The sequence below is a fragment of the Phaeobacter sp. 11ANDIMAR09 genome (genome assembly GCF_001294455.1).
Lineage (GTDB): Bacteria > Pseudomonadota > Alphaproteobacteria > Rhodobacterales > Rhodobacteraceae > Pseudophaeobacter.
Genome location: NZ_LIKT01000005.1, coordinates 166713 through 224383, shown reverse-complemented (window position 1 = coordinate 224383; position 57671 = coordinate 166713). Strand labels below are relative to the sequence as shown.

The 57671-nt window shown below is 60.3% G+C and carries 46 protein-coding genes (2 of these 46 cut by a window edge); 22 read left to right on the top strand and 24 right to left on the bottom strand.

Going from position 1 to position 57671, the window contains the following annotated elements; all coding sequences use genetic code 11:
* Positions 1-336: the final stretch of a GntR family transcriptional regulator gene (locus AN476_RS06530; RefSeq protein WP_054460171.1), read on the top strand. The gene continues 366 nt to the left of window position 1, outside the view; the window shows 336 of its 702 coding nt (coding positions 367-702); the start codon falls outside the window, past its left edge; it ends in the stop codon at positions 334-336.
* A gap of 4 nt (positions 337-340) precedes the next feature.
* Positions 341-628, top strand: coding sequence for a DUF1330 domain-containing protein (locus AN476_RS06525; RefSeq protein ID WP_054460170.1), 288 nt, complete (start codon positions 341-343; stop codon positions 626-628).
* Positions 629-650: 22 nt separating this feature from the next.
* Here AN476_RS06525 and AN476_RS06520 read toward each other — a convergent pair whose 3' ends face one another.
* Positions 651-1265, bottom strand: coding sequence for a helix-turn-helix domain-containing protein (locus tag AN476_RS06520; protein ID WP_054460206.1), 615 nt, complete (start codon positions 1263-1265; stop codon positions 651-653).
* Between the two features lie 175 nt (positions 1266-1440).
* On the opposite strand from AN476_RS06520, the gene lpdA reads away from it, so the two are divergent.
* The 9 genes from lpdA (at position 1441) to AN476_RS06475 (ending at position 13798) form a co-directional block, all read left to right on the top strand.
* Positions 1441-2823 (top strand): dihydrolipoyl dehydrogenase, encoded by a 1383-nt coding sequence (lpdA, locus tag AN476_RS06515; RefSeq protein ID WP_054460205.1) that lies wholly within the window; start codon positions 1441-1443, stop codon positions 2821-2823.
* Between the two features lie 26 nt (positions 2824-2849).
* Positions 2850-3797, top strand: coding sequence for a lipoyl synthase (lipA, locus tag AN476_RS06510; protein ID WP_054460169.1), 948 nt, complete (start codon positions 2850-2852; stop codon positions 3795-3797).
* Positions 3798-3822: 25 nt separating this feature from the next.
* The gene (locus AN476_RS06505) at positions 3823-5241 is read left to right on the top strand and encodes a sodium:alanine symporter family protein (protein ID WP_054460168.1); all 1419 of its coding nucleotides are present in this window, start codon (positions 3823-3825) and stop codon (positions 5239-5241) included.
* Positions 5242-5309: 68 nt separating this feature from the next.
* Positions 5310-6407, top strand: a complete 1098-nt coding sequence (gene gcvT / locus AN476_RS06500; RefSeq protein ID WP_054460167.1) for a glycine cleavage system aminomethyltransferase GcvT — start codon at positions 5310-5312, stop codon at positions 6405-6407.
* 31 nt (positions 6408-6438) lie between these two features.
* Positions 6439-6804 (top strand): glycine cleavage system protein GcvH, encoded by a 366-nt coding sequence (gcvH, locus tag AN476_RS06495; protein WP_054460166.1) that lies wholly within the window; start codon positions 6439-6441, stop codon positions 6802-6804.
* A 111-nt stretch (positions 6805-6915) separates the two neighbouring features.
* On the top strand, positions 6916-9774 hold the full coding sequence (gcvP, locus tag AN476_RS06490) for an aminomethyl-transferring glycine dehydrogenase (RefSeq protein ID WP_054460165.1): 2859 nt from the start codon (positions 6916-6918) through the stop codon (positions 9772-9774).
* Positions 9775-9894: 120 nt separating this feature from the next.
* On the top strand, positions 9895-10917 hold the full coding sequence (locus tag AN476_RS06485) for a helix-turn-helix domain-containing protein (protein WP_054460164.1): 1023 nt from the start codon (positions 9895-9897) through the stop codon (positions 10915-10917).
* Positions 10918-11250: 333 nt separating this feature from the next.
* Positions 11251-13368, top strand: a complete 2118-nt coding sequence (locus AN476_RS06480; RefSeq protein ID WP_083464259.1) for a cation-translocating P-type ATPase — start codon at positions 11251-11253, stop codon at positions 13366-13368.
* A 1-nt stretch (position 13369) separates the two neighbouring features.
* Entirely contained in the window at positions 13370-13798 is a 429-nt protein-coding gene (locus AN476_RS06475) for a helix-turn-helix domain-containing protein (RefSeq protein WP_054460163.1), read from the top strand.
* A gap of 13 nt (positions 13799-13811) precedes the next feature.
* Here AN476_RS06475 and AN476_RS06470 read toward each other — a convergent pair whose 3' ends face one another.
* Positions 13812-14756 (bottom strand): PAS domain S-box protein, encoded by a 945-nt coding sequence (locus tag AN476_RS06470; RefSeq protein WP_083464255.1) that lies wholly within the window; start codon positions 14754-14756, stop codon positions 13812-13814.
* A 278-nt stretch (positions 14757-15034) separates the two neighbouring features.
* The gene (locus AN476_RS06465) at positions 15035-15946 is read right to left on the bottom strand and encodes a rhodanese-related sulfurtransferase (RefSeq protein ID WP_054460162.1); all 912 of its coding nucleotides are present in this window, start codon (positions 15944-15946) and stop codon (positions 15035-15037) included.
* Between the two features lie 163 nt (positions 15947-16109).
* Here AN476_RS06465 and pncA point away from each other — a divergent pair, with 163 nt between their 5' ends.
* The 3 genes from pncA (at position 16110) to pncB (ending at position 20497) form a co-directional block, all read left to right on the top strand.
* Positions 16110-16709 (top strand): bifunctional nicotinamidase/pyrazinamidase, encoded by a 600-nt coding sequence (gene pncA, locus AN476_RS06460; RefSeq protein ID WP_054460161.1) that lies wholly within the window; start codon positions 16110-16112, stop codon positions 16707-16709.
* A 320-nt stretch (positions 16710-17029) separates the two neighbouring features.
* Positions 17030-19111, top strand: coding sequence for an ATP-binding protein (locus AN476_RS06455; RefSeq protein WP_253279840.1), 2082 nt, complete (start codon positions 17030-17032; stop codon positions 19109-19111).
* 96 nt (positions 19112-19207) lie between these two features.
* The gene (gene pncB / locus AN476_RS06450) at positions 19208-20497 is read left to right on the top strand and encodes a nicotinate phosphoribosyltransferase (RefSeq protein WP_054460159.1); all 1290 of its coding nucleotides are present in this window, start codon (positions 19208-19210) and stop codon (positions 20495-20497) included.
* Positions 20498-20710: 213 nt separating this feature from the next.
* On the opposite strand, the gene AN476_RS06445 is transcribed toward pncB, so the two are convergent.
* The 7 genes from AN476_RS06445 to AN476_RS06415 form a co-directional block, all read right to left on the bottom strand.
* Positions 20711-22183 carry an aldehyde dehydrogenase family protein gene (locus AN476_RS06445; protein ID WP_054460158.1) on the bottom strand — a complete coding sequence of 491 codons (1473 nt, stop codon included), beginning with the start codon at positions 22181-22183 and terminating at the stop codon, positions 20711-20713.
* Complete coding sequence (locus tag AN476_RS06440) at positions 22176-22646, bottom strand: GNAT family N-acetyltransferase (protein WP_371257309.1); 471 nt, start codon at positions 22644-22646, stop codon at positions 22176-22178. Before AN476_RS06440 ends, AN476_RS06445 begins: the two co-directional genes overlap by 8 nt.
* On the bottom strand, positions 22646-24238 hold the full coding sequence (locus AN476_RS06435) for an ABC transporter ATP-binding protein (protein ID WP_054460156.1): 1593 nt from the start codon (positions 24236-24238) through the stop codon (positions 22646-22648). Before AN476_RS06435 ends, AN476_RS06440 begins: the two co-directional genes overlap by 1 nt.
* Positions 24238-25050: an ABC transporter permease gene (locus tag AN476_RS06430; protein ID WP_054460155.1), complete on the bottom strand. Its 813-nt coding sequence runs from the start codon at positions 25048-25050 to the stop codon at positions 24238-24240. The genes AN476_RS06435 and AN476_RS06430 overlap by 1 nt, the downstream gene beginning before the upstream one ends.
* A gap of 127 nt (positions 25051-25177) precedes the next feature.
* A complete protein-coding gene (locus AN476_RS06425; RefSeq protein ID WP_054460154.1) occupies positions 25178-26125 on the bottom strand; it encodes an ABC transporter permease in 948 nt (315 codons plus the stop codon).
* Positions 26126-26130: 5 nt separating this feature from the next.
* Positions 26131-26547, bottom strand: coding sequence for a cupin domain-containing protein (locus tag AN476_RS06420; RefSeq protein ID WP_216598373.1), 417 nt, complete (start codon positions 26545-26547; stop codon positions 26131-26133).
* A 71-nt stretch (positions 26548-26618) separates the two neighbouring features.
* Positions 26619-28097 (bottom strand): ABC transporter substrate-binding protein, encoded by a 1479-nt coding sequence (locus tag AN476_RS06415; protein ID WP_054460153.1) that lies wholly within the window; start codon positions 28095-28097, stop codon positions 26619-26621.
* Positions 28098-28260: 163 nt separating this feature from the next.
* On the opposite strand from AN476_RS06415, the gene panB reads away from it, so the two are divergent.
* The 3 genes from panB to glpK all read left to right on the top strand — a co-directional run bounded on the left by panB (position 28261) and on the right by glpK (position 31525).
* Positions 28261-29094, top strand: a complete 834-nt coding sequence (gene panB / locus AN476_RS06410) for a 3-methyl-2-oxobutanoate hydroxymethyltransferase (RefSeq protein WP_054460152.1) — start codon at positions 28261-28263, stop codon at positions 29092-29094.
* A gap of 8 nt (positions 29095-29102) precedes the next feature.
* Complete coding sequence (gene panC / locus AN476_RS06405; RefSeq protein ID WP_054460151.1) at positions 29103-29945, top strand: pantoate--beta-alanine ligase; 843 nt, start codon at positions 29103-29105, stop codon at positions 29943-29945.
* Positions 29946-30040: 95 nt separating this feature from the next.
* Complete coding sequence (gene glpK, locus AN476_RS06400) at positions 30041-31525, top strand: glycerol kinase GlpK (RefSeq protein ID WP_054460150.1); 1485 nt, start codon at positions 30041-30043, stop codon at positions 31523-31525.
* 259 nt (positions 31526-31784) lie between these two features.
* On the opposite strand, the gene AN476_RS06395 is transcribed toward glpK, so the two are convergent.
* The 12 genes from AN476_RS06395 to AN476_RS06340 form a co-directional block, all read right to left on the bottom strand.
* Positions 31785-33044, bottom strand: a complete 1260-nt coding sequence (locus AN476_RS06395) for a flavin-dependent oxidoreductase (protein WP_054460149.1) — start codon at positions 33042-33044, stop codon at positions 31785-31787.
* Between the two features lie 112 nt (positions 33045-33156).
* The gene (gene idi, locus AN476_RS06390) at positions 33157-33699 is read right to left on the bottom strand and encodes an isopentenyl-diphosphate Delta-isomerase (RefSeq protein WP_054460148.1); all 543 of its coding nucleotides are present in this window, start codon (positions 33697-33699) and stop codon (positions 33157-33159) included.
* Between the two features lie 181 nt (positions 33700-33880).
* Positions 33881-34378, bottom strand: coding sequence for a cytochrome c family protein (locus AN476_RS06385; RefSeq protein WP_054460147.1), 498 nt, complete (start codon positions 34376-34378; stop codon positions 33881-33883).
* A gap of 110 nt (positions 34379-34488) precedes the next feature.
* Positions 34489-35520: a P1 family peptidase gene (locus AN476_RS06380; RefSeq protein WP_054460146.1), complete on the bottom strand. Its 1032-nt coding sequence runs from the start codon at positions 35518-35520 to the stop codon at positions 34489-34491.
* A gap of 159 nt (positions 35521-35679) precedes the next feature.
* Positions 35680-36033 (bottom strand): cupin domain-containing protein, encoded by a 354-nt coding sequence (locus AN476_RS06375; protein ID WP_054460145.1) that lies wholly within the window; start codon positions 36031-36033, stop codon positions 35680-35682.
* A complete protein-coding gene (locus AN476_RS06370; RefSeq protein ID WP_054460144.1) occupies positions 36030-36773 on the bottom strand; it encodes an SDR family oxidoreductase in 744 nt (247 codons plus the stop codon). Before AN476_RS06370 ends, AN476_RS06375 begins: the two co-directional genes overlap by 4 nt.
* 62 nt (positions 36774-36835) lie before the next feature.
* Positions 36836-37261: an alternative ribosome rescue aminoacyl-tRNA hydrolase ArfB gene (gene arfB, locus AN476_RS06365; protein WP_054460143.1), complete on the bottom strand. Its 426-nt coding sequence runs from the start codon at positions 37259-37261 to the stop codon at positions 36836-36838.
* A gap of 92 nt (positions 37262-37353) precedes the next feature.
* Positions 37354-37977, bottom strand: a complete 624-nt coding sequence (locus AN476_RS06360; RefSeq protein WP_054460142.1) for a queuosine precursor transporter — start codon at positions 37975-37977, stop codon at positions 37354-37356.
* Positions 37978-38298: 321 nt separating this feature from the next.
* Positions 38299-39207 (bottom strand): esterase-like activity of phytase family protein, encoded by a 909-nt coding sequence (locus AN476_RS06355; RefSeq protein WP_054460141.1) that lies wholly within the window; start codon positions 39205-39207, stop codon positions 38299-38301.
* Between the two features lie 11 nt (positions 39208-39218).
* Positions 39219-40088 carry a penicillin-insensitive murein endopeptidase gene (gene mepA / locus AN476_RS06350; protein ID WP_054460140.1) on the bottom strand — a complete coding sequence of 290 codons (870 nt, stop codon included), beginning with the start codon at positions 40086-40088 and terminating at the stop codon, positions 39219-39221.
* On the bottom strand, positions 40085-41449 hold the full coding sequence (locus AN476_RS06345) for an MFS transporter (protein WP_054460139.1): 1365 nt from the start codon (positions 41447-41449) through the stop codon (positions 40085-40087). Before AN476_RS06345 ends, mepA begins: the two co-directional genes overlap by 4 nt.
* A gap of 54 nt (positions 41450-41503) precedes the next feature.
* The gene (locus AN476_RS06340; protein WP_054460138.1) at positions 41504-42055 is read right to left on the bottom strand and encodes an acyl-CoA thioesterase; all 552 of its coding nucleotides are present in this window, start codon (positions 42053-42055) and stop codon (positions 41504-41506) included.
* Positions 42056-42187: 132 nt separating this feature from the next.
* On the opposite strand from AN476_RS06340, the gene AN476_RS06335 reads away from it, so the two are divergent.
* From AN476_RS06335 to yaaA, 3 genes are all read left to right on the top strand, one after another.
* Positions 42188-42475, top strand: a complete 288-nt coding sequence (locus tag AN476_RS06335) for a YggT family protein (protein ID WP_054460137.1) — start codon at positions 42188-42190, stop codon at positions 42473-42475.
* A 158-nt stretch (positions 42476-42633) separates the two neighbouring features.
* Positions 42634-44706: a DNA helicase RecQ gene (gene recQ / locus AN476_RS06330; protein ID WP_054460136.1), complete on the top strand. Its 2073-nt coding sequence runs from the start codon at positions 42634-42636 to the stop codon at positions 44704-44706.
* A 41-nt stretch (positions 44707-44747) separates the two neighbouring features.
* Positions 44748-45518, top strand: coding sequence for a peroxide stress protein YaaA (gene yaaA / locus AN476_RS06325; RefSeq protein ID WP_054460135.1), 771 nt, complete (start codon positions 44748-44750; stop codon positions 45516-45518).
* A gap of 8 nt (positions 45519-45526) precedes the next feature.
* On the opposite strand, the gene AN476_RS06320 is transcribed toward yaaA, so the two are convergent.
* Positions 45527-47785, bottom strand: a complete 2259-nt coding sequence (locus AN476_RS06320; RefSeq protein WP_054460134.1) for a response regulator — start codon at positions 47783-47785, stop codon at positions 45527-45529.
* A gap of 365 nt (positions 47786-48150) precedes the next feature.
* Here AN476_RS06320 and AN476_RS06315 point away from each other — a divergent pair, with 365 nt between their 5' ends.
* Together AN476_RS06315 and pbpC are read left to right on the top strand one after the other, a co-directional pair.
* Positions 48151-53496 (top strand): alpha-2-macroglobulin, encoded by a 5346-nt coding sequence (locus tag AN476_RS06315; protein WP_157063689.1) that lies wholly within the window; start codon positions 48151-48153, stop codon positions 53494-53496.
* Positions 53497-53507: 11 nt separating this feature from the next.
* Positions 53508-55583: a penicillin-binding protein 1C gene (gene pbpC / locus AN476_RS06310; RefSeq protein WP_172684800.1), complete on the top strand. Its 2076-nt coding sequence runs from the start codon at positions 53508-53510 to the stop codon at positions 55581-55583.
* Between the two features lie 55 nt (positions 55584-55638).
* Here pbpC and AN476_RS06305 read toward each other — a convergent pair whose 3' ends face one another.
* Positions 55639-57671, bottom strand: partial view of a hypothetical protein gene (locus AN476_RS06305; RefSeq protein WP_054460133.1) — the 3' portion only. It continues 25 nt past the right edge of the window; the window shows 2033 of its 2058 coding nt (coding positions 26-2058); its start codon lies beyond the right edge, outside the window — the gene reads right to left on this strand; it ends in the stop codon at positions 55639-55641.

The window sequence follows — 57671 nt, the reverse complement described above, 5'->3', positions numbered from 1 at the left end:
GAAGCACTGAAACAGGCCTTTGCGCAGTCTGCTTCAGAGGCGCTGCCGGGGGCCTTGTTCAAGGCCTCGACCGGGTTTTATCAGGTGATGTTTGAGGCTGCAGGGCATCATATCGCCTGGGAGGTGGTCAACCGGCTGAATGGGAGGATCAGCCGGTTGCGCGCCATGACCCTGTCGGCTTCGGATCGTGCGCAGCCCGGTTTGGCCCATATGCAGGCGATCTGTGATGCCATCGTGGCGGGCGATGCAGCGGCGGCGCAGCACGCGGTGGAGACCCATCTGGCGGATGCCTCCGCCGTGGCCGAACGGCTGCTTTCAGGGGAAGAAAAGGAATAGCGCGATGGCCAAGGCCTATTGGATCGCCCATGTGACAGTCACCAACCCGGAAGTCTATGCAGGCTATCAGGCGGTTGCTCCGGCGGCCTTTCAGCAGCATGGCGCAAAGTTTCTAGCCCGCGGTGGCGAGGCAGAGACCCTGGAAGGCGAAAGTTGGCAACGCCACGTGGTGATAGAGTTCGACAGCCTGCAACAGGCCCGCGACTGCTACACTTCACCAGAGTATAAAAAGGCCCGCGCGCTGCGGGCCGGGGCCTGCGAGGCCAGCATCACCATTGTCGAAGGGACTTGAGGCGGCAGTTTCCTGCTGGAAACTAGATTTCCAGTGAGACCCAGAGCACTTTGGCGTCTTCGTCGCTGACGGAAACACAGCCGTGGCCCATGCCGCTGTCGTAATAGACCGAATCACCGGCACTCATATTGAGGGGGCGATAGTGCTCGGTATAGAGCACCAGATCTCCGCTGATCACATACATGAACTCTTCGCCACGATGGCGGACCCAGCTTTCATACTCGGTGACGTCGCGCGCCTTGATGGTGCTGATATAGGGCAGCATCCGCTTGCTGGTGAGCTCGGTACACAGGAGTTCATGATCATAGGTCTTGGTTTCCTGATGCTCGCCGCGCCCGGACAACGTGTAATCGCGCCGTCCCGAAATGCTGCTTTGCGCCGACTGAACGAACAATTGCGGCGTTTCCAGCTCCAAAGTTTGCATCAGACGGCGAATAATCTCGAAACTGGGGCGGGTCTGGTTGTTCTCGATCTTGGAGAGAGTCGAGCGCCCGATGGCCGCCGCCTTGGCTGCTTCCTCTAGCGTCAGTCCCTTCTCTTTGCGTGCGTCGCGAATCATTTTTCCCAGGACTTCACCGTCTGGTGCTTCCGTTGGGTCAGCTGCGAGCCCTGTTTCTTCTGACTGAACCGGTTCCATTTTTTGCGATTTCTCCTGTTGCGACTGAACCTTAGCTTTGATGTATTCGGCAGTCAAAATTTCCACACGAGATCTTTTGTTGATTAAAGGGGAAAAGTTTCCTAAACGAACATAACGCCGCATACAGGCGCATACATTCATGTTTGAGAACATGTCGCTCTGGGAGGGGAAACGGATGAGCAGCTTTGATCTGGTGGTAATCGGTGGTGGTCCTGGTGGCTATGTCGCGGCAATCCGGGCTGCTCAGCTGGGATTGAAGGTTGCCTGTGTCGAAGGCCGTGGCGCACTGGGCGGTACCTGCCTCAACGTGGGGTGTATCCCATCGAAGGCGTTGCTGACCTCCTCGGGCAAATATGCCGAGCTTTCCCATCTTGCGGGTCATGGTGTTTCCGTTGAAGGAGCCAGTGTAGATGTCCCTGCGATGATGGGGCGCAAGGAAAAGATCGTTGGCGATCTAACCAAAGGCATTGCCTTTCTGTTCAAAAAGAACGGTGTCGCGCTGATTGAAGGCTGGGCCAGCATTCCCGCCCCAGGTCAGGTGCAGGTCGGCGATCAGGTCATCGAAACAAAGAACATTCTCATTGCCACCGGGTCTGAACCCACGCCCCTCCCTGGCGTGGAGATCGACGAGGTGGACGTGCTGACCAGTACCGGCGCTTTGGAGCTTTCCTCCGTGCCTGAGCATTTGGTGGTGGTTGGCGCCGGCGTGATCGGGCTTGAATTAGGTCAGGTCTGGTCACGTCTGGGCGCGAAGGTGACGGTCGTCGAATATCTCGACCGGGTGCTGCCGGGTATCGATGGCGAGATTGCCAAACTGGCGCAGCGTGCGCTCAGCAAGAAGGGACTGAAGTTCCAGCTGGGGCGGGCCTTGCAGTCCATTGAAAAGACAGATGCAGGTCTGTCGCTAACGCTGGAGCGCGTTGGCAAATATAAGATCGAGCAGCTTGAGGCTGACAAGGTGTTGATTGCCATCGGTCGGCGTCCGGTCACCCGTGGTCTGGGGTTGGAAGCTCTGGGTGTCTCGGTGACAGCGCGTGGCGTTATTGAGGTGGACGAGACTTTCCAGACATCGGTGCCCGGCATCTATGCCATTGGCGATTGTGTGCCCGGCCCGATGCTGGCGCATAAAGCCGAGGAAGACGGAGTAGCCTGTGTCGAAATGCTGGCAGGTGAGCACGGGCATGTCGACTACGGCACCGTGCCCGGCGTGGTTTACACCGACCCCGAAGTGGCCTCGGTTGGTGTGACCGAAGAGGCGCTGAAAGAAGCTGGCACAGAGTATAAGGTTGGCAAATTCTCCTTTATGGCCAACTCCCGTGCCCGTTCCAGTGGGGAAACCGACGGCGCGGTCAAGGTGCTGGCGGACATGGAGGGGAAGATCCTCGGAGCGCATCTTTGTGGTGCCCATGGGGGTGATCTGATCGCAGAGCTGGTTCTGGCCATGACCAAAGGTCTCACGGTTCAGGAGGTCGCTGCCAGCTGTCACGCACATCCTTCGATGGCGGAAGCGGTGAAGGAAGCCTGCCTGGATGCCATGGACCGCGCGATTCACGCCTAAGGACGCAGCCTGAGGAGGTTACCCCAATGAATGTACAAGCTCCCCGCCTACGCCATCCCGAAAAGGCAAAGAAGGCAGACAGCGTGATCCCGCGCAAGCCCAAGTGGATTCGTAAGAAAAAGATCGAAAGCGCCGAGTATTACGAAACCCGCCGCCTGATGCGCGATCATGACCTCTCCACAGTCTGCGAAGAGGCCTCTTGCCCCAATATCGGCGAATGCTGGTCCAAGAAACACGCCACCATGATGATCATGGGCGAGATCTGCACCCGTGGCTGTTCCTTTTGCAATGTGATGACGGGGCGCCCTGATGCGTTGGATGCCTTTGAGCCGGGTCGCGTGGCCCAGGCGGTCAAGAAGCTGGGGCTGCGCCATGTTGTGATCACCTCTGTGGATCGCGACGATCTGCAGGACGGTGGGGCCGAACATATTGCCCAGACCATTCGCGCGGTCCGCCACCAGAACCCAAACACAACTGTCGAAGTCCTGACCCCGGATTTCCTGGGCAAAGGCGCGGCGGCGCAAGCGGTATTTGAGGCCGCTCCGGATGTGTTCAACCACAATCTGGAAACTGTGCCACATCTCTATGCCACCGTGCGCCCCGGCGCGCGCTACTATACTTCGCTGCGCCTGCTGGATGACGCCAAACGGGCGAATCCGTCGCTGTTTACCAAGTCGGGCCTGATGGTTGGCCTTGGGGAGAGTATGAGCGACGTGCGTCAGGTCATGGATGACCTGCGCGCGGCGAATGTCGATTTTCTAACCGTGGGCCAATATCTGCAGCCCACGCCAAAGCATCACCCGATCGACCGTTTCTGGTCGCCGGAGGAATTCGAACAACTGGAACAGATCGCCCGCAACAAGGGCTTTTTGGGGGTGTCTGCCACTGCGCTGACACGCTCGTCGTTCCACGCGGACGAAGATTTTGCCGCTCTCAAACAGGCCCGGGATCGGGCGCTGGTCGAGAGTGTTTGAACCGTAACGCATTGGGAGGGAAACCATGGAAGCGTTAAGTAATTTTGTAGGATGGGTGAACGGAGTCGTTTGGGGGCCGCCAATGCTGGTGCTCATCCTCGGCGTTGGCCTGTTCCTGCAGGTCGGCCTGAAAGTCATGCCGATCCGTAAACTGGGCATGGGCTTTGGTCTGATGTTCAAAGGTCGCGAAGGTGCTGGCGAAGGCCAGATTTCGCCTTTTAACGCGCTGATGACGGCCCTGTCCGCCACCATCGGGACCGGTAACATCGCCGGTGTTGCCACCGCGGTCTTCCTGGGTGGCCCTGGCGCGCTGTTCTGGATGTGGATGACCGCATTGGTCGGCATGGCGACCAAATTCTGCGAAGCCGTTCTGGCGGTGAAATACCGCGAGAAGGACGAAGAGGGCAACTACGTCGGCGGCCCGATGTATTACATCAAGAACGGTCTGGGGTCGAAATGGGCTTGGCTGGGTGTGCTCTTTGCGATCTTTGGCGGCGTTGCAGCCTTTGGCATCGGCAATGGCGTACAGGCCAACGGTGTTGCACAGGTTCTGGAAGTGAACTTCTCCATCCCAACATGGATCTCGGGTGTTGCGCTGATGGCCTTGACCGCAGCGGTGATCCTGGGTGGCATTACCCGCATCGGTAACGTTGCCGGTAAATTGGTGCCAGTCATGGCGGTTGGCTACATCACTGCAGGTATTGTGGTTCTGGTGCTGAACATCGGTGCCCTAGGGGATGCTCTGGGCCAGGTCTTTACCTACGCCTTTACACCCTGGGCGGCCAAAGGTGGCGCAGCTGGTGCAGCCGTTTGGTTGGCAATCCGCTTTGGTGTGGCCCGTGGCGTCTTCTCGAACGAAGCCGGCCTTGGTTCCGCGCCGATCGCGCATGCCGCCGCTGAGACCAAAGGCCCGGTAAACCAGGGTCTGATCGCGATGCTGGGGACCTTTATCGATACCATCATCGTTTGCTCGATCACCGGTCTGGCCATCATTGCCTCAGGCGCTTTGGATGTGGCCGTGGCGGACTTCCTGGCCAATGGCGACAAAGAAGGCTTCTCGGCAATCTCTGGCGCGGCTCTGACCTCGCTGGCCTTTGAGACTTCGCTGCCCGGCTTTGGCGGTTACTTCATCGCTGTGGCCCTGTCGATCTTTGCTTTCACCACCATCCTGGGCTGGTCCTACTATGGTGAGAAATGCATGGAGTTCCTGTTTGGTGTTAAGGTGATGTTGCCTTACCGTCTGTTGTGGATCGTCGCCATCTACTTTGGTGCCACCGCTGACCTCGGCTTTATCTGGCTGCTGGCGGATACGCTGAATGCCATGATGGCGCTGCCAAACCTGATCGCCCTGGCCCTGCTGAGCCCGGTTGTCTTCAAAGTAACCAAAGAGTTCTTTGCAACCAACGGCCAGTCGGAAGAGCCTGGCTATAAGGCAAGCGAATAAACCAAAACCGGAGGGCGCAGCCTGCGCCCTCCACCCCCTATCACACCTCTAGTAAAAGGCTGCACAGGATGACCGACGCACCTAAACGCACTCCGCTTTATGATCTGCACGTCGAACTTGGCGGCAAGATGGTTGATTTTGCCGGCTGGGAAATGCCGGTGCAGTATCCCATGGGCATCATGGGTGAGCACAAGCAATGCCGCGAAAAAGCAGGCCTGTTTGATGTCTCCCATATGGGGCAAGTGATCCTGAAGGGCGATGATGTTGCCGCCCAGCTGGAAAAGATCGCGCCCTCTGCCTTTACTACGCTGAAAGAAGGCAAGGCCCGCTACACATTCTTCACCAATGACAATGGCGGCATCATGGATGACCTGATTGTCTCCAATGCCGGTGATCATTTCTTTGTCGTGGTCAATGCTTCCATGCGTCACCAGGACATCCCGCATATGGCCAAGCACCTCGAGGGCGTCGAAGTGACCGAGATCTTTGATCGCGCCTTGGTGGCTGTTCAGGGTCCTTCGGCGGAAAACGTTGTGGGTGATCTGTGCCCCGCTGCCCGTGATATGAAATTCATGGAAACCCTGGTGGCGGACATCAAGGGTGTCGAATGCCGCATCTCCCGCCTCGGCTACACCGGCGAAGACGGCTATGAAATCTCGATCCCCGAAGACAAAGCGGTTGAGATCACCCGTGCTTTCCTGGCCCATGACGAGTGTGAGCCCGCAGGTCTGGGGGCCCGCGACTCCCTGCGGCTTGAGGCTGGCCTTTGCCTATATGGCAATGACATCGACAACGACACCACACCCGTCGAGGCCTCGCTGACCTGGGCGATGCAAAAGCGCCGCAAAGAGGAAGGTGGCTTCCCCGGTGCCGCCCGCATCCAGAAAGAACTGGCCGAGGGAGCAGCCCGCAAGCTGGTCGGCATCAAGCCGGAAGGCCGTGCCCCTGCGCGCCAGGGTGTCGAAGTGCAATGCGCTGACGGCAACACCATCGGTGCCATCACCTCGGGCGGCTTTGGTCCCACCGTGGGTGCCCCCGTTGCCATGGGCTATGTCGCGGCAGGTCACGGCCAGCCCGGCGAAAAGGTCAATCTGATCATCCGGGGCAAGGCCCAGCCGGCGGAAATCGTCGCGCTGCCCTTCGTGACCCAGAACTACAAACGCTAAGTCAAACGATAAGATACGAGGAGAGTCTGCTATGACCACCTATTATTCCGAAGAGCACGAATGGGTCACTGTTGAAGGGGATATTGCCACTGTGGGCATCACCCAGCACGCCGCTGACCAGCTGGGCGAGATCGTCTTTGTCGAGCAGAAAGAAGCCGGCGACGATTTTGAAAAAGGCGATGAGATCGGCGTTATTGAATCCGTCAAGGCAGCCTCGGAAATCTACGCGCCGCTGGATGGCGAAGTGGTTGAGGCCAACGAAGCGCTGGCCGACAACCCCGGCGCTCTGAACGAGAGCCCCGAAGGCGATGCCTGGATCTACAAGATCAAACTGGCAGATGCTGCCCAGCTGGAAGAGCTGATGGACCTGGATGGCTACAAAGCCCTGATCGGTTGATGTTGCCGGGGCCGGTCCCTCCGGCCCCGCCTTATCATCTTTCTCTAAATATTCCCGCCGGAGGCTCCGACAGATCCGGCTGGTTGTTCCCTTTCCATAGGAGCGCCGCAAATGGCCTTTAAACTGACCGACTACGAAGCCTATGACTTCGCCAACCGTCGCCACATCGGCCCCTCTCCGGCTGAAATGGCCGAGATGCTGAAGGTGATCGGCTTCAAGACCCTTGATGATCTGATCGACGCCACCGTGCCATCCGCCATCCGCCAGCAAGATCCGCTGGACTGGGGCCCGGCGATGACCGAGCGCGACGCCCTGTTCCACATGAAAGAAGTGGCCGGCCAGAACAAGGTTCTGACCTCGCTGATCGGTCAGGGCTACTATGGCACCTCGACCCCGGCGCCAATCCTGCGCAACATCCTGGAAAACCCGGCCTGGTACACCGCCTATACACCCTACCAGCCGGAAATCTCCCAGGGCCGCCTAGAAGCACTGCTGAACTACCAGACCATGGTCAGCGACCTGACCGGTATGGATATCGCCAATGCCTCGCTTCTGGACGAGGCCACCGCCGCCGCCGAAGCCATGTCGATGGCGCATCGTGGTTCGCGCTCCAAGGCAAACAACGCTGCCTTCTTTGTCGACCAGAACTGCCACGCGCAGACCATCGCCGTGATCAAGACCCGCGCCGAGCCTCTGGGCATCGACGTTGTGGTTGCCGATCCTGATGAGCTGGATGCCGGCGCCGTCTTTGGCGCGATCTTCCAATATCCCGGCACCTATGGCCATGTGCGCGATTTCACTGATGAGATCAAAGCGCTGCACGACCACAAAGGCATCGCTGTTGTCGCCGCCGACATCCTGTCGCTGGCGCTGCTGAAATCCCCAGGTGAAATGGGCGCCGATATTGCCATCGGTTCGACCCAACGCTTTGGAGTTCCCATGGGCTATGGTGGCCCCCACGCCGCCTATATGGCGACCACGGATAAGCTCAAGCGCGCCATGCCCGGCCGGATCATCGGTGTCTCCATCGACAGCCGCGGCAACAAGGCCTACCGCCTGGCGCTGCAAACCCGCGAACAGCACATCCGCCGCGAAAAAGCCAACTCCAACGTCTGTACCGCTCAGGCGCTGTTGGCGGTCATGGCCTCGATGTATGCGGTCTATCACGGTCCCGATGGCATCAAGGCGATTGCCCAGTCGGTACATCGCAAGACCTCGCGCCTGGCGGCTGGTCTGGAAGAAAACGGTTTCACTGTTGAGCCCGATGTCTTCTTTGACACCATCACCGTCGCGGTTGGCCCGCTGCAGCAGACCGTCATGGAAGCGGCCGTGGCCCGTGGTATCAACCTGCGCAAGGTGGGTGAAACCAAGGTTGGCATCAGCCTGGATGAGCAGACCCGCGCTGAGACCATCGAAGCGGTCTGGGGTGCCTTTGGTATCGACAAGCAGGATGACAGCTCGAACAAGCAATACCGTCTGCCTGAGCATGCGCTGCGTGAAAGCGAGTATCTGACTCACCCGATCTTCCATAAGAACCGGGCCGAGGCCGAGATCACCCGCTACATGCGCCGCCTGGCCGACCGCGATCTGGCGCTGGACCGGGCGATGATCCCGCTGGGGTCTTGCACCATGAAGCTGAACGCCACCGTCGAGATGATCCCGGTCACCTGGCCTGAGTTTGGCAACCTGCACCCCTTCTGCCCAGAAGATCAGGCGCAGGGTTACCACGCGATGATCGACGATCTGAATGACAAGCTCTGCCAGATCACCGGCTATGACGCGATCTCCCAGCAGCCCAACTCGGGGGCGCAGGGTGAATATGCCGGTCTGCTGACCATCCGCAGCTACCACGCTTCGCGCGGTGATGCGCACCGCAACGTCTGCCTGATCCCGACTTCGGCCCACGGCACCAACCCTGCTTCGGCACAAATGGTTGGTTACAAGGTTGTTCCGGTCATCGCGGATGAGGAAGGTAACATTGATGTCGCTGACTTCCGCGCCAAGGCGGACAAGCACTCCGACAATCTTGCGGCCTGCATGATCACCTATCCTTCGACCCATGGTGTGTTTGAGGAAACCGTGCAGGAAGTCTGCCAGATCACCCATGATCACGGCGGTCAGGTCTATATTGACGGTGCCAACATGAATGCCATGGTGGGCTTGGCCCAGCCTGGCAAGATTGGCGGCGACGTCAGCCACCTGAACCTGCACAAGACCTTCTGCATTCCGCATGGCGGTGGCGGCCCCGGCATGGGTCCGATCGGCGTCAAGGCGCATCTGGAAGAGCACCTGCCAGGCCATCCCGAGTATGGCACAGCCGTTGGGCCGGTTTCGGCCGCGCCCTTTGGCTCGCCGTCGATCCTGCCAGTCAGCTGGGCCTATATCCTGCTGATGGGGGGCGCCGGCCTGACCCAGGCAACCAAGGTTGCGATCCTGAACGCCAACTACATCGCGGCGCGCCTCAAGGATGCCTATCCGATCCTCTACACCTCGACCACTGGTCGTGTGGCGCATGAATGCATCCTGGACACCCGTCCGTTGAACGATGAAGGCGGCGTCAGCGTTGATGATGTGGCCAAGCGTTTGATTGATAGCGGCTTCCACGCTCCAACCATGTCCTGGCCGGTGGCTGGTACGCTGATGGTTGAGCCCACGGAATCCGAGCCCAAGGATGAGTTGGATCGCTTCTGCGAAGCCATGCTGTCGATCCGTTCGGAAGCGCAGGACATCATCGACGGCAAGATCGACGCGGAGAACAACCCGCTGAAGAACGCGCCACACACCGTGCGTGATCTGGTGGGGGAATGGGATCGTCCCTATACCCGCGAACAGGCCTGCTTCCCTCCCGGCAACCTTGGCGTCGACAAATACTGGTCGGCCGTCAATCGGGTGGACAACGCCTATGGCGACCGCAACCTGATCTGCACCTGTCCGCCGATGTCGGACTACGAGGAAGACGGCGACAGCTGATCTCCTAAGCTACCAACCGGTGTCGCCCCTCTCTCTCCTCTCCTGGGGCGGCACCAACTTCCCTTTGAAACTGTGCCTCCTCTTTTCCGGGAGACCTGCAAACAATCGGAGGATGCGGACATGACGTTCCAAAGCCCAGCTCCCAACACCCAGACCATCCGCTGCTCAGCCGTGGCCAAGACTGAAATCTCCGATGTCAATCGGGTGGTGATCTTGCTGCCCGACGAGGCAGGCTCTGGCGCCGGCCAGATGCTTGCCGATCTGCTGCTCTCTGCCAATGAGGTTATTCCAGGCGCACGCTATGATGTGTCGATCCTGCGGCTGTCCGATTTCAATCATCTCAGCCTTGGCCGCCAGCAGCGCAGCATCTGCATATTTTTGGGCGATATCCGGGCGCGGTGGCGGGTCAAGGACAGCGACCGGGCGGCTTTGCAGACCCTGTTGCATCGGTGCCGTCAGCCGATCCTGGTGGGGGGCGCGGTGTTCCTGCTGCGGGACGCGGGAATGTTTGACGGGCATGTGCTGGCCGTTCACTCCAATTTTGCCGCCGCCGCCGAGGAAGAAGCCTTGAAAAGCGCGGCTGCGGGTACGCAATATCATCTGACAGATTCAGTGCATTCCGCTGTCAGCCCGCTGGCCACTCCGCGCCTGCTGCTGGATCTGATCGGCCGCGAGCATGGCGAGTTTATGGCCGATGCCTTGGGCGAATACATCGGACTGGACGCCGGTGATACGCGGTTTCAAAGCAAGGCGACGCTGGACATCCTGCAAAAGGCCGGGGGGGACAATCTGATCGAAAAAAGCCTGCATCTGATGCAGCAACATATCGAAGAGCCCATTTCAATCTGCGAGTTGGCCCGCCAGCAAGGGGTGTCGACCCGCAAACTGCAACGCCGGTTCCGGGATCGCACGGGTGGCGGGCCACAGACGGCCTATCGTATGTTGCGGATCGAGCGGGCGCATCAGTTGCTGACCCATACCAGTATGAATGTCTATGAAATCGTGGCAGCCACCGGGTTTGGCACCCGGTCCAATCTGTCGCGCTGGTTTCATAAACAGCTGGGTGTCAGCCCGCAGGCCGTGCGACGCAATGCCTATTGTGAAGCGGGGCAGGCCTCTTCGGGCCATGCCATGGCGGGATAAGGCTGGCGGTTTTCGCACCGGACAGAACAGCCCTGACCCTGGGTAGAACGCCTGGGGTGGGCAATGGGTCAAAAGTTTTTCTCAAAAAGCTCTTGAAGCTCTAGTTGCTGGAGGTTCTATCTAGAGCAGGTCTTAGAAAAACGAGAGGCCGAAATGTCCCAGGATAGCTGCTGCAGCACCCCCAAATCGATTCCGCGGTCTGACCCTTTGCGCGGCCAGCCCCCCCAAGTAGGGGGCTGTTGCGTCGCGACAGCCGGGGGGGGCGGCCTTGATGTTGCTCAGCTCAGCTCAGGGCGCAGTTTTCGCGTCACAGGCTTGTGCTGTGCCGAAGAGGTGGCGGTGCTCAACCGCGTACTTGGCCCAGCTCTCGGCGGCGCAGAGCATCTTGGGTTTGATGTTTTTAACGGGCGCATGACACTGCTTGCCTCAGCGAAACAGATTGCAGATGCCGAGGTTCTGGAATTGGTGTCCACGACGGGCATGCAAGCCAAACCCTGGGAGGCCGCCAGTGCCGAGGCGGATCAGGCGGCCCATCTCAACCGTCAAAAGCGGTTCACTGCCGCCAGTGCGCTGTTCTGGGGCGGGGGGCTGGCCTGGCATGTCGCCCATTCTGGCGCCGCAGGCCTGGGGCAATTGTTTGCCGGGCATGGCGATCTGCCAGTGCCGCAGGGCGAAATCCTGTTCTTTCTGGGGGCGGTGGCGCTGGGTGTTTGGCTGGTGCTGCCAAAGGCTTGGTACGCCCTGCGTAACCTCTCGCCTGATATGAACCTGCTGATGGTGGTGGCCGTGGGGGGCGCCATTGGGCTGGGCGAGTTTTTTGAGGCCGCCACGGTGGCGCTTTTCTTTGCCCTGTCGCTGACGCTAGAGAGCTGGAGCGTTGGGCGGGCACGCAATGCGGTGTCGACCCTGCTCAATCTGGCGCCACCTACCGCGCGGGTGGTTCGAGCGGATGGGAGCGAGGAGGATGTGCCTGCCGATGAGGTGCGGATTGGTCAGCATTTTGTCCTGCGGGGCGGCGATCGCATCCCGATGGATGGCCGGATTATCGCTGGAACGGGGGCCGTTGATCAGGCTCCGATCACGGGGGAAAGCGCTTTGGTGGTTAAAGAGCCCGGCGATGAGGTCTACGCCGGGACGCTGAATGGCGAAGGCAGCCTGACGGTTGAGACCACAAAACTGGCCAGCGATACCGTCTTGGCCAAGATCAACCGTATGGTGGGCGATGCCCATGCCCGTCGGGCGCCCGTCGAGCAATGGGTGAGCAAGTTTGCCCGTATCTATACGCCGACGGTGCTGGGGTTGGCCATTGCGCTGGCCTGCCTGCCGCCGCTGGTTCTGGGCGGAGACTGGGGGTTTTGGTTTTACAACGCGCTGGTCCTGCTGGTCATCGCCTGCCCCTGCGCGTTGGTGATTTCGACCCCGGTTTCGATAGTGGCCTCGCTGGCTGCTGCTGCGCGTGCCGGCGTGTTGATCAAAGGCGGTGCCTATATCGAAGCGCCGGGTAAGCTGGAGGCCATCGCGCTGGACAAGACCGGCACTCTGACAGAGGGCCGCCCCGAAGTTACGGCGCTGTACCCTTTGGGAGGCACCGGTAAACGCGATCTGCTGCAGGCCGCCGCCGCGCTTGAGTCCCGGGCCTCGCATCCGCTGGCTCTGGCCATTCTGGCTGAAGCTGCGCAAGAAGGGCTGGTTGTTGAAGCCGCAAGGGAGAGCCGTACGGTGCCTGGACGTGGCGTAGAGGGCCTGCAGCAGGGGCGCGAGATCTGGCTTGGCTCAGCCCGGTTTGCTGCGGAAAAGGGCTTTGCTGCGGAACTGCCAGAGGCTCTGATTGCTGAGATTGAAGCTGGCGGAGCCACCCTGGTGGTGGTCGGAGAGACTGGGGGACTGATGGGGCTGATCGCTCTGCGCGACAGGCTGCGGCCCGGCGCGCCAGAAACCATTGCGGCGCTGCACGACCTGGGGGTCAAGGAAGTGGTGATCCTGACAGGGGACAATGCTGCTGCCGCAGGGGCCGTTGCGCGCGGCACCGGGATCGACACGGTTCACGCGGGTCTCTTGCCCGGTGACAAGCTGAGCCGGATTGAGGCGCTGACCAAACGCTATAAAATGGTGGCGATGATGGGCGATGGGGTGAATGACGCCCCGGCCATGGCGCGGGCGCATTTTGCCGTCGCCATGGGGGCGATGGGATCTGATACGGCCATCGAAACCGCAGATATCGCCTTGATGAGCGATGACATCAGCCGTTTGCCCTGGCTGATTGCGCATTCACGCCGGACCATGGCGGTGATCCGCCAGAATATCGGGCTGTCGCTGGTGACCAAACTGGGGTTTGCTCTGGCCACTGCTTTGGGGCTGGCCTCGATGTGGGGGGCAATTGCTGCCGATGTGGGGGTGTCCCTGCTGGTGGTTGGCAATGCGCTGAGACTGTTGAAAGGCAAGGAGATTTAAGATGCTGACAATTGGTGGTCTGGCAAAACGCACCGGAACCAAAGTGCAGACCATTCGCTACTATGAAACCATCGGCCTGCTGCCCGAGCCCGAGCGTACCGAAGGCGGGCAGAGGCGCTATGGTCAGACCGATCTGGACCGGTTGGGCTTTGTCCGCCATGGGCGGCAGCTGGGCTTTTCGCTGGAGGCCATCCGCGAGCTGTTGGATCTGGCGGACAATCCCACTCAGTCCTGCGCGGATGCAGATTCCATTGCCCGACGGCAGTTGAAACAGGTGGAGGACCGCATCGCCAGGCTGCAGGCCCTACAGGTCGAGTTGCAGCGCATGATCAAGGACTGCGGTCATCATTCGGTTGCAGACTGCCGGGTGCTCGAGGTGCTCCGTGATCACTCCGAGTGCCTGACAGACCACGACCGGATCGGCGCCTGATCGGGAGCCCGTGCTATTCAGGCCTGGGGGGGGCCGTGGGCAGCTGATTGGTGGCTTTTTCCACGTTCAGCTGTTGACTGATCCAAGCGGCGAACATCTTGATGATTTCCAGATCATGGGGTTCAAACGGGTGGCGTGCCTCGGGCGAGGTAAAGTTGAGCGTACCAAACCGGGCCCCATCCACGATCAAGGGGACACCGATATAAGTCTCCAGCAGAAAGAGATCATAGCAGGGGTGGGAGGCAAACTGTGATTGTTTGGCGTTGTGACAGGCCATCGGGGCATTGCTTTTGAGCATTTCAGAGCAATAGGTTTCGCCCAATTGGAAGCTGCTTCCACGTGGAATATCAACCAGATCAGAATGGCTGTAAAGGATCGTATAGCTGTCACCGCGTACCCAGCTGACCAGCGCGGAGTCAGTTTGAAAATGCTCGCAGCCCAGCTCCAGGATGGTCTGGATCTTGGTGGTGCTCTCCATGTCCTGATCAGCAGAAATTTCAAACAGCCGGTGCAACAGGTTTTCGATCGCTCGACTCTGCGAGATGTCTTTGATTATAGCAAAGAGACCCAGAAACTGGCCATCCCTGTCATGGATCGGGCCACCGGTTGTCTGGGTCAGAAAGCTGCTGCCATCTTTGCGTAGGTAGCGCATTTCGAAGTTGTGATCCTGCGCGCCAGGATCAGCAGCAAAACGCCCGCGCGTTTGTCTCTCAAAACTGTTGGGATCAGCATAAAGCCGTTCGGCGTTCTTCCCGATCAGCTCTTCCTTGTCATAGCCAAAGAGAGCCTGAAACGCGGTGTTGACCCAAGTGATACGTTGGTGTTCATCGGCAATGACCACTGCATCCGGCAGGTCGCGAAAAAGATCCGGAATGCGCATTGCGCCTAGCGAAATACCAGGGGTCTTCTGGGGTTTCACTTCCGCTTGCGCGCCAATGTTGATCGCCGCATTATTCATACTTCTTTTCCCCCACACTCACCTCCATGGAATTGGGCGGACACTCTTTACTACAGCGCGGCTTTTGGCCTCACCGTTTTACAAAACAGATGAAATATTCAATGAAATTATGTGATCAGGCGAAAATTGCCTGATGTGGATGTTCGCTCATTTGCGCCTAAAATTTACGCACAAAAATGAAAATCTGCCTTCGAAATGTACCTACTATAGGTTAACGCGCAACAAAAAAATCTCTTGGTTGCATAGAGAATCTCGCCCTCTCCTCGAGCTGGAGAGCGCTAGACGCTGCGCCCGCCGTGATGCGCTTCGCCTCGTTCGCGGGCTAGGCGCATCTGTTTTTGCCGCTCGCGGAACCGGGCTTTGTCGGCTTCGGAGGTTTCATCGACGCACTGATGGCAGGAAACACCCAGTTCAAAACCCGGATGTGTTTTGTCCTGGGGGAGAATGGGGCGACGGCAGCCGTGGCACAGTTCATGCGGTCCTTCGGCCAGGCCATGACCAACCGAGACGCGGTTATCAAAAACAAAGCACTCACCCTGCCAGCTGCTGTCTGCGGCCGGGATCTCTTCGAGATAGCGCAGAATGCCGCCCTTGAGGTGGTAAACATCTTCGACGCCCTGGCTCAGCAGGTAGTTGGTCGACTTTTCGCAGCGAATGCCGCCGGTACAAAACATCGCAACGCGCTTGTTGTGGAAACGCTCCTTGTTGGCCTGCCACCAGGCGGGAAAATCGCGAAAGCTTGCGGTTTCCGGGTCGATCGCCCCTTCAAAAGTGCCAATCTGCACTTCGTAATCGTTGCGGGTGTCGATGACGGCTACATCCTCGGCGCGGATCAGATCGTTCCAGTCTTCCGGTTCGACATAGTGACCGACGCTGGCTTTGGGATCGACATCGGGCTGCCCCATGGTGACGATCTCTTTCTTCAGGCGGACCTTCATCTTGCCAAAAGGAGGATGATCACTAAAGGCGACCTTCCATTCCAGATCGGCACAGCCCGGCAGGGTTTTGATATGGTTGAGAACCGCATCAATCCCGGCCTCGGGCCCCGCGATGGTGCCATTGATCCCCTCATGGGCCAGCAACAGGGATCCGGTGACCGATTGGCCTTGGCAAAGCTCCAGCAGGGCCGGTTGCAGGGCGGCGGGATCGGTGAAGCGGGTGAAGTGATAGAGGGCAGCGATTTTAAACATGATGCGCCCTTAGAACTCTGTGCCACATTTTTCAAGGAAAACCCAAAAGAGCATGGTGTTTTGCCAACAGTTTGCGCCTTTGCGCCGGTGTTTGGTCTATGTCCGATAGACATTTTATCGGTGTGATGGCTAGAGTATCGCGCTGACGCTTGAAGGAGCAAAGATGACACAGGCCCTGATCGTAATTGATGTGCAGAACGATTTTTGTCCAGGCGGCGCGCTTGCGGTCCCCGGTGGCGATGAAGTTGTGGCTCCGATCAACGCTCTGATGAAGGATTTTGAGACAGTTGTCCTGACACAGGATTGGCATCCGGCCGGGCATTCCTCCTTTGCAAGCTCGCATCCTGACATGCCCCCCTTTGGAACCATCGAAATGGCCTATGGCACGCAGGTGTTATGGCCGGATCACTGCGTCCAGGGCAGCCCAGGAGCCGCATTTCACAGTGATCTGGATCAGCGTGGCGATGTCATCATTCGCAAAGGTTTCCGGCCGTCAATTGACAGCTATTCGGGCTTTTTTGAAAATGATCAAAAGACCCCAACGGGCCTAGAAGGTTACCTGCGCTCTCGGGGGATCTCCGAGCTGACATTGGTTGGCTTGGCGACTGATTTTTGCGTTGCCTATTCGGCCCTTGATGCTGCCAAGCTTGGTTTTAAGGTCGGTGTCGCGCTTGCGGCCTGCCGGGGCATCGATCTGGACGGATCCTTGAACAGAGCGTTGGCAGAGATGCAAGCGGCCGGAGTGGATCTGCAAGAGGGCTGAAGGCCAAAGCAAAGTCACTCCGCGATTTTTCCTGTTCTCATCGAACTTTAGGATTTCTGAAAGAGTGGTTTTGCTATGTTTGGCTGATTGCGCGGAGGCAACAGCGACGAATGACGACCTTAGGAAAACCGGGCCGCGATAAGTCTGGTGAGGAAAAGTCAAAGAGGGGGCCATTGGCTCAGCACCACGACCGGTACAGCCGGGACGGGTTGTTTCAGCGATACCTGCGGGGGCAGATTAGCTTCGTTTGGCCGCGTGTTGGCTTTCTTCTTATGGTCGGTCTTGTGCTGTGGGTGGTGGCCTCACCACTGACAGGGGTCATGACCCTTTTGGTAACCTGTTCCGCTGAAGCGATTAACTGGCTCTATATGCGCCACGCCTATCGGCTGGTCAAAGCCGGCGCAGATACCAAACCGCTACGTCAGATCAGCACCCTTACGGCTTTGGTACATGGGGTTTCCTTGGCGCTTGGGGCGGCGAGCCCCTATTGGGCGGAACCGCTATTTGGTGATGCAGGGGCGATCGAGGTGACGCCGATCTTTACCATCGGGCTTTTGGCGAGCGCGGCCATCAATGCTGGCCTGACCTATCCCTTTCACCGCCCTGCCGCGATTGCGCGATTGATCGTCTTTGCGATTGCCCCCTTTCTGGTTCTTGTTTCTGGCCCGACCGACTATCACGATATGGCATTTCAGTTGCAATTGGCCGGTGCGTTGATTCTCTGCGGATCATTGACCTGGCATTTGATCTTTGTTGTGCGCAGCTTTGAACGCAAGCGCAGTGGAATGCTGACCCAAGCCCTGCAGCAACAAGAACTGGAAGGCGCCTATCAGCGGCTTTTGGATCAACAGGTCGAGGCCAAGCGGTTGGCTCTGGTGGCCCGCCATGCCAACGACAGTGTTCTGCTCATTGACGGAAAGAACAGGGTGCAATGGGTGAACGAGGCCTTCACCCGCATTACTGGCTACCGGTTTGACGAAATTCTGGGCCGCGAAGCCGGCGAATTGCTGAATCACCCGGGGACCAGTCAGGAAACGGTCAGAAAGATTAAGGCAGGGCGGCGGGCCAGACAGCCCTTTAGAGTTGAAATCCTAAACCGCCATAAAGATGGGCGCGACATCTGGCTCGAGACCAATCAGGTCCCTATCCTGGGCAGCCAGGGCGGGGAGATGTCCTATGTCGCCATCGAGCGGGACATCACAGTGGCGAAACAGAATGCTCAGCAGCTGGAAGAGGCCCGCCAGGCCGCCGAAAAAGGCGGCCGTGCCAAAGCGGACTTCCTTGCAACCATGAGCCACGAAATCCGTACCCCGATGAATGGGGTGATCGGAATGGCACAATTGTTGGAAGAAACTAAACTGGATGGGGATCAGAAGCTCTATACCAGTACCATTCTCAGCTCGGCCAAAACTTTGTTGGCGCTGATCAATGACATTCTGGACCTGTCCAAGCTAGACGAGGGGCAGATCACCATAAATCCCTGTGATTTTGACCTGCACCAATGCATCGATGAAACCACCCGATTGCTGCGCACGCAGGCTGAAATCAAGGGGTTGACGCTGGATGTCGAACGGGATGTGGATCTGCCCCGCTATCTGCTTGGAGACGACCATAGGTTGCGTCAGATCCTGAACAACCTGGTCGGTAACGCCGTCAAGTTTACTGAAAAAGGCCGGGTCAAGATCACGGTGGAATCCGAACCGGCAAAGGCTGGCGGAGCGATGTTGACCTTTGCCGTCAGTGACACCGGGATCGGCATTCCAAAGGACATGCTGACCGGTATCTTTGAGCGGTTTTCGCAGGCAGATGCCGCCATCAGTCGGCGCTTTGGCGGTTCGGGGCTTGGGCTTGCCATCTCCAGACGTCTGGCCGAAGCAATGGGGGGGCGTATCACCGTCACCTCTGAAATTGGGTCAGGGTCCTGTTTCACGCTGCGGCTACCCTTTGGTTTGGCCAAGGCGGGTGAGGCCCTTCTGGCTCCTGCACCGGCGGTCGAGGACCACGAGGGTATGTTGCCAGGGCTAAAGGTTCTGGTGGCCGAAGATAATCGGGTCAACCGCTTGTTAATCAGGAAGTTCTTGAAAGATACAGCCGTGGAACTGGACTTTGCCCATGATGGGGCGGAGGCCGTGGATAAGACTAAACTCTGGGGGCCGGACATTATCCTGATGGATGTGAGTATGCCGGTTATGGATGGGCTGGAAGCCACGCATATCATCCGCTCCTGGGAGCAGGATCAGCCCCAGATTATCGCCTTGACGGCCAATGCCTTTGACACAGATCGCGAGGCCTGCCTGGCTGCCGGCATGAATGAATTTGTCACCAAACCCATCTCCAGAAAACGGCTATTGGAGGTCCTGACCGCCTTTGCCGATCAGCGGCGGATGCAGATGACCGGGTAGCAGGCGCTTTACCGGGGGCTCGGGTCGGTGTCCTTGCCTTGCTCTGACCCGCCGCCTGTCCTATCAAGTCATGACCCAACTTGCATGAGGCCGCCGGTGGATATCGCAACCCGCGTCTACAATCACAAATGGAAGATCGATCCAATCATCCGTTCGTTGATTGATACGGACTTTTATAAGCTGCTGATGTGCCAATCAGTGTTTCGCAACAAGCCAGAGACCGAAGTCACCTTTTCGCTGATCAACCGGTCGACTTCGGTGCCGCTGGCGCATTTGATCGACGAAGGTGAGCTACGCGAGCAGCTGGACCATATTCGCTCTTTGTCTTTGTCGCGTGGCGAAAGCACCTGGCTGCGCGGAAATACCTTTTATGGCAAACGGCAGATGTTCCGTTCGGATTTCATGGAATGGTTCGAGAACCTGCGCCTGCCGGCCTACCACCTGGAACGTGTCGGCGATCAATATGAGCTGACCTTTGAGGGCAAGTGGCATGAGGTCATGCTCTGGGAGATCTCAGCCCTGGCTGTGCTGATGGAGCTGCGCTCCCGGGCGGTCTTGAACGACATGGGGCGGTTTGAACTACAGGTGCTTTATGCGCGGGCCATGACCCGGGTCTGGGAAAAAATCGAACGGCTGCGCCAGATCGACGGACTCAGCATTGCGGATTTTGGCACCCGGCGGCGACACGGCTTTCTCTGGCAGGACTGGTGCGTGCAAGCGATGCGCGAAGGTTTGGGCGATGCGTTCACCGGCACCTCGAACTGTCTGATTGCCATGCGCCGCGAGGTCGAGGCGATCGGCACCAATGCCCATGAGCTGCCGATGGTCTATTCAGCTTTGGCAGCGGATGATACCGCCCTGGCGCAGGCGCCCTATGAAGTCCTGTCAGACTGGCATGACGAACATGACGGTAACCTGCGGATCATTCTGCCCGACACCTATGGCACCCAGGGCTTTCTGGACCATGCACCAGACTGGCTGGCGGGGTGGACCGGCATCCGCATCGACAGCGGTGACCCTGCGGCTGGGGCTGAAGTGGCGATCAAATGGTGGCAGGATCGCGGTGAGGACCCGCAAGACAAGCGGGTCATCTTCTCGGACGGGTTGGACGTTGAAAAAATCACCGAACTCCATGGGCAGTTTGCCGGCCGCACCAAAGTCTCTTTTGGCTGGGGCACCCTGTTGACCAATGATTTTCGCGGCTTGGTTCCCGGGGACGGCTTGGCTCCCTTCTCGCTCGTTTGCAAAGCGATATCGGCCAACGGAAAACCAACCGTAAAACTGTCGGACAATCCGGAAAAGGCCATGGGGCCTGCAAAGGAAATAGACCGTTATAAACGTGTTTTTGGGGTTGGCGATCAACTCGCGATCAAGGTTGTGGTCTAGGCGCTCGGGCCGTGCCATTTTCACCGCGCATGCGCGCGGTGATGCCTCCGGCGGGAATATTTGAAGAAGGTGATGAGAGGGCGCTCGCCACCCTTCTACCGCCGATGCCAGCTGCTCGGTTCGGGGTTGAGCTTTTCATTTGGCCAAAAATATCCCGGGGGAGGCCCAAAGGGCCGGGGGCAGAGCCCCGCTAGCTCCCCTATTGGTGGGGAATCAGCCGTGATGCGCAGCCACGGTTTTCAGCTGGGAAAACCCATATAGCGCCTCAAAGCCTTTTTCCCGCCCATGCCCGGATTTTCCTATGCCGCCGAATGGTAGCTCAACACCACCGCCGGCCCCGTAGTTGTTCACAAACACCTGGCCTGCGCGCAGCTTCTTGGCCAGTCGCATCTGCCGGGCACCATCTCGGGTCCAGATACTGGCAACCAGGCCAAATTCCGTGGCATTGGCGATTTCTAGGGCTTCCTCTTCGCTGTCAAAGGGGATTAAGATCTGAACCGGGCCAAAGATCTCTTCCTGGGCCAGGGCATGATCGGCTGTGACATCGGCAAAGAGGGTCGGGCGCACATAGGCGCCGGTTGCAGGTGCATCTTCGATGATTTCTCCCTGGGCCGCGATTGTCAGGTCGTGACCTTTTGCCAGGAAGCCTTCGACAACCTGCTTCTGTCGCGCTGAAATCAGCGGCCCAAGCCGCAGATCCTGCGCCGCGGGGCCAACTGTAAGGGCCTCATAGGCCGCTGACATGCGCTGCTTCACCGCCTCATAGACGCCGCGCTGCACCAGAATGCGCGAGGAGGCTGAGCAGGTCTGACCTGCGTTTTGAATGCCGGCATTGACCAAAAAGGGCAGGGCGGCGTCCAGATCGGCGTCGTCAAAAACCAGCTGCGGGGATTTGCCGCCCAGTTCCAGCGTCACCGGCACCACGTTTTTACCTGCTGCCTGCTGCACCAGCGCCCCGGTGGCAACCGATCCGGTGAAAGAGATATGGTGCACGCCGGGATGGGCGGTCAGCGCAGCGCCTGCTTCAGCACCGATCCCGGGGACCACGTTCAGTGCCCCGGCGGGCAGCCCGGCCTCCTGTGCAATATGAGCAAAGGCCAAGGCTGTCAGGCAGGCCTCTTCAGCGGGTTTGAGCACACAGGCATTGCCCATGGCTAGGGCGGCGCCAACCGAGCGGCCAATGATCTGCATTGGGTAGTTCCAGGGCACGATATGGCCGGTGACACCATGTGGCTCGCGCAGGGTATAGACCGTATATCCATCCAGATAGGGGATGGTCTCACCATGCACTTTGTCGGCGGCACCGCCGTAGAACTCGCAGTACCGCGCCAGCGCCACAGCATCGGCGCGCGCCTGGGTCAGAGGTTTGCCCACATCACGCACTTCCAGCGCCGCCAGGTCGTCGACCCGTTCCAGCACCAACTGGCCAATACGGGTCAGGATGCGGCCCCGCTCCAGCGCGGTCATCCGGCCCCAGCCCCCAGAGAGAGCCGCTTTGGCGGCCTGAACTGCGGCGTCAATATCTGCGCTCCCCCCGCGCGCGATCTGACACAGGTCGCTGCCATCGGAAGGATCCACCAGCGGCAGTGTTTGGCCGCTCTGTGCAGGCTGCCAGCTGCCGCCAATCAGGCACAGGCTGGGATCGAACCAAATTGGCGTCGCATTATCTGTTTTGGGATTAGGCATTTTCGGGTCCTGCAATGTCGAAGGTATAGCTTTTGGTCTGATGTTCGGTAAATGGCGCTCCGGTTTGCAGGGCGCTTAGGCCAGGCACCAGGCTGAGGCAGGTGCCCCAAAAGGCGGCGGCCTGCGGTGACTGTTGAGAGATGCCCATGCGCCAGCGCCCTGGAAACTCTTGTAGGATCAGGCTGGCGGCCTCTTGTCCATGGCCCTTGCGCCGATATTGCGGCACGATCAGAAACTCTGACAGCTCACGACGATCATCGGGCAGATTCAAAACCAGCGCAAAGCCAATACGCGCCTGGGCCAGATGGATCCAAAAGGCAGTCACGTCTTTGCGGTTCAACATCTGCTCTGCCCGTTTGACTGGATCGATTGGCACGTCTGGGGCGACTTCGTGGAAATAGGGGGCGAGCACCGAGGCAAAGATCGTCTGCTGACGGGGCAGAATCAAGGACAGCGAGACCATCACGCGGCCCCCTGTTCAAGCTCGGGCAGCTGTGGTGCCGCTGCGATTAGCGCGCGGGTATAGGGGTGTTTGGGGTTGGCAAAGATTTCTTCGGTGGCGGCAGCCTCTACGATTTCGCCTTTTTGCATCACCAGGCAGCGGTCGGTGATGGTGCGCACCACGCTTAGGTCATGGCTGATGAACAGATAACTCAGGCCATAAGCCTCACAGAGCTCTGCAAGTAGATCCAGGATCTGCGCCCGAACGGAGACATCCAGCGCCGAGACCGCCTCATCAAACAAAATCAGCTCGGGACGGGTGATGAGCGCGCGGGCTATGGCGATGCGCTGACGTTGCCCACCTGAGAATTGATGCACGTACTTTTGCGAGTCTTCGGGTTGCAACCCAACCGCCCGCAGTGTTTCAGCGATGAGGTCACTACGGGCAGAGCCTGTGGGCGGATCGGTCAGGGTGTAAAAGGGTTCGGTGATCAATCGCTCAACCCGGTGACGCGGATTAAAACTGCCAAAGGGATCCTGAAACACCACCTGCATTCGGCGGCGAATTTCCGGGTTCTGCGTGGTGGTGATTTTCATGCCATCAAGGCGAATTTCCCCACTCTGAAGCGGCTCTAGACCCAGAATGGCCCGCGTTAGGGTCGATTTCCCACAACCGCTCTCCCCTACCAATCCCAGGCGTTCCCCACAGTAAAGCGTAAAGGAGACATCCTTGACGGCGCGAAAATGCCCGGGTTTGGCAAAGAGGCTTTCGCGGGGCAGCGCATAGTCCCGCACCGCGCCTTTGACTTCGAGCAGGGGCTGCGGAGCGGGCGGCTCAGGCAGGGTCACTTGGTGGTTGGAGGCGGCAAACAGCATCTTGGTGTAGGGGTGCCGCATGTTGTGCAAGAGCGTCTGCGTCGCGCCTGTTTCCACCACTTCCCCATGGCGCATGACGACAATGCGATCAGCGAGATCGGCGACGACTGCCAGATCGTGGGTGATGATCATCAGCCCCATGTCAAATTCACGCACCAGGTCCCGCAGCAGTTCCAGAATTTGCGCCTGAGTGGTGACATCCAGCGCCGTGGTGGGTTCATCTGCGATCAGCAATTTCGGGCGCAGAGCGATGGCCATGGCAATCACGACCCTTTGTCGTTGCCCGCCAGACAGCTCATGCGGGAAGCGGCCAAGGGGGAAGCGATCCGCAGGCAGGCCGACACGGTCCAGCAATTCGCGGGCGCGGGCGCGGGCCTGATCCGGCGGCAATGCCTTGTGAATTAGGATGGTCTCCATCACCTGATCGCCGATGGTTTTGACCGGGTTGAGCGCTGTCATCGGTTCCTGAAACACCATGCCGATGGCCTGCCCGCGCAAGTCGCACATCTGGGCCTCGCTTTGTGCCAAAAGATCGGTTCCAGAGAGGCTGATCCCACCTGATGTCGTCGCTGTTTCAGGTAGCAATCCCATGGCAGAAAATGCGGTCATTGATTTGCCAGAGCCGCTTTCGCCGGTGATGGCGACAATCTCGCCTGCCTCGACCGATAGCGAGACCTCTTTGAGGATCTCGTGGGTGCCGATCCGCAGCGACAGATTGGTTATATCAAGCAGGGTCATCAGCGCGCCAGCCTCAGTTTTGGGTCCAACCAGTCGCGGAGACCGTCGCCCATCAGGTTGAGCCCCAGCACGGTGATCACGATTGCGGAACCGGGAATAAGGGCCAGATGCGGGGCAAAGCTGACCATGGTTTGGGCATCTGCCAGCATCCGACCCCAGCTGGGGGTGGGGGGCTGTGCACCCAGACCGACATAGGACAGCCCAGCCTCGGCCAGGATGCCCAGCGAGAACTGAATGGTGCCCTGCACGATCAGCAAGTTGGCGATATTGGGCAGGATGTGTTCGCCGGAAATGCGCGCTGCGCCCTTGCCAGCGACCCGCGCCGCGAGGATGAACTCGCGCTCCCAGAGCGACAGCGCCGCGCCCCGGGTAATGCGGGCAAAGACAGGAATGTTAAAGATGCCGATGGCGGCAATGGCGTTTATGGCGCCAGCGCCAAAGATGGCGGTGATCAGGATGGCAATGACCAAGGACGGGAATGCAAAGACCAGATCATTGGCGCGCATGATGATCTCGTCCAGCCAGCTGCCCTTGTTGGCGGCGGCGGCCAGCCCCAACGGCACGCCCAGCCCCATGCCAATACCCACGGCCACCAGGGCCACGGCGATAGAGGTCCGCGCTCCGACCATGATCATCGAAAAAATATCGCGGCCAAAGTGATCGGTGCCCAGCCAATGGGTGCCATTGGGCTGTTGCAGCTTGGCCGGGATATCCATCGCCGTGTGATCAAAAGGCGTCCAGATGAAGGAGACAAGCGCCGCCAGAACCACCAACGAGGACAGCCCTGTGCCGAGGATGAGGTTGCGGGTCATGGATGTGCCTTTGCTGATTGGACGCTAGGACTGCGCCTGACCCTGGGTGGGTGCAAAGCGCCCTCCCGTGGGGAGGGTCGGGCGCAGTCCGGCTTGGCCGGACCAATGGCGTATCGATTGACCAGTCTCATGTGCGGCTCCTCAGCCGGGGGTCGACCAGCGCGTAGGCGAGATCGACCAGAAAGTTCACCGTGATCACTGCAAAGACCAGGATCATCACCACCGATTCCACCACGATCAGATCACGCGAGGAAATCGCCTGAAACACCAACCGCCCTAGTCCGGGTAGGAAAAACACCTGCTCGATGATGATGGCCCCGGCCAGCAAAAAGGAAAACTGCAAGCCGATGATGGTGAGCACCGGGATCATCGCATTGCGCAGCCCATGACGCCACAATGCTTGCCGACGGGTGAGCCCCTTGGCGCGGGCGGTGCGCATGAAGTCTTCGCCCAAGATATCCAGCAGGGCGGAGCGCATGACACGGGCCAGAATGGCCGCCTGCGGCAAGGCCAGGGCGATGGCAGGCAGGGTCAGCGAATGCAGAGCTGTGCCGATCCCGTCGTCCCAGCCGGCAAAACCACCAGCGCCAAACCAGCGCAGGTTGATGGCAAAGACCAGCACCAGGATCATAGCAAACCAGAAATTGGGCACCGCAACACCCAGCTGGGTTGCGCCCATCACCGCCATATCGCCGGCCTTGCCGCGCCGCGCCGCTGCATAGATGCCTGCGGGAAAGGCGATTAGCGTCGACAGCGTCAGCGCATAGAGCGCCAGCGGCAGCGAGACCCACATGCGGTCGGCGATCATGCCCGCGACAGGGGTGCGATAGGTATAGGACATACCAAAATCCCCCTGCAGCATGCCGCCAACCCAGGCGAGGTAGCGCTGCAACTTGCCCTGATCCAGCCCCAGCTCGGCGCGTAGGGCGGCCACGGTATCGGGCTCGGCATTGATGCCAAGCATGAAAGAGGCGGGATCTCCGGGCGCGATTTCGATCACGAAGAAGATGACAAGCGAGGCAACGGCGAGGCTGATTATCAGCGAAAACCCACGTTTCAGAGCATAGCGCAGCATCTGTTTCAGGCGCTGTTGTCTGTGCTGCGCAGATAGTCTGCGTCGCAGACATGTTCCTGCCAATCGGCGGCCGACCCATCCTGCTCTTCCTGCAGAGCGAGGTGGACCATATCGGTTTCGGGCGCGGCCCCATGCCAGTGTTCGACACCAGGCGGGATCCAGATGGTATCGCCAGGGCGCATCTCGCGGGGGGCTTCATTGCGCAGTCCAACAAGTCCCAGCCCGCTGATGATGTTTAGGGTCTGCCCCAGGGGATGGGTATGCCAGGCGGTGCGGGCACCGGGGGCAAAGCTGACACGCAGGGCATTGATACGCGCAGGCGCAGGGGCGCTGATGATCGGATCCATCCAGACCTCGCCGGTGAACCACTGGTCCGGGGCTTTGCGGCTGGGGCGGCTGCCCGCCGGATAGAGATCAATCATCGCATCTGTCCTGAAAAGAGGTCAATCTGCCGGGCGAGAAGCTTTGCTGCGCCCGGCGAAGTGTTGGCGGTTTACTCAGCCCAGCTGACGGCGGTCAGGTCGGTGGCCTGGGTCGGCGCATTGGCCCAAAGCCCCTGCAGATCAGCCTTGGCGACGCCCAATGAGGCCAGCTGGAACAGGTAGCCGTTCACATAATCCTTGGCGATGGTTTCCTGAGCCTGCTGCATCATCGCCATACGCATATCGGGATCGGTGGTGCCGTTCAGCTTGGTCATCAATTCCTGGAACGCGGCATTGTCATACTGGAAATAGTAGTCGGGACGCGCATAGATGCCGATGTCCATGGGCTCGGTATGGCTGACGATGGTCAGGCCAAAATCTTTGCCGCGGAACACGGTTTCAAGCCACTGAGCCCATTCCACATTGATAATCTCGGCCTTGATGCCGACCTGCGCCAGTTGTGCGGCGATGATTTCGCCACCGCGCCGCGCATAAGAGGGTGGCGGCAGGTGCAGGGTGGTTTCAAAGCCATCGGCTAGACCGGCCTCAGCCAGAAGCGCCTTGGCGCGCTCGGGATCATAGGCAGAGCCTCCGGTCAGATCCTTGTAGGCCGGGTTATGCGGCGCAAAATGGGTGCCAATGGGGGTGCCATAGCCAAACATGGCGCCGTCAATAATGGCCTGGCGGTCGATGGCATGGGCCAGGGCCTCGCGCACGCGCACATCGTCAAAGGGCGCCTGTTTGTTGTTGGTCGACAGGATGGTTTCCCCCTCGGTCGAGCCGACCAGCACCTGAAAGCGCGGATCGGCCTCAAACTGTGGCAGGTTTTCCGGCGCCGGGAAGCCGGAGAAGGCATCCACATCTTCGGCCATCACCGCAGCAAAGGCGGCGGTCGGGTCGGAGATGAATTTAAACGTGGCGCTGTTCAGCACTGCGGGTGTGCCCCAGTAGTCGGGATTCTTCTCAAGAGTGATGCGGTCGCCCTGTACCCAGTTTGCGAATTTGAAAGCGCCGGTGCCCACGGGTGTGGTCTTGATGTCATCAATGCTTTCGGGCGCAACAATGACAGCGTCCCCCCAGGCCAGGTTGAACAGCATATTGCCGTTTGGTTTGCTGAGGGTAAGTTTGACTGTCGCGGGATCAATGACCTCGACGCTGGCGATATCAGCATAGAGGGCTTTTTGCGCATTGGTGCTGTCCTCGGCGCGGGCGCGGTCCAGCGAGAATTTCACGTCATCGGCATCCATGGTGGTGCCATCATGGAAGGTGACGTCGCTGTTCAGATGGAATGTATAGGACAGGCCGTCTTCGGAGATATCCCAGCTCTTGGCCAGACCGGGCACTACCGATCCATCGCCCATAAACCGGGTCAGCCCTTCAAAAACATTGGAATAAAGCACCTGATCAATCGCGCCAGCGGCGGCGCTGGTGGGGTCAAGATGAGGCGGCTCCAGCTGCAGTCCGATGGTAAGGGAATCCTTGGCAAAAGCGGCGCCGGCCATCAAAGCCAGTGTCGAACTGGCGGCAAAGATGATTGATCTGAATGTCATGTCTCAATTCCCTTATTGCTGTGGATCCCCTGTTGCCGGGGCTTTAAAGCCAAGGTTTCCCGTTTTCCGCTGGGTAATCAAGGGCTGCGAGACATTTCGCCCTCTGGAAGCACGCCGCGTCAGTTGATAGACGTGCGCAACCCGAACCAACTCAGGGAAAACCATGAGCGCGAACTCAAAGACCCCCGCCATCACTGCCAGCGATATCCTTGCGCAGAAGGGCAAAACGCCAATTGTCAGCCTGACTGCCTATACCACGCCTATGGCGCAGATGATGGATGAACATTGTGACTTTGTTTTAGTCGGTGACAGCGTGGGCATGGTGCTGCACGGGCTTCCTTCGACCTTGGGCGTCACTATGGAGATGATGATTCTCCACGGTGCGGCGGTGGCGCGTGGGCTGAGCCGGGCGATGTTAGTGATAGATATGCCCTTTGGCTCTTACGAGGAAAGCCCGCAACAGGCCTTTGGCAATGCCGCTCGCCTGATGCGGGAAACCAACGCGGCAGCGGTCAAGCTGGAGGGCGGCGTCGAGATGGCGACGACCATCCGTTTTCTAGTGGAGCGTGGCATTCCGGTTATGGCCCATGTTGGGCTGACACCGCAGTCGATCAACACTTTGGGTGGCTATAAAGTGCAGGGACGCGATGAGGCTGCTACCGTTGTTCTGGCCGGTGCTCTGGCCGTGGCTGAGGCCGGCGCTTTTGCCGTGGTGTTGGAAAAAGTGCCGCAAAGCCTTGCGGATGAGATCACCGCAGCAGTTCCAATCCCCACCATTGGCATTGGTGCCTCGGCGGGCTGTGACGGGCAGGTGCTGGTGGTGGATGACATGCTGGGGCTGTTCACCGCTTTCAAAGCCAAATTCGTCAAACGCTATGGCAAACTGGGCCAGGAAGCCGAGGCCGCAATTGCCGCCTACGCAGCCGAGGTTCGCGCGCGGGAGTTTCCCGCCCCCGAACATGTCTTTGCCGACCAGACAGCACCTGCAAAAGGGTAACAGCCGCCATGACTGCTCCGATTATTCGCCAACTCGCCGAGCTGCGGGACAAGCATAGTGACTGGATTCGCGCCGGTGAACGCGTGGCCGTGGTGCCCACGATGGGGGCGCTCCATGCGGGCCATTTGTCCCTGGTTGCGGCGGCCAAGGTCGCCTGCGACCGGGTGATAGTGACGATCTTTGTTAATCCAAAGCAGTTCAACAACCCGGAGGACCTGGCCAACTATCCTCGAACCGAACATGAGGACGCCATTAAACTGAAGCCCTATGATGTGGATGTGATCTATGTGCCGGACCCGGATCAGATCTATCCCGATGGCTTTGCCAGCACTGTCTCTGTGACGGGCGTAGCGGATCAGATGGAAGGCGCTAGTCGCCCCGGCCACTTTGACGGGGTTGCCACGGTTGTGGCCAAACTGTTTCTGCAAACCGGGGCGCATCAGGCGTTTTTTGGCGAGAAAGACTATCAGCAGCTTCTGGTGGTGCGGCGTATGGCGCGCGATCTCGATATCCCGATCCAAGTGGTGGGTTGCCCAACCGTGCGCGAAGCATCGGGTCTGGCGATGTCCTCGCGCAATATGCGGTTGTCGGCTGAGGGGGCAAAAATGGCTGGGGCACTGCACCCAATCTTGACTGATCTGGCTGCACGGTTGTCTGCAGGTGGTGTCTTTGCGGAACTAAAAAAGCAGTCGGAGGCTGAGATCCTGGCTGCAGGATTTGAAGAGCTGGAATACCTTTCGCTCTGTTCTGCCGAGGATCTAAGTGCCGTGGAGCGGGCACAGGGGCCAGCGCGTCTATTTGTGGCGGCCTGGATCGAAGATGTGCGGCTCATCGACAATGTCGCGGTGTGATCCGGTTTTTGAACTAATGCTTTAGTCAGGACTGGCAGCGGTAACATCTTGCAGCTAAACTCCCGCCCTGAGGAGATCCATCACAGGGGCGGGACATGAAATATATTCTGGCAATTGACCAGGGCACCACGTCAACACGGGCGGTGCTGTTTGACGCTGAGATGCAGGTCATCGGCTCAGCGCAACAGGAGTTTCCCCAGTATTTCCCCAAGGCGGGCTGGGTAGAGCATGACCTGGAAGAGATCTGGGACTCTGTTGTTGCGACCTGTCGGCAGGTCTTGGCGGAGCAGGGCATCACAGCTGCGGATCTGGCGGGCATTGGCATCACCAATCAGCGTGAAACCACGGCGGTCTGGGACAGGGCCAGTGGCACGCCAATCCACAAGGCCATCGTCTGGCAGGATCGCCGCACTGTTGAGATCTGCGAGGCTCTGCGTGCTGAGGGCCATGAGGATATGATCCGCCACAAAACCGGCCTGCTGCTGGATCCCTATTTTTCGGGCACCAAGGTGAGCTGGATCCTAGATCAGACACCCGGGGCGCGGGACCAAGCGGCAAATGGTACGTTGCTCTTTGGCACCATCGACAGTTTCCTGATCTGGCGCCTGACCGGGGGCGCCTCGCATGTGACCGATGCCACCAATGCCTCACGCACCATGCTCTATGATATTCGCGCAGGTGCCTGGAGTGCAGAGCTCTGCCAGGCGCTGAGAGTGCCTATGCAGATGCTGCCTCAGGTCAAGGATTGCGCGGCTGATTTTGGCACAACTGTGCCAGATATCCTCGGGGCGGCGGTGCCTATTCTGGGGGTTGCCGGCGACCAGCAGGCCGCCACAATCGGCCAGGCCTGTTTTGAGCCGGGAATGATGAAATCCACCTATGGGACGGGCTGTTTTGCCCTGCTGAACACCGGCGAGACGCCGGTTGTCTCAAACAACCGTCTGCTGACCACCGTGGCCTATCAGCTGGATGGTCAGCCCACCTATGCGCTGGAAGGGTCGATCTTTATTGCCGGCGCTGCGGTGCAGTGGCTGCGCGACGGTTTGGGCATACTCGAAACTGCAGCCCAGTCCGGGGAGCTGGCTCAGGCGGCGGATCCCGAGCAGGATGTACTCTTAGTGCCGGCCTTTACCGGTCTGGGTGCGCCCTATTGGCAGCCCGAATGTCGCGGTGCCGTCTTTGGCCTTACGCGCGGTTCTGGCCCCGCCGAAATGGCGCGCGCGGCGCTGCAAAGCGTCGCCTATCAGACTCGGGATCTGTGGGAGGCAATGCGGGCAGACTGGCCGGAGGAAACCCATGTGACCCTACGGGTTGATGGTGGCATGAGTGCCAGCGACTGGACGATGCAAAGCCTGTCCGATCTGCTGGGAGCGGCAGTGGATCGCCCTAGGATGCAGGAAACGACTGTGCTGGGAGCGGGCTGGCTTGCCGGTATGCATGCGGGGATCTACCCAGATCAGGCAGGCTTTGCGGCGACCTGGGCTCTGGAACATAAATTCACACCGGAGATGGCGGCGGAGCAGCGTGAAGCGGCTTATGCCCGTTGGCAGCGTGCGGTACAGGCCGTGATTGGCGTTTAACCAGAATCTCCGTTTGCTGCCCTATCGCGCCAGTTGCCTGTGCCGGGCCTCTAGCGGGCAAAGGGGGGCTCCCGCGGCCGCAGGTCATCGGCTAGCGCCGCGTGACCTTGGCGGCCTTGGGCCGGGCGCCGCGCTGGCGCGCGGCGCGGTTGCGGCATGACCAAAGGTTGCGGCAGAGAGGCCGCCGTGCGTCAGCACGGCGCTGGGCCCAACGGGAAGAGGGCCCAAAGGGCCTGATGACGGGCGAGAGCCCCCCCCCTTAGCGGATCACTCTTGCACCGGCTTTGATTTTTGCCGGGCGGGCATTGAGCGCCTCAATGGAAAACCCCGCGATGGACTTGTAACGCTCAGCATGGTCTGCGAGATCGGCGCTTGGGATGACATCATCAATACTGACAAAGTCCCCACCACAGAGATCCTCAACCTGCTGCAGCACGGCGTCTGGGCCTTTGCCTGCGCGGTTGGTCTGGCCAATTCCGGTGGCAATCGGGCGCACCTCTGCCTCATAATCCGCAAGCGCAGCCGGGGTGACACCATGGGACAGGAGCTTTGCGCCAATAACCCGCGCGTCAATAATGGCTTGGCTGGCCCCGTTCGAGCCAACCGGATAGGTTGGGTGGGCCGCATCGCCCATCAGAGTCACAGCACCAAAGCCCCATTGCGGCAGCGGGTCGCGATCCACCATGGGGTATTCATAAACCACCTCTGCACCACGGATGAGGCCGGGCACATCGATCCAGTCAAATTTCCAGTCCTCGAAGTCGCCGATGAAATCGTTGATGTCGGCGGCGCGGTTCCAATCCTCTTTCTTCCAGGGCGCAGAAGGGTCAAAGCTCTTTTCAGCAATCCAGTTGAGGGTTGCCAACCCGTCAGAACCAGGGCGGGTGATCGGATAGGCCACCATACGCAGGCTGTCGTGACCGATCATCGCCATGGAAGCCTCCCCCTTCCAGGGCATGCCTTTGGTGGTAGCACGCCACAGGATCCGACCATTCCAGATCGGCGCGCCCTCATCCGGGTACATCTGCGCGCGCAGGGCTGAGTGAATACCATCCGCCGCCACAACCAATGTGCCGCTCTTGCGGGAGCCATCTGCCAGCAACAGATCTGCGCCGCCAGCAGTTTGTTCAAACCCTAGGGCGCGCGCACCTGTGGTGATACAGTCGCCACCTGCCCGGGAAACCAGTGCCTGATACAGCATCATCTGCAGGGCACCGCGATGCACTGAATATTGGGGCCAGGCATATCCGGCCTCCATGCCGCGCGGCTCTTCCCAGATGGTTTTACCGAATTTGGAATAGAACCCCAGCTGCTGGGTACGGATGCCGATCTGCTCCAACTCGGCCTCCAGCCCGAGGTCAAAGAGCTCCCGCACGGCATTTGGCTGCAGGTTGATGCCCACCCCCATTGGGCGCAGGTGCGCAGCGGATTCGTAGATATGAAAGGGAACACCGATCTGGTGCAATGTCAGACCAAGACTGAGCCCGGCGATACCACCGCCTGCAATAAGAACTGACATGATATGTATACCCCCTATTTTCACCCGGACAGAACCACAGAGCCTGCCTGTAAGGCAAGAGAAAACAACCCGCTTGAGGGGGTATTTAGCGCGAAGGAGAGTAGGCTTGCCGTCAGGTTTTGGAGGCGATGATCAGGTCGGGGCCAAAGATGATGTCGGCGTATTTGTGCAGATAGATCTTTAGCCATGGGGTGAAGCGCTCAGGGTGGCGCTGCACTTCGGCCAGAAGATCGTGATAGTCCATCCAGCGGGTTTCCATCACTTCATCTGGGTTGGCCACGGGGGTGAGAGGGCGATGGGCATGGGCGAGAAACACGTCGACGACCTCGTGCTCGATCATGCCATGACCCACATCTGCCCGGTATTCCAGCTGATGGCGGAACTCAGGATAGAGCCCGCTGAGCCCTAGTTCTTCTTTCATCCGCCGGACCGCGCAGGCCGAAGAAGATTCCTCCCACATGGGGTGGGTGCAGCAGGTATTGGCCCAAAGACCTGGGGTGTGATACTTTCCCAAAGCACGGCGCTGCATCAGAATCTTGACGCCCTTGACGACAAACACCGAGACAGCCTTGTGCTTCAACCCCTGTTCATGCGCCAGGAGCTTTTCTACCGGTGTCAGTTCGCCGTTCACCCAGGCCGGGATCATATGGGGCATTCTGAATCCATGATCGTTTTGCCACTCTTGCGCAGCCCGCAATGGCTAGCGCGGGTTGCGCGACAAAGCAACTACGCGAAAGGCCGCGCCCCTCAGGTCACGGCCTTTAATGCTCAAGTTTCAGGCAGCCGACCCTCTTTGCCTCGGCGCTGCGGGCAAAGAGAGGGGCCGTTGGGAGCGTTTATTCGGAGGCGGGCTGTTCGCTTGTCTCAGTTGCCGCGGCCTCATCTGTTGCCTCTGTCGCGGCCTCCTCTGCCGGTTCTTCCGCGGCGGGGCTGAACTGCGCCAGGAAGGCATAGATGTCTTCAGCGCCTTTTTTCAGCTTGAAGGACATTTTGGACTTGGCTTTGCTGTTGTCCAGATGCTCACGCAGGAAGCCACGGGGATCTTGGGTATAGGCGGTGAAGCTCTCGAGATCCCAAACCAGGCCACCTTCGCCGGCAGCAACCAGATCCTTGCCATATCTGAAGCCTTCATAGGTGCCAGCTGTCCGGCCAACAACACCCCAGAGATTTGGGCCAGTCTTGCCGCCTTTGATGATCTTTTCGCCAGTGTCAGTGACCACGGCGTGACAGGATTTGCATTTGTTAAAGGCTTTTTCGCCTTTTGCGGCATCGCCTTCTGCAAAGGCAGGGGCCGCCAAAAGGCTAAGAAGGGCTGCAGTCAGGACAGGTTTCATATGCTTGCTCCGGTTTTGAGTTGGCTGGTTCGAATACGGCGCTTGTTGGCAGGGAGTGTCAACGGGTGAATCCGCCGCATGAGGCTCTGTGGCGCAGTCGCGCCGGGGGTTTAGATGGGGTGGTTGCTCCAACAGGGCAGAAGGTCAGTGTCTTCTGGTGTGGCACTATAGACGGCACGGGCAATGGCACGGCTCAGACACAGAGCGGCAGCATGGCCGATATGGGCCAGTTCCGCCTCAGGGTTCGCCAGCTGACGGGCATTGGTGCTGGCGGCAAAAACCAGATCGCCATCCCCCGGTGCATGCGCCGGGACAGTGGCGCGACCAATACCGTCATGGGCGGCTGTGGCTATGCGCTGGCATTCTGCTTTGCTCAGGTCGGCATCGGTGGCGACAATAGCAATAGTGGTATTACCGCGCTCCGCGGGCAGCTCTTCACCAGCGGCAAGGGCGCGCATGGACTGCATTTTGCGGCTCTCGAGGTTGCGTCCCAAGCCCACAGCGCTGTCAGGTCCAACGCCGCCAAATTCACCATCGACTTCAAAAGGCGCGGCCCAGAAATGGCGGTCCCCGGGCGTAGTGACGCTGCCCATGGGATTGGCGGCCACTAGGGCACCAACGGTCACGCCGCTTTCCAGCACAAAGGAGGCAGAGCCAAGCCCGCCCTTTAGCATCGCCGTGAGCGCGCCGGTGCCCGCACCATGGCTGCCAAGGGCAAAGTCATCAGAAGCCGCTTCAAACGCGGCGCGGCCGAGGGCGCGATAGGGATTGTCGTCCCACCCTTTGTCGCCGCCATTGAGCAGGTCAAACAGGATAGCACCAGGCACCAGAGGAATGAGCGCAGGCCCCAGGGCAAAACCGCGTCCCTCGGCGCGCAGCCCATCGACAACGCCGGAACAGGCATCCAACCCAAAGGCCGAGCCCCCCGAGAGCACCAGCGCATCAATCTTGGCCACGGATTTATCCGGCGCCAGCAGATCCGTCTCGCGGGTCCCCGGTGCGCCCCCCATGACATGTACCGAAGCCGTCAGCGGCTCTGCCGCCAACAAGACGGTGCTGCCGGATTTCAGCAGGGCATCACTTGCATTGCCGACCAAGAGGCCCGGCACATCAGTGATGAGGTTTTTAGGCCCTGGTTTCATCGGGCCGGTTTCATAGAGGTTGGGATCATCTGTGGATCTCCTGTTCCAAAGCGCGCGGCGGGGCAAATTGCCCCTCCCTTTTAGGCGTGATTCCGGCTGGGTCTTTGATCCGGCGCAAACAGGTTGCGCCGAACCCCCATGTTCCCGGAAGACAGAGTGTTAGATCCGGTTCTTTGCGGCCGCGGTGGTGGGATCGCCTGAGTTCGGCTCGCCCTTGGGCTCGATCAGCAGAACTTTGCATTCCTGCGCAGCACGCGGACGATGGGTGATTCCCTTGGGCACCACAAAGAGCTCGCCAGCTGAGACCGGATGCGAGGCTTCGCCCTTGATATCCATCAACATCTCGCCTTCAAGTACTAGGAAGAAATCATCGGTATCTTCGTGCAGATGAAACGGGAATTCGCCCTGAAATTTGACCACCATGATGTCGTTGTCATTGTAGTCGGCCACCACCTTTGGGTCCCAATGGCTGTCAAACAGCGCCAGTTTCTCGGCCAGATTGATCGTTTTCATATGCAGCGCCCCCCGTCGACTTCCATGGCGACACCGGTCACCATGCTGGCCTCGTCCGAACACAGAAAACAGGCGGCATTGCCCATGTCCTGAGGGGTGGAGAAGCGTCCGATGGGGATGGTCGACAGAAACTTGGCGCGCACCTCTGGTGTGTCCTCTCCCATAAAGGATTTCAGCAGCGGGGTTTCTCCGGCCACCGGGTTGATGGCATTGACGCGAATGCCCTTGGGGGCCAGCTCGACCGCCATGGCCTTGGTTGCGGTGATCATCCAGCCCTTGGAGGCATTGTACCAGTTCAGATTGGGCCGTGGCGAGACACCGGCGGTGGAGGCCACGTTGAGAATGGCGCCGCTGCCATGTGCTTTCATATGTGGCACCAAAGCGCGCGCGGTCAGATAGACCGACTTCATGTTGACGTTGAAGACCCGGTCAAAATCCTCTTCGCTCACCTCGTCCAGCGGGGTAGGCAGATGGGTCACGCCGGCGTTGTTGATCAATATGTCGACCTGGCCAAAGGCGGTTATCGCGGTCTCCGCCATGGCAGTGACCGAAGCGGCATTGCCGACATCAACCTGTTGGGCAATGGCCTCTCCCCGGTCCTCTGCCAAGGTGCTCGCGCCGTCGCCGTTGATGTCGGCGATCATCACCCTTGCCCCTTCGGCTAGAAATTTATCAACGATGCCAAGCCCAAAGCCAGAGGCGCCGCCGGTTACAATCGCGCATTTTCCTGCAAGCCGCATAATGCTCTCCCTCAAAATCCAATTGCAGCAAACATGACCAAGCCTGTGGCGAGGTGCAATCGCTAGGAGCCTTCGGGAGTGATTTTTCCTCGCGTTGATTTGAGGCTGCTGCGCTGCTTTTTGCTCTCCAGTCGTCGTTTGACGGAGCCGCGGGTTGGTTTGGTCGCTATACGACGTTTTGGGGCGACCAGGGCCTTGCGGATCAGCTCGGCTAGCCGTTCGCGCACCAGCTCGCGGTTGCGCAGCTGCGAGCGGGTTTCGTCGCATTGCATCAGAATCGCGCCCTCTTTGGTCCAGCGTCGCCCCGCCAGCCGTTTGAGGCGGGATTTCACTGCCGGGGTGAGCGATGGGGAGCGGGCGGCCTCGAACCGCAGCTCGACGGCGGTGGCCACCTTGTTGACGTTCTGCCCGCCGGGGCCCGAGGCGCGCATGAAGCTTTCGGAGAGTTCCCAGTCCTGGAGTGCGATATCGTTGGTGATATGGAGCATGGGCCGCATGTAGCGCGGCTGGCGCAAATGGAAAAGGCCGCAGTCCGCTGGACCACGGCCTTTTGCCAAGACTGTTGTATTGCTGTGGGTGCTTAGGCGGGCTTGGCCGTCAGGTGGCTGACGATCATGCGGAAGGGCACCAGGGCCAGCAGGGCCAGCGAGAGTTTTACCATCCAGTCGGCCACCGCCAGCGAGACCCAGAGCGGTGCCATAGGGCCTGCGCCCAAGAGCGGCAGCATTTCGGTGGCCCAGGAGACGTCATTGCCGGGTTCAATCCAGGTGAGCGCGCCGGAAAAGGCCACGGTAAAGAAGATGGCCGTATCCACCGAGGAGCCCACCAGGGTGGAGGCCAGCGGCGCACGCCACCATTTGCCGGTCCGCAGGGCGGCAAAGATCGACACGTCGAGCAGCTGAGCGGTGAGGAAGGCGAGGCCAGAGCCAATTGCGATGCGCAGGGTGACCAGCGGGCCAAATTCACCCATAATCTGGGTGCCGATGAGCGAGCAGATGACGCCCACCACAAAGCCGACAAAAACCACGCGGCGGGCAGGTCCGGCACCATAGACGCGGTTCATCACATCAGTGATGAGAAAGGCGATAGGATAGGTAAAGGCGCCCCAGGTCAGCCATTGGCCAAAGAGGAATTGCACCAGGATATTGGAGGCCACCACAACGGCAGCCATGGCAAGAATGCCAGGTAGGTAATAACGATTCATTTTTCAGTTCCGTTTTTTATACAAGGTCGCGGCGACTTGTTCCGCATCTTGTGCGGAAGACGCGCTCACCTAGCCGTGTTGGAGACACTTGGCAAGTGTTTTGAAGCATCGAAGAACCCAGCGGAGCTGCGAAAGGTGGGGCTCCCGCCCGGATCGCCACATTCAAAGAATGTGTCTCTCCCGTTGGGTCCGGCACCGCGCTGCCGCGCGGTGCGGTTGCGGCAGGTAGAGAAGCCGAGGACGGCTGACATGTTTGGGCACTAAAGGTTAGCAGGGCCAGTATCTGCAATATCTGTGACGCAGAGTGAAAGTGTCTTTCCCTTATTCCGGCAGTGTGTATTCGACCACTTCCGTGCGTTGCAGGGATTTGAAATTGTCGTCAGACACCATGGTGGCACGCAGGGTTCCCGTGGCATCGCGCCAGACGGATAGCCCTTCGAGGTTGTCATGCACGCCGGTGCTGCTTTCCAATAGGGTCACTTCGTTTGTCGCGCCCTGATCGGTGATGTCCCAGCGGCGCAAACGGCTGCGGAAACCGATAAAGACAAAGTTGCGCTCCAGCAGGTAAAACCGCCCGTCGGGGCCAAAATCGGCACCCACGGGCAGAAAGCCACCCCGCCGGGGCAGGGTGAAAGGCTGGCTCCAGCGTGCGCCATTCCAGCGCCAGACCGGGATCTCTCCTTCGGCATTCAGTGCGTTTTCCGGTAGGGTATACAGCCGCCCCTGGGGATCAATAGCGAGGGCCTCGAGCGATTTGTTCAGGGGTAAACCGCGAAAATCATGGGGACGCGGCAGCACGCGGGCACGGCTGGCCTCGGTTTGGTGATGCACCACGCGGGCCAGGCCTTCAAAGGAGATAAACAGCGAGCCACCGGGTGCCAGGGCCAGGCCTTCGCTGTCCATGATCCGTCCCAGGAGCTGTCGCCCCTTGGAAGAGCGCAGATGCTGGGCACTGCGCAGGGAAATCTCTGAAATCTCACCGTCTTGCCGGTGGATATATGCCCGGGCCACATGGGCGCGGTCGCTTAGGACAACCAGTTGCGATCCATCCGCTGAGAGCTCAAGCCCGGAGAACCCCCCGAACCAATCGGGGGTCGCTCGCCAGGTGTAGCTGCCTGTAAACTGGGCGGCGTTTTCCAACCGGTCCAGTTGGGCCGCAGCAAAGCCTGCTGCCGCCGCAATGAGGCCGGAGGCCAGAACAAGGCCACCGATCAGTTTTCTACGCTTCATGGTGTTCAGGCTCAGTTTGATTGCAAGACGGCAGAGCACTGCCGGGGCAGATCCGACAGGGTGTACTCCCGGCGGGGCTTTGGAGCTGGCGCATTGGGATCTGCAGGCTTTGGCGGGGGTGGGCTCAGGATGTCATCGACCCATTTCTGGGCCGCATCGCAGCCGTCCCCACGAGGGGGGCGATCCTGATTGACGCAGCCCTGCGATCCCTTGGGGCAGGCAAGGCGCACATGGAAATGGTAGTGATGCCCCCACCAGGGGCGGATCTTGCGCAGCCAGCGCCGGTCGCCCTTGGCGTCCTTGCACATCTGCACTTTGGCGCCGGGAAAGACAAAGATACGTGCCACCCGTTTGTCCTGCGCGGCTGCCTTGATGATCTCGTGATGGGCGCGGGTCCAGTCGGAATTTACAAAGGCGCCGTTGTTGCGCCGCATCGAGATCGACGAGATCTTCTCGCGCTGGGCGCGGCTGTAGTTCAACCGATCCGCCGGGCGCATCCAGATGTCGATATCCAGGCCCACCTGATGGCTACGGTGCCCCGACAGCATTGGTCCGCCCCGGGGTTGGCTGATGTCCCCAATGTATAGCCCGTCCCAGCCGGGTTGGCGGGCCGCGACCTGGCTTAGCTTTTCGATAAAGCTGATGGTTTCAGGGTGGCCCCAGTTGCGATTTCGGCTCAGCCGCATGGCCTGCCAGGTCGGGCCGGTTTCCGGCAGTTGCACGGCCCCGGCGACACAGCCCTTGGCATAGGAACCAAAGGCGGCCGGCGTCTGCTGCGATGCGCTGCCCTTGGCGCCAAAAAGCTGCTTGGCCGGGGTCGCAGCACTGGCGCTGATCAAGCCGGCAATCAATAAACAAAAACTCGCAAATAGCAGTCTCAACCCTGGTCTCCTTCTGCCTTGACCCAACGCAACACAATCAACCCGAGGATAAACAGGAAGATCACCGGGGAGATACCCAATCGTGCGCTACCTGTCACGGTTGTGGCAAGCCCAATCAGCCCAGGCGCCAAAAAGGCGGTGGCGCGACCCGACAGACCGTAGAGCCCAAAGCTCTCAGTCGCCTTTGCAGGATCGGTATGGCGTACCATCAGGCTGCGGCTTGCGGCCTGCAAGATACCGCCGAAGCCGCCGATCAGCATGCCGCAACCAAAGAAGATGGCGTCGGGCAGTGTGGATTCTGCAGCCAGAGGCATGCCAAAGAGCGCCTCACGCGACATGTTCACCACGGTGATGCAGACCAGCGTCAGCACCAGGATGGCAGCCACGATGACGGGTTTGGGGCCAAAGCGTTTGTCGGCCATGCCGCCAACCCAGCTAAAGGCTGCAGCGGCAATTGCTGAGATGATGCCAAAGATACCGATCTGGGTGATCTCCCAGTCCAGGACCAGGCTGGCATAAACGCCGCCAAAGCCATAAAGCCCATTGAGCGCATCGCGGTAGAGCATCGAAGAGCCAAGATAACTGGCCAGGCTGAAGCGGTGCCGCAGCGCCTTGATCGAAGTGACCACCAGAGTGACCGCCTGCCCAAGCGTGCCGCGCGTGCCGGTGCCAGCATCGTCTTTGACCCAGAGGAAATAGGGCACCATAAAGACGAGGAACCACAACGCCGTAAAGGGCCCCACCGCGCGGGTGCCTTCTCGGGTTGCAGCCTCCAGTCCCAGGATTGGGTCCAATCCGATCAGGGTTTTTCCAGTGCCCTGTTCCACAAAGAGCAACAGCATAATGAAGAGTGCAATCACCCCGCCAAGATAGCCAAAGGCAAAGCCAGAGCCAGAGATCGCCCCGACATCGTCCTTGCTGCCGAGGCTGGGCAGCTGCGAATTGGCAAAGATCAATGCAAATTCCGCGCCAATGAAGCCAAAGCCAAAGGTTACCAGCATCCACCACAGGTTGCTGCCGGCGGGGTCCGAGTACCAGATCCCCCAGGCGCCCAGGATATACATCAGCGAAAAGCCAATGAGCCAGGGGCGTTTGCGTCCGGAAATATCGGCCAGAGCGCCGATAAAGGGCGCTCCAAACCCAATCATCAGCCCGGTGGCGGTCATGCCAATCGACCACATGGTCTGGGCCTGGGCCTTGGCGGCTTCGGGCTCCAGGCCCTCCCCCAAATAGTGATTTGCAGCGACGGCGGCAAAGAAGGGGCCAAAGACAAAGGTCACCAGCAGCGTGTGATAGGGTTGGCTGGCCCAGTCAAAGAACCACCAGCCCCAAATGCGCTTGCGCGTTGAAATATTGCTCATCTTTTCCCGCCTGTCCCCAGCTGTTTGTTATCTGCGATAAGACAGGGACTTAGGTCACGAGGCAAGGGGCTCTTGCATCGGTGGCCAGGGACGTTGCGCGTCTGCTGCGCGCCAGGCATCAATCCAGTCCGGCATCGGCGGCGTTGGTGTGTCTTGCAGACCCATGGCCTCGAGCACCCGCGCGGGCGGCACGATGCCGTTTTTGTCGGTGAGCGCGGTGCGCAGCATTACATGGCTGGCGCAGGTGCCGTCCTTTTTCCACATCGACTGTTCCAGGTAGATGAATTTGTCATCCCAGGCTGCCGCCCGGCTGCGCATTTCAAAGCGTTCAAAGCCACGGATGCGTTGACGGAACCGCACGCTGGTACCCGCGACGGTCATGCCCCAGCGGTTTTGGCGCAGGGCACCAATCAGCCCAACCCGCTGGGCCTGCATGGTGCGCCCCAGATCATACAGCGTCATGGCGCGGCCATTGTTCAGCTCCAGCCAGATATCCAGATCCCAGGGCCAGCAGATATGCCGAGAGACATGGGTTTCGGTCAGACCCAGCGGGGTCATGCGGCGCGCCTTCATCAGGTCTTTGATCAGGCGGAAAATCGGGAACATTTGCGGCTTCTCCTGTCGAGTTGTGCCCCTCTTGCCACCGATTAACCAATGGTCAACCGCAACCTCGCGGAAGGCTTGCACAAATGCCACAGGCTGCTTACCTGTAAGGCTGTTATTCCAAAGAGGTACATGATGCTCTCGCTGCTCCAAATTCTGCTGTTGATCCTGGACATCGTCTGGTTCTTCATCATCGCTCATGTGATCATGAGCTGGCTGATCAATTTCCAGGTTCTGAACCTGCAACAGCAGCTGGTGAGCCAGATCTGGTACATGTTGCAGCGTATTCTCGAGCCGCTTTACGCGCCGGTGCGCCGCATTATGCCCAATATGAGCGGCATTGATCTGGCGCCGTTGGTGGTGCTGATCGCGGTCTATGCCCTGCGCATTATCATCCAGAACAACATGGCCGCATTCTACTAGGCCTCCCTGGTGGCCGGTTTGGGCTGTTTCAGCGGATGATATGAATAAAACCAAGGGGGCGAAGCGTAAAGCTTTGCCCCTTGCTCTTGCCGCCCGAATCGACCTGTGGGATTGTGGCGCTCAAATCAGAGCAGCCGCACCCAACGAGGTCCCACTCCATGACAGCCGCGCCAGCGATCACCGAGACGGAGAGCACCGCCGCTCCGCTGCTGCGTGAGATTTTTGGCTTTGATGCCTTTCGCCCCGGTCAGGAAGAGATCGTTGAGGCGGTAACGCGCGGCGAAAACGTTTTGGCCATCATGCCCACGGGCGGAGGAAAATCGCTGTGCTTCCAGCTACCCGCGCTGCAACGGGCTGGCATCACGGTGGTGATCTCGCCGCTGATTGCGCTGATGCGCGATCAGGTGCGGGCGCTGCAGGCGGTGGGGGTCACGGCGGGGGCGCTCACCTCTGGCAATACCGAAGAAGAGACCGAAGCGGTCTGGCAATCCATCGAATCCGGCGCGCTGAAGCTCTTGTACATGGCGCCGGAACGGCTGGCTTCGGGGGCGACGCTGAACATGTTGCAGCGCATCAATGTCAGCCTGATCGCTGTGGATGAGGCCCATTGTGTCAGCCAATGGGGCCATGATTTCCGCCCCGACTACCTGCGCATCGGCGAGCTGCGCCAGGCACTGGATGTGCCTCTGGCGGCCTTTACCGCCACCGCCGATTCAGAGACCCGCGAAGAGATCATTCGCAAGCTGTTTGATGGTCATGCGCCGCGCGCCTTTCTGCGGGGGTTTGACCGGCCCAATATCCATCTGGCCTTTGCCGCCAAGGACGGGCCGCGCCGTCAGATCCTGGAGTTTGCAGCAGCCCGCAAGGGTCAGTCAGGCATCGTCTATTGCGGCACCCGCGCCAAAACCGAAGACCTGGCCCGCGCCCTGCGTGACGCTGGTCACGCGGCCTGCCATTATCACGGTGGCATGGAGGCTGGGGATCGGCGCGACGTGGAAACACGCTTTGCCCGCGAGGATGGCCTGATTGTGGTGGCCACCGTGGCTTTTGGTATGGGGATAGATAAGCCAGACATCCGCTGGGTGGCCCATGCTGATCTGCCCAAATCCATCGAATCCTACTATCAGGAAATTGGCCGCGCGGGTCGCGACGGGGCCCCTGCGGAAACCCTGACCCTGTTTGGATCTGATGACATCCGGTTGCGGCGCAGCCAGATCGACGAAGGCCTGGCCCCCTCGGAACGTCGTGCGGCAGATCACGCGCGTTTGAATGCGCTGCTGGGTCTGGCCGAGGCGCTGACCTGTCGCCGCCAGACCCTATTGGGTTATTTCGAGGAAGACTCGGACCCCTGCGGCAATTGTGATCTCTGCGATAGCCCGGTGGAGGTCTTTGACGGCACTACGGCGGTACGCAAGGCGCTTTCGGCTATTTTGCGCACCAATGAGACCTATGGCGCTGGGCATCTGATCGACGTTCTCTATGGAAATGAGACCGACCGGGTGCGCGAAAAGGGTCATAACGAACTATCGGTCTTTGGTTGTGGTAAGGAATACAGCAAACGCCAGTGGCAGGCAGTGTTTCGCCAGATGATGGGTCATGATCTGGTGCGCCCTGATCCCGAACGCCATGGTGCCCTGCGGATGACAGAGGCAGCGCTGCCGGTGCTGAAGGGAGAGGCGCAGATCTCCCTGCGCAGGGATACTATCAAATCTGCCGAACGCCGCCCGGCGGTCAAGATGCTGGTCTCCGAAGAAGATGCGCCACTGCTGTCGGCCCTGAAAGCCAAGCGCCGCGCCCTGGCAGAGGCGCAGAAAGTGCCAGCCTATGTGGTGTTCAACGACAAGACCCTGATCGAGATGGCCGAAACCCGCCCGGAAACTCTGGATCAGATGGCTCGGATTGGGGGCGTTGGCGCCAAAAAACTGGACCGTTACGGTGATGAGTTTCTTGAGGTGATCACCGGCGCGGTGGAACAGCTGCACCCCCAGAGGCGCAAACTGGCAACACGGGCTGGGGCGGGATCGACCTATGACGCCCTGATGGAGGCTCAGACTGGGCTGATCCGGGGGAGTTGCGGCACTTTGAAACCGCTCAGCTGTCCGGCTGCCATGCTCGCAAAGCTGGCGCAGATGCGGGTCGAGGATACGCGCGGCATCACAATGCTGTTGGGCGAGCGCCGGGCAGAGAGATTCTTGCCCGCCTTTCTGGACGTTTTGCGCCAGACTGATTAAGTCTGGAAAAAGGAAACAAATCGGAAACAAAGGAGCGCGCGATGCTGGTAGTGGTATCCCCGGCCAAAAAGCTGGATTGGTCGGAGCGGGATCAGGAGATGACCTTCCCCGCCTTTCAAAGCGATGCCATCGCATTGAACGCCGTTGCGCGCGACCTCACGGTGCCGGAGCTGATGAAGCTGATGCATATCAGCGAAGACCTGGCCAAGCTGAATTACGACCGCTTTCGCGATTTCCAGGCGGATCCGAAGACCGAGGATCTGCGTCCCGCCGCGCTGGCCTTTGCGGGCGACACCTATCAGGGGCTGGAAGCGGCGTCATTGGAGCCTGAGGAAATGGCCTGGGCGCAGGATCATTTTCGCATTCTGTCCGGGCTTTACGGGTTGCTGCGCCCGCTGGATGCGCTGCAGCCCTACCGGCTGGAAATGGGCTCGCGGCTGAAAAACGCGCGCGGCAAAAACCTCTATGAATACTGGGGCAGCCAGATTGCCGAGGCGCTGAATGCTCAGGCCGAAGAGGTCGGCGCTCAGGTCCTGGTGAACTGCGCCAGCCAGGAGTATTTTGGCGCCGTCGACCTGAAGGCGCTGAAACCGCAAGTGGTGACCCCGGTCTTTATGGAAGACAAAGGTGGCACGCCCAAAGTGGTGAGTTTCTATGCCAAACGCGCCCGTGGTGCGATGGCGCGCTATGTGATCCAGAACCGGATTTCAGATATGGCGGCGCTGCAGGAATTTGACACTGGCGGATATGCCTATCAGCCGACCCTGTCCGAACCGATGAAGCCTGTGTTCCTGCGGCACTCTGCTGGATAATTGCCGCGCTAGGCAGCCGAGGTTGTCTCGACCTGCTGAAACTCGTCCGAGACATGCTGCAGGATGCGTTCCAGGATGACCGCTTTGCGCAGCGGCTTGGTCAGGTAGTGATCGAGGCCTGCGGCCAGGATGCCGTCTGAATCGCCTGTCATGGCATGGGCGGTCAGGGCGACGATAGGCACGTGTTTTCCACTCAGGGCTTCCAGTTTGCGGATCTCGCCCGTCGCCTCCTTGCCGTCCATTTCCGGCATGGAAATATCCATAAAGACCAGATCCGGCTCAAAGGACTGATAGAGCTCCACCGCTTCGATGCCATTGTTGGCAAATTTCAGCTCGATGTTGAGATCCTTGACCATCTTGCGGAAGACCAGCTGGTTGGTCCGGTTGTCTTCTGCCGCCAGAATGCGCATCTGGCGCTGATCATTGGTAGCCGTATCCGGCAGGGGCGGCGCTGCGGCATTATCTGCGGCATAGGCCTCTTCCAGAGTCTGTGTCGGGGCCTCAGAGGCCGAGGGCTGCTCTGGCGGTGTTTTCAACAGCCCATTGCCAAGGCTTTCCAACTTGGCGAACAATTCATCCCGCGGAGTGGGGCGTGGCAGCAGGCCGACATCGAGATCTTTCAGCTCATCCTCTGAGTATTCATGCGGGTTGGAACAGAGCATGAGCATGGGAATGTTGGCCCATTTGCCCTTTCGCAGCTGGCGCGCCAGTTCCAAACCGCCACCGCCGGGAATGGCATGATCGGAGAGGATCAGATCAACCCCGACATTCATTTTCCCCAGGGCATCCGGCACGCTCTCTGCTGTCGTGGTTTCGACACCCAACAACATCAACTGACGTTGCATGATTTCACTGTTCAGCGATGATTCATCCGCCACCAGGATGTGACGCAGGCTTTTGGGAAGCCTGGGCGTGAAGGCGGTGCTGTCGGCAACTGTGGGCAGCGGGATACGGAAGCCAAAGCAGGACCCCACGCCTTCGTCGCTTTCGACCCAGATCTCCCCATCCATCAGTTCAATCAGACGGCGAGAGATCGCCAGCCCCAGACCGGTGCCTTCAAATTTGCGATTGCGCTCATCCTCGACCTGGTTGAACTCGCCAAAGACATGGTCGATCTTTTCTTCCGGAATGCCAATGCCGGTGTCTTCGATCATACAATGGACGGCGCAGGTGCCCTCTTCGGGGTCAGTGATCCCGGTCACTCGCAGGGTCACATGACCTTCGCTGGTGAATTTCACTGCATTGCCGGCCAGGTTGGTCAATACCTGACGGATGCGGCCCGGGTCGCCGACAAAACGGGTGGGCAGGAACAGGTCGTAGTCCACCACCATGTTCAAGCCTTTGTCCCGGGCGGTAGGCTGCAGCAGCATGACGATCTCATGGATGCAGCGCTCTAGGTCAAAGACTTCTTCGTGCAAGACCAGCTTGTCGGCTTCGATTTTGGAATAGTCGAGCACGTCATTGATGATCACCAGCAGCGCTTCGCCGGAGTTCTTGATGGTATTGGCGTAAAGCTTTTGTTCGTCGCTGAGGGTGGTGTCGTTCAACAGCTCGGCCATGCCGACAACCCCGTTCATCGGAGTGCGGATCTCGTGGCTCATATTGGCGAGGAAGGCCGATTTTGCACGGTTGGCGGCTTCGGCGCGTTCACGGGCGGCGCGCAGTTCTTCCTCGTAATTCACCGTCGAGGTGATATCGAGGGCCAGGCTCACCACGTCCCCCCCATGGCCGCGTTGGTCAATGAGGCGCAGATAGCGATCGTCCCACAATTGGATGACGACGGGTTCGGGCGACATCGACAACCAGCGTTCGCTCATCATTGCGCGCCAGCTGTCCGGCCTCAGATCCCCGGTATTGACCAGACCTTCGTCGGTCAGGATCTGCAGGATGCGCATATAGGAGATGCCCGGGGTGACCTCTTCCAAGCCGTCAAAGATATTGAGATAGGCGGTATTGGCTCCGATGAGCTGGCTGTCGGCGTCAAAGAAGGCAAAGCCGTCCTGAAAGGCCTGGATCGAATGCCAAAGCCGCCGCTCGGCGGTTTCGATCTTCTCATTGGCCATGCTCAGGTCGGATTTTACCTTGGCGTTTTCGTCCCGCACCGTCGCCACTTCGGCCTGAGTTACACCAATTTGTTTGGTTAGAGCCAGGGCATGGCGGCCAAGTTTACGATTCGCGGCCGACAGTTCAGCCTGCTTGAGTTCAAGCAGCCGCTCTGCCGCCAGTCTTGCCCGGCGTTCTTCTGCGATTTTGTCAGCAAGGCTCATCCCTGCGGGCTCCATCTGTTATAACAATTGGTTTTTCCCCATAAATGAGGCGAACGTCGGGCGTTGATACAAAGGTCTCAGCCATAGTCTTACGCGTGAACTTCTTGCTATGGTGTTAAGCGCGTGCCAGCCTGTGAGCGATTTAGGAGGCCGCTATGCCAGTTTGTTTTATTGTTCGGTTCACGATTTTTCTTCTTCGCCTTTGCCAGAGCATCGCCGGGCTGCTGCGAAGAGCGCCAGGCAGCGCCGAAACAGCTGGCAGATTTGCGGGGCTTGCAGCTGTCCTGCCCCTTGTTTTTGCAACTTTTTTTGCAGTTGTGGCACAGGCTGGCCCCTACATTCCGCCACTGCGGTATCAGGCCCATATGGACACCGACTATTACGGCTCAGACCTGCAGGCGCTGTTTGATACGGATCTGGCCTCTTGTCAGGCGGCTTGCAGCGCGCAACAGGCCTGTGCCGGCTTTTCCTACAATACCCGCTCCAACGCTTGTTTTCCCAAGCAACAGATGCAGACCTCTTCGCCCTTTGTTGGGGCAATTTCGGCCCTGAAACAAACCCAGCCGACGGCGCTCCTGGCCCAGGCTGAGACCCGCGCCCAGAGGTTGAGCACCCTGCGGGAGGCGGATTTTAAACTGGCCTATAGGGCGGCCGAGGAAATGGCACGCCGGTTCCCAAACCAGGGGGCGGCGCTGGAGGACATGGTGGAGGCCGCGCAAATCCAGGCCCGCGGTGGCAATACCAAAGGGGCTTTGCGCTGGTTGGCCCAGGCGGTTGCGCTCAGCGATGAAGCCGGGCTTTGGGCCGAATACTCGGCGGTGCTGCTGCGCCATAGCGGAGTCAAGGGTGTCAACAAACGCGAAACCCGAAAACAGGCGCTGGCTGCGGGTCTTAACGCCTATCTGCGCGCCCCGTCGACGGCGGTGCAGGTCAATGGATTGGTGACTGCGGCACAGGCGTTGGAAAAGCTGGGCCGGGGCCGGGATATGTTGCCGTTGCTGCGCCTGGCCGAAGAGATCGCGCCACGCCGCGATACCGCTCGGCTGCTGGAGCGCGGCATTGAAAAATACGGCTTCCGGGTCACCGATAGTCGGGTGGACAGCGACAGTGCCACACCGCGTCTCTGCGTTGAGTTCTCCGATCCCCTGCTCCTGAGCGGTGTGACCTATGAGGATTACATCAAACTGTCGGCCCCCGGCATCGTTGCCATTGCCGAAGATCGCGAGCTCTGCGTCGAGGGGCTGGAGCACGGTCGCCGCTACCGGATGACGCTGCGCAGCGGTCTGCCTGGTGGCAATGGGGATGCGCTGATCAAAGATGTGGAGCTGACGCATTATATCAGCGACCGCAGTCCGGCGCTGCGTTTTCCGGGGCGGGCCTATGTCCTGGCCAAGACCGATCAGGCGGCGCTGCCCATTGAAACCGTCAACCTGACAGAGGTCACGCTGCAACTGCGCCGGGTCAGTGACCGCAATCTGTTGCGCAGCATGCAGGATGGCTATTTTGGGCGCCCGCTGTCGCAGTGGCAGGAGGAACATTTTGCCAGCGATATTGCCGAAGATGTCTGGAGCGGCACCGCGACGGTGCAAAGTGAACTCAATCAGGACATGACCACGCGTCTGCCCCTGGCGGAGGCCATCGCGGGTCAGCCGGTGGGCATCTATGCGCTCTTTGCCAGTTACAAGGGCGCTGACCCCTATGAAGAACCCAGCGCGACCCAGTGGTTTGTGCTGACGGATCTCGGCCTTAGCACCATGTCGGGCAGCGATGGGTTGCATGTGCAGGTGCAGGGGTTGTCTGACGCCAAGCCGCGCGCCGGGGTGGAGGTGACGCTGATCTCCAATGCCAATGCCGTTTTGGGCAAGGCGCTGAGCGATGACACGGGCTATGCGCATTTTGAACCGGGGCTGGCCCGGGGCCGCGGCGGGGCTGCGGTGGCGATGATCCAGGCGCAGGTCATCGGCGCAGATGGTGCAGAGGATTTTGCCTTTCTGTCGCTCAAGGATGCGGCCTTTGATCTGTCGGACCGCGGGGTCGAAGGGCAGCCTTCTCCGGGTCCCGTGGATGTGTTTTTAGCCACGGATCGTGGCGCCTATCGCGCCGGAGAGGTGATCCATGCCACGGCCTTAACCCGCGACAGCCGCGCTCAGGCGATCGAAGACCTGCCGCTGACGGCCATCCTCACTCGCCCGGACGGAGTGGAGTACAGCCGTCATGTCTCTGCTGCAGGCAAGGTGGGGGGGCATGTTTTTGACCTACCGGTTGGCAGTACAGCTCCACGCGGCACCTGGCGACTTGAGATCAAAACTGATGTCAAAGCAGCTGCGCTGGCCAGCCGTCAAATTCTGGTCGAAGATTTTATGCCAGAGCGGATCGACTTTGATCAAAGCATTGAAAATGTGGGTGATCTGCGCCCTGGAGAATTTGCCCAGCTGGATATCTCTGCGCGCTATCTCTTTGGTGCACCGGGGGCGGATCTTGGCATTGATGGCGATCTGCGCCTGCGTCCGACCAGCACGTTGGAGCAATGGCCGGGCTATCACTTTGGCCGCTTTGATGCGCCGCGCGACAGCCAGCGCAATTACTTTGGCGGTGATCGTACAGATGCCAGCGGCGCGGCGCGCGTAGCAGTGGAATTGCCGGCGGTTCAGACCTCGGGCATGCCCTTTGAGGCCACATTGACGACCAGATTGACGGATGGCTCTGGTCGTCCGGTCGAGCGGAACATAGATCTGCCGGTGCGCTCAAGCGGCCCGGTGCTGGGCATCAAACCCCTATTTGAGGAGGTGGTCGCCGAAGGCACTGAGGCTGGGTTCGAACTCTTGGCCCTGTCGGAGGATCAGCAGCCGATGCCCATGCGGGTGAAATGGAGCCTGAACCGGATCGAGACACGGTATCATTGGTATCAGCTCTATGGGGATTGGAACTGGGAGCGCAGCACCCGCCGCATCAGCGTTGCGACGGGCGAGGCCCAGCTAGGGGAGGGGAGCCCCTTTCTGCTGTCGCCCCCCGTGGACTGGGGCCGCTATGAACTGGTGATCGAGCGCCTGGATGGGGACTATGTCGAGGCGGCATTGGATTTCTATGCGGGCTGGTATGCGCCAGCTGATGCTTCGGCCACCCCGGACCGGTTGGAGATGTCGCTCGATGCCGACAGCTATCAGCCGGGTGAGATCGCCCGCCTGCGTCTGGTGCCGCAAAGCGCCGGAACGGCGTTGATTTCCGTGCTCTCTAACCGGGTGATCGAACGTCACGCGGTTGAGGTTGAAGCGGGTGAGGTGGTTGTGCCGCTGACGGTCAGCCAGGATTGGGGCAGCGGGGCCTATGTCACCGCGATGATGCTGCAGCCGTTGACGGGCAAGACCAGCCGGACCCCGACTCGGGCTTTGGGGTTGGCCCATGCCACAGTGACCCAGCCGGGGCAGGAATTGCAGGTGGTGATCACTGTGCCCGAGGTGGCGCGCCCGCGCAGCACTGAGACCGCACAGATTACCGTCACAGGCGCCAAACCGGGCAAGCCGGTTTGGTTGACCCTGGCCGCGGTGGACCTGGGCATTCTGAACCTCACCGGGTTTAAAACGCCCGACCCCAGCAGTCACTATCATGGTCAGCGGCGTCTGGGGATGGAGCTGCGCGATATCTATGGGCGGTTGATTGATCCGGGCAATGGCGCTCTGGGGCAGGTGCGCTCTGGCGGCGATGCGGATCGTGGTTTGCAGATGCAATCTCCGCCCCCCACTCAGGATCTGGTGGCCTTTTTCTCGGGCGCGGTACAGGTGGGCCCCGATGGGGGCATTGCCTTCCCGATGGAACTGCCTGCCTTTAATGGCACTGTGCGGCTGATGGCCATGGCCTGGTCGAAAGAGGCCGTGGGGCAGGCCGAAGCCGATATGCTGGTGCGGGATCCGGTTGTTGTCACCGCCTCCTTGCCGCGGTTCCTGGCGCCCGGAGACCAGAGCCGGATCAGCATCGAATTGGTGCATGCCGATGGCCCCACGGGCGAGATGACCCTGCTGGCACAATCCCTGGGTTCGGGTCTTTCGCTTGGCGCTCTGCCGGGGTCGGTCACCCTGGGCCCGCAGGGCAAAGCGGTGCTGGAGCTGCCGGTAACGGCGACAGAGGTCGGCGATCCCGAGGTGGTGCTGTCTCTGATCACCCCGGATGACAAGCATCTGAGCCAGGTCCTGCGGCTGCCGGTTCGCGCCAATGATCCGGTGCTGGCCAGTACCCGGCGGTTTACGCTGAACCAGGGCAGCAGCTTTCAGCTGACGCAGGATGTTTTTGCCGGTTACAGGCCGGGCACTGCCCGGGCGGTTCTGTCAGCCGGGCCGCTGGCCAAATTCGACGTACCGGGCTTGCTCGAAAGCCTGGATCAATATCCCTATGGTTGCACCGAACAGGTGACGTCCAAGGCGATGCCGCTGCTCTACCTGTCTTCGGTGGCTCAGTCGCTGGGACTGGGGCGTGGGCCCGAGGTCAGGGCGCGGATAAAAACAGCGATCCAACGGGTGCTGACGCGGCAGGCTGGGAATGGGGCCTTTGGTCTCTGGCGGGCCGAAACCGGTGATTTCTGGCTGGATGCCTATGTGTCCGACTTCCTGTCGCGGGCGCGCAGGCAGGGGCATGATGTGCCCGAAGCAGCCTTTGTGCGGGCCATGGATAATCTGCGCAACCGGCTGAACTATGCCTCTGACTTTGACGAGGGTGGCGAGGATGTGGCCTATGCATTGCTGGTTCTGGCCCGCGAGGGCGCAGCCTCGATGGGGGATCTGCGCTATTATGCGGATGTCAAGGCAGGGGCCTTTGCCACGCCGCTGGCGGCAGCGCAGCTGGGCGCGGCCCTGGCCGCCTATGGGGATCAGCGTCGTGCCGACCGGATGTTTGCCCGCGCGGGCGATCTGCTGCAGAAGGCGGATCGGGAAGACCCGGTCTGGCGGGCAGACTATGGCACCCGGCGTCGAGACGCAGCGGCGGTTCTGACCCTGGTTGCCGAGGCGGGCACCGAGGCTGTTAGCGCCGAGCGCCTGAGCCGCCGGATCAGCTCAGATACGGGGCCTATGTCGACGCAGGAATCCACCTGGACCCTGCTGGCGGCTCATGCGCTGATCAAAAACCCCGAGGTCTCGGGGATGTTGATCAATGGCCAGCCCTCGGAGGGGGCCTTTGTGCAAATCCACGACGGGCAGGGGGCAGTGGATATGTCGGTTACCAGTGCCAGCGGCGCGGTGACGGATCTTACCCTGACCACCCTGGGCGTGCCCGTACAGCCCCCCGAAGCAGGCGGCTATGGCTACACGATTGAGCGGAGCTATTTTTCGCTGGAGGGGCAGGAGCTGGATGGCGCGGCCTTCAAGGTGGGCGATCGGTTTGTCACTGTGCTGCGCGTCACACCGCATGAAACCGTAGGGGCGCGGCTGATGATCAACGATCCGCTGGCCGCAGGGATCGAGATCGACAATCCCAATCTGCTGCGCTCGGGCGACCTGCGCGATCTCGCCTGGCTGAACCCCAGCGAGGCCGAACATGCTGAGTTCCGCAGCGACCGCTTTCTAGCGGCGGTGGATCTGTCAGGGCGCAAACCCGCAACTCTGGCCTATATCAGCCGCGCTGTGACACCGGGCAGGTTCCATCGCCCGGCCGCGCAGGTCGAAGACATGTACCGCCCCGCCTACCGGGCCCATACTGCGGCAGGCTCGGTTGTGATCCGGTGATCCGACGCTTGATGCTACAGATCCGAGCGGCCTGGGGCCTGTGGCATCGGGGCTTTTCTCTGGCCCTGCTTCTGGCTGTCGTCCTTGCGGGGGGACAGCGGTTTGATCAATGGGTGGAAGGCACGGTTCTGCCGGTCACGCTGGCGGAAACCTCGACAGAGGTGCTGGATCGCAACGGGGCGCTTTTACGGGTCTACCCGGTAGAGGATGGCATCTGGCGCATGGCGCCCCAGCTGGACCAGGTGGACCCCAGCTTTATCGCCATGCTCCTCGCCTATGAGGACAAGCGGTTCTACTCTCATCCCGGGGTGGATCCGCTGGCGATGCTGCGGGCTGTGGGGCAGGCACTGTGGAATGGGCGTGCTGTATCTGGGGGATCGACGCTGACCATGCAGCTGGCACGTCTGCTGGAGGATGGCACCACGGGCGCCTGGGCGGGCAAGCTGCGCCAGATCCGCCTGGCCCTGGCGCTGGAACGGCGACTGTCCAAACAGCAGATCCTGACGCTTTATCTGACCCATGCTCCCTATGGCGGCAATCTGGAGGGCATCCGCTCGGCAAGCTACGCCTGGTTTGGCAAGGGGCCCAAGCGCTTGACGCCTGCACAGGCCGCGCTGCTGATTGCCCTGCCGCAATCCCCGGAACGGCGCCGTCCGGACCGGGCGCCGACTGCGGCGCGCGCGGCACGGGAGCGGGTATTGGCCCGGCTTGAGCAGGCCCAATTGGTGACCGCATCTGACGTTGTGGTGGCACGCCATGCCACCCTGCCGCGCGCTATGCAGGGGTTCCCGCGGCTGGCTCCCCATCTGTCTGATCGTCTGCTGGCGGCGCAGCCCGGCACGCCGCGCCTAAGGCTGACACTGGATGCTGAGCTGCAGGGCAAGATGGAGGCCTTGGTCGCCGGGGCTGCCCGTGGGGCCGGCCCAAAGGTGTCGGCTGCGCTATTGGCAGTGGATCATCACAGCGGCGAGATCCTGGCCTCGGTTGGTTCGCCTGCCTATGAGGACAGCGCCCGACAGGGGTTTGTTGATATGACACAGGCCCTGCGATCGCCGGGGTCCACCCTCAAACCACTGGTCTACGGGCTGGGGTTCGACGCCGGTCTGATCCACCCCGAAAGTCTGATCCACGACGGGCCGGTGGAGTTTGACGGCTATGCGCCGCAGAACTTTGACGGGGTATTTCGCGGCGATCTTCGGGTGCGCGATGCGCTGCAATTGTCGCTGAATATCCCCGTGGTGCGGCTCACCCGCGAGATCGGCCCGGCGCAGCTACTGGCGGCGATGCGGCGCGGCGGTGCCAGGCCGCAACTGCCGGGAGGGAAACCGGGTCTTGCGATCAGCCTGGGTGGCATTGGCACCTCTCTGCAGGATCTGGTGCAGATCTATGCCGGGATTGCAGCGGGCGGACAGGGGCTGCGGCTGCGCGCCGACGTCGCCGCGCGCCCGGCTGTGATGCCGCGCATGATGTCAGAGGTGGCGGCCTGGCAGTTGGGGGATATCCTGCGGGGATTGGCGCCGCCTCCCGGAGCGCGGGCAGGTGTCCTGGCCTATAAGACCGGGACTTCCTATGGGCACCGTGATGCCTGGGCGATTGGCTGGGACGGGCAGCATGTGATTGGCGTCTGGCTGGGCCGGGCTGATGGCACGCCGGTGCCGGGGGCCTTTGGCGGCGATCTGGCTGCACCGGTGCTGTTTGAAGCCTTTGGGCGGCTAAAACCCGAAGGTGCGGCCCCCCCGCCCCCCCCCGCGGCAACTCTGATCCTTGGCGCGGCAGAATTGCCGCTGCCATTGCGCCGTTTCCGCCCGCGCGATGCGGTTTTTGCCCAAAGCGCCAGCGCACCGCAGGTTCTGTTTCCGCCTGACGGGGCAGGCTTGGCGCTGCAGGGGGAGCCTCTGGTGGTGAAGCTGCGCGGTGGTACTGCGCCCTTTGCCCTACTGGCTGATGGCCGGGTGTTGGCTAAGGGGCAGCGCCGCCGGGAGTTTGAGGTGCCCAACCCGGGGCCGGGCTTTGCCAATCTGGTGGTGCTGGACAGCGCTGGGCAAAGCGCCAGTGTCGGAGTCGAAATAGACAGGCCCGATCCCTAGCTGCGCAGTATTTGCCTCCAGACACAACGGCAGTGACGTGCGGGTGAGCTGGCCTTTAGCGACGGCCTTCGCGCAGCCAGCCAGCAATGACAAAACCTGCAGCCAGCACCAGACCCAACCAGGCCGGCAGCAGCGCAGTTTGCGAGACGGATCGTGTCTCATAGGCGGCGCGGGGCGTCAGCCCGATCCAACCGCGTCCCGAGGCGGGGCGGCCGGGGCTGACCTCGCGCAGGCGTGGTAAGCCGTCCTCCAGCGCCAGGGCTCCACCGCGCAGCGGCGCCAGCACCGGTGCCAGTAGATCTGCACTGGCGATGGTCTGTTGAAACTCGCGCGGCGCAGCGGGGCCTAGACCAACAACCGCCTCTGCCAAACCTTCTCCCAAGCGGTAAAGCCCCGGCTCTGCACCAGTATAGACTGTCTGCCAGAGGCCCGGAGCGCGTTCCTGCATCGGCAGGCTGGTCTGGCTGCCATCCGGCGCCGTCACCATCAGCTCCCCTGCCGTGCCGCTCATCCGGCGGCGAAAAACCTGCATGGTTTGACCGGTGACCTCGGCCCAGAGCATCTCTTCTTCCAGCTCTGGCTCTTTCATCATCCAATGGGCCAAGCGGCGCAGAAGCTCCAGCTGTGGCCCGCCGCCCTGATACCCCCGGCTCCAAAGCCAGGCGTGATCCGAGGCCAAAAGCGCCACCCGTCCGGCTGCCACCCGGTCCAGCACCAGCAGAGGCCGGGTCTCGACCCCCTCCATCAGAACATGGCCCTGGGCCGCGCTCAACTCGATCTGGCGCAGCCAACTGCCCCATTGCGGCGTCTCCTCATGGTCCTGCGGGTTCAGTCCGGCGGTCACCGGATGGCGCAGGCCCAGCTCGGTCACGGTGGGGCGATAGGGCTCTTCCAGCACCCGAGCAGTGGGGCTGGCAGGCAGCACCCGCGCCAGGGGCGAGCGATAGATGGAATCGGCGCTGGCAAAATCCGGCCCCGCTGCCACCAGTACGGCGCCGCCCTGCTCGACATAGTTGGCCACATTGTCGAGGTAGATCGCAGGCAGGATGCCGCGCCGTTTGTAGCGGTCAAAGATGATCAGATCAAAATCCTCGATCTTTTCCAGAAACAGCTCACGGGTGGGAAAGGCGATGAGCGACAGCTCATCCACCGGCACCCCGTCCTGCTTTTCCGGCGGCCGCAGGATGGTGAAATGCACCAGGTCAACCGAGCTGTCGGATTTCAAAAGATTGCGCCAGGTGCGCCCGCCAGCATGGGGCTCCCCCGAGACCAGGAGTACCCGCAGCCGATCTCGCACGCCATTGATCTGCACCAGGGCGGCATTGTTGCGATCTGTGAGCTCGCCGTCGATTTCGGGTGTGGCAAAGCGGATCACGTTGCGGCCGCCGTGCGGCAGGGTGAGTGGCAGGTCAAAGTCCACGCCCAGCGGCAGGTTGAAACGCTGGGGCGCACCGCCATCAATAGAGATCTCCAGCGGGGCCTGGGTTTGATCCGCCGGAGCGGCCCCCTGATCTTCGATCCGCAAGGTAAGGGTAATAGGCTCGCCAATGATGGCAAAGGCCGGGGCGTTCTGCAGGATCAGACGCCGGTCCCAATCGCCTTGGCGACCGGTCATCAACAGATGCAGGGGGGCGGGCAAATCGACCCCCTGTTCGGCATCATGTACCTGACCATCCGACAAGGCAACTATGCCGGCAACCCGTCCCTGCGGCTCGTCGGCCAAGGCTTGGGACAGTGCCTGCATCAGGGCCGTGCCATTGTCGCCTTCGCCATCTTCCAGCGTGATCCAGCGGGTTTCGGTATTGGGACGGGAATACAGCTGACGTTCCAGCCCGGCGCGGGCCTCAGCCACCTGGGCCTGGCGATCCGACAGGTGCTGGCTGGCGGTATTGTCCACCGCCACTAGGACGATATCGTTGAGCGGCGCGCGGTCTTCGCTCTGACGCAGCGGGCCGCTTAGCGCTGCAAGCAAGCAAAGTGCGCCCAGCCCCCGCAGACCCCACCCCGGCAATCCGCGCCACAGCCCCAGTCCCAGGCTGGCCAGCACCAGCAGTGCCAATCCGGCCAGCAGAGGCCAGGGCAACAGCG

Excerpts from the sequence above, each read along its gene's own strand:
- AN476_RS06440 (WP_371257309.1), bottom strand. The coding sequence starts at position 22,646 with ATGGTCTCGCTGTCCTTGATTCTGCCCCGTCAGCAGACGATCTTTGCC.
- panC (WP_054460151.1), top strand. The coding sequence starts at position 29,103 with ATGACTGCTCCGATTATTCGCCAACTCGCCGAGCTGCGGGACAAGCAT.
- idi (WP_054460148.1), bottom strand. The coding sequence starts at position 33,699 with ATGCCCCATATGATCCCGGCCTGGGTGAACGGCGAACTGACACCGGTA.
- AN476_RS06320 (WP_054460134.1), bottom strand. The coding sequence starts at position 47,785 with ATGAGCCTTGCTGACAAAATCGCAGAAGAACGCCGGGCAAGACTGGCG.
- pncA (WP_054460161.1), top strand. The coding sequence starts at position 16,110 with ATGACACAGGCCCTGATCGTAATTGATGTGCAGAACGATTTTTGTCCA.
- AN476_RS06430 (WP_054460155.1), bottom strand. The coding sequence starts at position 25,050 with ATGACCCGCAACCTCATCCTCGGCACAGGGCTGTCCTCGTTGGTGGTT.
- AN476_RS06445 (WP_054460158.1), bottom strand. The coding sequence starts at position 22,183 with ATGCCTAATCCCAAAACAGATAATGCGACGCCAATTTGGTTCGATCCC.
- AN476_RS06485 (WP_054460164.1), top strand. The coding sequence starts at position 9,895 with ATGACGTTCCAAAGCCCAGCTCCCAACACCCAGACCATCCGCTGCTCA.
- AN476_RS06435 (WP_054460156.1), bottom strand. The coding sequence starts at position 24,238 with ATGACCCTGCTTGATATAACCAATCTGTCGCTGCGGATCGGCACCCAC.
- AN476_RS06505 (WP_054460168.1), top strand. The coding sequence starts at position 3,823 with ATGGAAGCGTTAAGTAATTTTGTAGGATGGGTGAACGGAGTCGTTTGG.
- gcvH (WP_054460166.1), top strand. The coding sequence starts at position 6,439 with ATGACCACCTATTATTCCGAAGAGCACGAATGGGTCACTGTTGAAGGG.
- AN476_RS06470 (WP_083464255.1), bottom strand. The coding sequence starts at position 14,756 with ATGAATAATGCGGCGATCAACATTGGCGCGCAAGCGGAAGTGAAACCC.
- AN476_RS06475 (WP_054460163.1), top strand. The coding sequence starts at position 13,370 with ATGCTGACAATTGGTGGTCTGGCAAAACGCACCGGAACCAAAGTGCAG.
- AN476_RS06385 (WP_054460147.1), bottom strand. The coding sequence starts at position 34,378 with ATGAAACCTGTCCTGACTGCAGCCCTTCTTAGCCTTTTGGCGGCCCCT.
- AN476_RS06315 (WP_157063689.1), top strand. The coding sequence starts at position 48,151 with ATGGACACCGACTATTACGGCTCAGACCTGCAGGCGCTGTTTGATACG.
- panB (WP_054460152.1), top strand. The coding sequence starts at position 28,261 with ATGAGCGCGAACTCAAAGACCCCCGCCATCACTGCCAGCGATATCCTT.
- AN476_RS06455 (WP_253279840.1), top strand. The coding sequence starts at position 17,030 with ATGACCCTTTTGGTAACCTGTTCCGCTGAAGCGATTAACTGGCTCTAT.
- AN476_RS06465 (WP_054460162.1), bottom strand. The coding sequence starts at position 15,946 with ATGTTTAAAATCGCTGCCCTCTATCACTTCACCCGCTTCACCGATCCC.
- AN476_RS06395 (WP_054460149.1), bottom strand. The coding sequence starts at position 33,044 with ATGTCAGTTCTTATTGCAGGCGGTGGTATCGCCGGGCTCAGTCTTGGT.
- AN476_RS06380 (WP_054460146.1), bottom strand. The coding sequence starts at position 35,520 with ATGAAACCAGGGCCTAAAAACCTCATCACTGATGTGCCGGGCCTCTTG.
- AN476_RS06525 (WP_054460170.1), top strand. The coding sequence starts at position 341 with ATGGCCAAGGCCTATTGGATCGCCCATGTGACAGTCACCAACCCGGAA.
- AN476_RS06415 (WP_054460153.1), bottom strand. The coding sequence starts at position 28,097 with ATGACATTCAGATCAATCATCTTTGCCGCCAGTTCGACACTGGCTTTG.
- AN476_RS06375 (WP_054460145.1), bottom strand. The coding sequence starts at position 36,033 with ATGAAAACGATCAATCTGGCCGAGAAACTGGCGCTGTTTGACAGCCAT.
- recQ (WP_054460136.1), top strand. The coding sequence starts at position 42,634 with ATGACAGCCGCGCCAGCGATCACCGAGACGGAGAGCACCGCCGCTCCG.
- yaaA (WP_054460135.1), top strand. The coding sequence starts at position 44,748 with ATGCTGGTAGTGGTATCCCCGGCCAAAAAGCTGGATTGGTCGGAGCGG.
- gcvT (WP_054460167.1), top strand. The coding sequence starts at position 5,310 with ATGACCGACGCACCTAAACGCACTCCGCTTTATGATCTGCACGTCGAA.
- gcvP (WP_054460165.1), top strand. The coding sequence starts at position 6,916 with ATGGCCTTTAAACTGACCGACTACGAAGCCTATGACTTCGCCAACCGT.
- lpdA (WP_054460205.1), top strand. The coding sequence starts at position 1,441 with ATGAGCAGCTTTGATCTGGTGGTAATCGGTGGTGGTCCTGGTGGCTAT.
- AN476_RS06345 (WP_054460139.1), bottom strand. The coding sequence starts at position 41,449 with ATGAGCAATATTTCAACGCGCAAGCGCATTTGGGGCTGGTGGTTCTTT.
- pbpC (WP_172684800.1), top strand. The coding sequence starts at position 53,508 with ATGCTACAGATCCGAGCGGCCTGGGGCCTGTGGCATCGGGGCTTTTCT.
- AN476_RS06360 (WP_054460142.1), bottom strand. The coding sequence starts at position 37,977 with ATGAATCGTTATTACCTACCTGGCATTCTTGCCATGGCTGCCGTTGTG.
- lipA (WP_054460169.1), top strand. The coding sequence starts at position 2,850 with ATGAATGTACAAGCTCCCCGCCTACGCCATCCCGAAAAGGCAAAGAAG.
- AN476_RS06355 (WP_054460141.1), bottom strand. The coding sequence starts at position 39,207 with ATGAAGCGTAGAAAACTGATCGGTGGCCTTGTTCTGGCCTCCGGCCTC.
- AN476_RS06370 (WP_054460144.1), bottom strand. The coding sequence starts at position 36,773 with ATGCGGCTTGCAGGAAAATGCGCGATTGTAACCGGCGGCGCCTCTGGC.
- arfB (WP_054460143.1), bottom strand. The coding sequence starts at position 37,261 with ATGCTCCATATCACCAACGATATCGCACTCCAGGACTGGGAACTCTCC.
- glpK (WP_054460150.1), top strand. The coding sequence starts at position 30,041 with ATGAAATATATTCTGGCAATTGACCAGGGCACCACGTCAACACGGGCG.
- AN476_RS06425 (WP_054460154.1), bottom strand. The coding sequence starts at position 26,125 with ATGCTGCGCTATGCTCTGAAACGTGGGTTTTCGCTGATAATCAGCCTC.
- AN476_RS06420 (WP_216598373.1), bottom strand. The coding sequence starts at position 26,547 with ATGATTGATCTCTATCCGGCGGGCAGCCGCCCCAGCCGCAAAGCCCCG.
- AN476_RS06340 (WP_054460138.1), bottom strand. The coding sequence starts at position 42,055 with ATGTTCCCGATTTTCCGCCTGATCAAAGACCTGATGAAGGCGCGCCGC.
- AN476_RS06520 (WP_054460206.1), bottom strand. The coding sequence starts at position 1,265 with ATGGAACCGGTTCAGTCAGAAGAAACAGGGCTCGCAGCTGACCCAACG.
- AN476_RS06335 (WP_054460137.1), top strand. The coding sequence starts at position 42,188 with ATGCTCTCGCTGCTCCAAATTCTGCTGTTGATCCTGGACATCGTCTGG.